A 55,829-nucleotide genomic window follows, 5' to 3' on the forward strand; every position below is an offset into this window, starting at 1 on the left:
CGGTTTCGACGCCTATGGTGTCAGCGAGGACATGCCGGACCCGGTGGCGCGGGCCATTGGCCAGTTGCTCGATCACCTGCAGGCTGTCGATGGGCGCCTGGAGGGTATGTGCGGGGCCTTGAAGGATCTGGGTAGCAACTACTGCGCCAAGGACCTGCCAGCGCTGCGCGATGAGGACTTCGCAGGCGTCAAGGACAAGGGCGACAGTCAGGTCGGTTGAGCCGTCCAGGCGCCTTGGCGTTGATCACGAGCAAGCTTGCTGCTGCAGAAGAGCGTTATGGTTTTTCTAAGGTGAGCTTGCTCGCCCCGAGTCCGAAAGGGCGCTGGCGACCCATTAGTCACCCGTCAAATCCAGGGCGTGCCATTACCCTGCAGACTTTGCTATGATTCGCGCGCTCTTTTGCGGGTAAACCTGACTAAAGTAGTAGGTCTTATAGTTGACTTAATTACTCGGGAATTGCATACTCGCTCCCATCCCGAAACACTCCGTGGTACTTGTCCATGCGACTGACTACAAAAGGCCGATACGCGGTAACTGCCATGCTTGACCTGGCGTTGCACGCGCAACATGGGCCGGTGTCCCTGGCCGATATCTCTGAGCGCCAAGGCATCTCCCTGTCCTATCTCGAACAGCTCTTCGCCAAGTTGCGCCGCAGCAATCTGGTGTCCAGCGTGCGTGGTCCAGGCGGTGGCTACCAGCTGTCGCGCGACATGCAAGGCATTCAGGTGGCCCAGGTGATCGATGCGGTGAACGAGTCGGTCGATGCAACCAAATGCCAGGGCCAGGGCGATTGCCATTCCGGCGACACCTGTCTGACCCACCACCTGTGGTGCGATCTGAGCCTGCAGATTCACGAATTTCTGAGCGGTATCAGCTTGGCTGACCTTGTGACTCGCCGTGAGGTGCAAGAAGTAGCCCAGCGTCAGGATCAGCGCCGCTGTAATGGCAAGGCGCAGCACCTGGACAAGATTGAAGCGTCCGCCGTCGAATGACAGCCAAAGAGCTAGCGGCACGCCAGCCAGCCTGATTTAGGAGAGAGTCCATGAAATTGCCGATTTACCTTGATTACTCAGCGACCACCCCGGTTGATCCGCGTGTCGCGCAAAAGATGAGTGAATGCCTGCTGGTCGACGGAAACTTCGGTAACCCGGCGTCCCGCTCCCACGTGTTCGGCTGGAAGGCCGAAGAGTCGGTGGAAAATGCCCGTCGCCAAGTGGCTGACCTGGTTAACGCCGACCCACGTGAAATTGTCTGGACCTCCGGTGCCACCGAGTCCGACAACCTGGCAATCAAGGGTGTCGCGCATTTCTACCACACCAAGGGCAAGCACCTGATCACCTCGAAGATCGAGCACAAGGCTGTCCTGGACACCATGCGCCAACTCGAGCGTGAAGGCTTCGAAGTCACCTACATCGAGCCTGGCGAAGACGGCCTGATCACTCCGGCCATGGTCGAAGCCGCCCTGCGCGACGACACCATCCTGGTGTCGATCATGCACGTGAACAACGAAATCGGCACCATCAACGACATCGCCGCCATCGGCGAGCTGACTCGTTCCAAAGGCATTCTGTTCCACGTCGACGCGGCTCAGTCCACCGGCAAGGTCGACATCGACCTGCAGGCGCTGAAAGTCGACCTGATGTCCTTCTCCGCCCACAAGACCTACGGTCCTAAAGGTATCGGCGCGCTGTACGTCAGCCGCAAGCCGCGGGTTCGCCTCGAGGCGACCATGCACGGCGGCGGTCACGAGCGCGGCATGCGTTCCGGCACCCTGGCTACCCACCAGATCGTTGGCATGGGCGAAGCCTTTCGTGTAGCCAAGGAAGACATGGCTGCCGAAAACCTGCGCATCAAGGCGTTGAGCGACCGCTTCTACAAGCAGGTCGAGCATCTGGAAGAGCTGTACATCAACGGCAGCATGACTGCTCGTGTACCGCACAACCTGAACCTGAGCTTCAACTACGTCGAAGGCGAGTCGCTGATCATGGCGCTCAAGGACCTGGCGGTTTCCTCCGGTTCGGCCTGCACCTCGGCTTCGCTGGAGCCTTCGTACGTACTGCGCGCCCTGGGCCGCAACGACGAACTGGCACACAGCTCGATCCGCTTCACCTTCGGCCGCTTCACCACCGAAGAAGAAATCGATTATGCCGCGCAGAAAGTCTGCGAGGCCGTGACCAAGCTGCGCGCTCTGTCGCCGCTGTGGGACATGTACAAAGACGGCGTCGATATCTCGAAGATCGAGTGGGCGGCACACTAAATATAGAAGCCGCCAGGTACAGCTCCTGTAGCGACGCGGCGACTGACGCAGGCGTAACTACAGGGGCTCAAGAGCGGCCCTGATGAGTGAGGATTAAGAATCATGGCTTACAGCGAAAAGGTCATCGACCACTACGAGAACCCGCGCAACGTCGGCAAAATGAACGCGGAAGATCCTGATGTCGGCACCGGCATGGTCGGCGCTCCGGCGTGCGGCGACGTGATGCGCCTGCAGATCAAGGTCAACGAGCAGGGCATCATCGAAGACGCCAAGTTCAAGACCTACGGTTGCGGTTCGGCTATCGCCTCCAGCTCCCTGGCTACCGAGTGGATGAAGGGCAAGACTCTGGATGAAGCAGAGACCATCAAGAACACTCAGCTGGCTGAAGAGCTGGCCCTGCCGCCAGTGAAAATCCACTGCTCGGTACTCGCCGAAGACGCCATCAAGGCCGCCGTTCGCGATTACAAGCAGAAGAAAGGCCTGATCTGATTCAGCGGATCAGCTTTCACAGATTGAGCGAAAAGTAAGGAGTCACGATGGCTATCAGCATGACAGAAGCGGCTGCTCAACACGTGCGACGCTCCCTCGACGGGCGCGGCAAAGGTGATGGGATTCGCCTGGGTGTTCGCACCACGGGCTGTTCCGGCCTTGCCTATGTCCTGGAGTTCGTCGACGAGATCGGTGAAGACGATCAGGTGTTCGAGAGTCATGGCGAGAAAGTGATCATTGATCCGAAAAGCCTGACCTACCTGGATGGCACCGAACTGGACTTCGTCAAGGAAGGGTTGAACGAAGGCTTCAAGTTCAACAACCCCAACGTGCGCGGTGAATGTGGCTGCGGCGAAAGCTTCAATATCTGAGGCTGCTCGTGGGTACTCCTTGTCATTTCGCTTTATTTGAGCTGCAACCGAGCTTCCGTCTGGATCTCGATCAGCTGGCCACGCGTTACCGTGAGTTGGCGCGTGCCGTTCATCCGGACCGCTTCGCTGACGCTTCCGAGCGTGAGCAGCGGCTGGCGCTGGAGCAATCCGCCAGCCTCAACGAGGCCTACCAGACCCTCAAGAGCCCTCCCAAGCGCGCGCGATACCTGCTCGCCATGGGCGGACATGAGCTGCCGCTGGAGGTCACGGTGCACGATCCGGAGTTCCTTCTGCAGCAGATGCAGTGGCGCGAAGAGCTCGAGGATCTGCAGGACGAGGCCGACCTGGCCGGTATTGCAGCCTTCAAGCGCCGCCTGAAAGTGGCCCAGGATGAATTGAACGAAAGCTTCGCAGCCTGTTGGGATGATGCTGCGCAACGCGAACAGGCCGAGCGCCTGATGCGGCGCATGCAGTTCCTCGACAAGCTCACCTACGAAGTGCGCCAGTTAGAAGAGCGCCTCGACGATTAACCCAGTGCCGCTCCGGTCGCACGCCTGATATTCAGATAAGTCCAGATAAACATGGCCCTACTGCAGATCGCCGAACCCGGCCAAAGTCCTCAACCGCACCAGCGTCGCCTGGCTGTGGGGATCGACTTGGGTACTACCAATTCGCTGGTCGCTGCCTTGCGCAGTGGTCTTTCCGAGCCGCTGGCCGACGCCAACGGGCAGGTCATCCTGCCGTCTGCCGTGCGTTATCACGCCGACCATGTCGAGGTGGGCGAGTCCGCCAGGCTGGCGGCGTCTGCCGACCCCTTGAACACTGTGCTGTCGGTCAAGCGCCTGATGGGGCGTGGTCTGTCCGACGTCAAGCAACTGGGCGAACAGCTGCCGTACCGCTTCGTCGACGGCGAGTCGCACATGCCGTTCATCGACACCATCCAGGGCCCGAAAAGCCCGGTGGAAGTCTCCGCCGACATCCTCAAGGTCTTGCGCCAGCGCGCCGAGTCGACCCTGGGTGGTGAGCTGGTGGGGGCGGTGATCACCGTTCCGGCCTATTTCGACGATGCGCAGCGTCAAGCGACCAAGGATGCGGCCAAGCTGGCCGGTCTCAACGTGTTGCGTCTGCTCAACGAGCCGACCGCGGCGGCCGTGGCCTATGGTCTGGATCAACACGCCGAAGGCGTGGTGGCCATTTATGACCTGGGTGGCGGGACCTTCGATATTTCCATTCTGCGCCTGACCGGCGGTGTCTTCGAAGTGCTGGCCACTGGTGGCGACAGCGCCCTGGGCGGAGACGATTTCGATCATGCGATCGCTGGCTGGATCATCGAGAGCGCCGGCCTGTCCGCCGATCTCGATCCGGGTAAGCAGCGCAATCTGCTGCAAATCGCTTGCGCCGCCAAGGAAGCGCTCACCAATGCCCCGTCGGTCGACGTGACCTATGGCTCCTGGTCGGCGCCGCTGACCCGTGAAGCTTTCGATGCCCTGATCGAGCCGATGGTGGCGCGCAGCCTCAAGGCTTGCCGTCGCGCCGTGCGTGATTCCAATGTCGAGCTGGAAGATGTCCAGGCGGTGGTCATGGTCGGCGGTTCGACCCGTGTTCCACGGGTTCGCGAAGCTGTCGCCGAAATGTTCGGTCGCCAGCCGCTGACCGAGATCGACCCGGATCAGGTGGTGGCCATTGGTGCTGCGATCCAGGCCGATACCCTGGCCGGCAACAAGCGCGATGGCGGCGAACTGCTGCTGCTTGATGTGATTCCACTGTCCCTGGGGCTGGAAACCATGGGCGGGCTGATGGAGAAGGTGATTCCGCGTAACACCACTATCCCCGTTGCCCGTGCCCAGGACTTCACCACTTACAAAGATGGCCAGTCGGCCATGATGATTCATGTATTGCAGGGCGAGCGCGAGCTGATCAGCGACTGCCGCTCCCTGGCGCGTTTCGAGCTGCGCGGTATTCCGGCCATGGTCGCCGGAGCGGCGAAGATCCGCGTGACCTTCCAGGTCGATGCCGACGGTCTGCTGAGCGTGTCCGCTCGCGAGCTGGGCTCGGGCGTCGAAGCCAGCATCCAGGTCAAGCCATCCTACGGCCTGACCGACGGCGAAATCGCCAGGATGCTCAAGGACTCCTTCCAGTACGCCAGCGACGACAAGGTCGCCCGCGTGCTGCGCGAGCAGCAGGTCGATGCCCAGCGTCTGATCGAAGCGGTGCAGGGCGCTCTGGAAGCAGACGGCGAGCGTCTGCTGGATGCCGAAGAGCGCATGGTCATCGAGTTGCAAATGCAGGAATTGAGTGAATTGATGCGTGGCACCGATGGTTACGCCATCGAGCAGCAGACCAAGCGTCTGTCGCAAGTGACCGATGCTTTTGCTGCCCGCCGCCTGGACTCGACGGTGAAAGCCGCTCTGGCGGGGCGCAATCTGAATGAAATCGAGGAATAACTGATGCCGCAGATCATTTTTCTGCCACACGCCGTGTTTTGCCCGGATGGCCTGGTTGTAGAGGCTGCACCGGGTACCTCGATTCTCGAAGTGGCCCATGACAACCACATCGAGATCGAGAGCGCCTGCGGCGGCGTCTGCGCCTGCACCACCTGCCACTGCATCATTCGCGAGGGTTTCGACTCGCTGAATGAAGCCGACGAGCTGGAAGAAGACCTGCTGGACAAGGCCTGGGGCCTGGAGGCGCAATCGCGTCTATCCTGTCAGGCAATCGTCGGCGAGGAAGACCTGACCGTCGAAATTCCGAAATACTCGCTCAACCATGCGGCCGAAGCGCCGCACTGATTCAAGGAATCATCATGAGTCTGAAATGGGTTGATGTGCTGGAAATCGCGATCCAGCTGGCTGAGTCCAAGCCGGATGTGGATCCGCGGTACGTAAACTTTGTCGATCTGCACCAATGGGTTCTGGCACTGCCGGAATTCAGCGACGATCCGGCTCGCGGTGGCGAGAAGGTTCTTGAAGCAATTCAGGCCGCCTGGATCGAAGAAGCAGACTGAGTCTGTCCCGTACGCAGTTAGGCAATCCCTATAAACCCGCGTATAATTCGCGGGTTTAATTTTTCGCTTTAATCACCGTTTCTGGAGTTACACCATGGCTGTTCAACGTACTTTCTCCATCATCAAGCCTGACGCTGTTGCAAAAAACGTCATCGGCGAGATCGTTACCCGTTTCGAAAAAGCTGGCCTGCGCGTTGTAGCTTCGAAAATGAAGCAACTGTCGAAAGCCGAAGCTGAAGGCTTCTACGCTGAGCACAGCGCTCGTGGTTTCTTCGGCGAGCTGGTTGCTTTCATGACTTCCGGTCCGGTTGTCGTTCAGGTTCTGGAAGGCGAAAACGCTATCGCTCTGAACCGTGAGCTGATGGGCGCTACCAACCCTAAAGAAGCTGCTGCCGGCACTATCCGTGCTGACTTCGCTGAATCCATCGACGCCAACGCCGTTCACGGTTCGGACTCCGAAGCCGCTGCTGCACGCGAAATCGCTTATTTCTTCGCTTCCACCGAAGTGACCACTCGCTAAGCCAAAGGCCCGTGAGTGAAGGTGAAACCATGACTACATCGACTGGCAAAACTAACCTGTTGGGTCTGACTCAACCGGAAATGGAAAAATTCTTCGACTCAATCGGGGAGAAGCGTTTCCGTGCCGGTCAGGTAATGAAATGGATTCACCACTTTGGCGTCGATGATTTCGACGCCATGACGAACGTCGGCAAGGCCTTGCGCGAAAAGCTCAAGGCCGTTGCCGAAATTCGTGGTCCGGAAGTGGTCAGCGAGGACATCTCCAGCGACGGCACCCGTAAATGGGTGGTGCGCGTGGCGTCCGGCAGCTGCGTCGAGACCGTTTACATTCCCCAGGGCAAACGCGGCACCTTGTGCGTTTCGTCCCAGGCAGGCTGTGCCCTGGACTGCAGTTTCTGCTCCACCGGCAAGCAAGGCTTCAATAGCAACCTCACCGCCGCGGAAGTCATCGGCCAGGTGTGGATTGCCAACAAATCCTTTGGCAGCGTCCCGGCGACCGTCGACCGTGCCATCACCAACGTGGTGATGATGGGCATGGGAGAACCGCTGCTGAACTTCGACAATGTCATCTCGGCCATGCACCTGATGATGGACGACCTGGGCTACGGCATCTCCAAGCGCCGCGTGACCCTGTCGACCTCCGGCGTGGTACCGATGATCGATGAGCTGGCCAAGCACATCGACGTCTCCCTGGCGTTGTCCCTGCACGCACCGAACGATGCGCTACGCAACCAGCTGGTACCGATCAACAAGAAGTACCCGCTGAAGATGCTGCTCGAATCCTGCCAGCGCTACATGTCGTCGCTGGGCGAGAAACGTGTGCTGACGATTGAGTACACGCTGCTCAAGGACGTCAATGATAAGGTTGAACACGCTGTTGAGATGATCGCGTTGCTCAAGGACATTCCTTGCAAGATCAACCTGATCCCGTTCAACCCGTTCCCGCATTCCGGTTACGAGCGGCCGAGCAACAACGCCATTCGCCGGTTCCAGGATCAACTGCATCACGCAGGCTTCAACGTCACCGTGCGTACCACGCGCGGCGAAGACATCGATGCGGCCTGTGGACAACTGGTCGGGCAGGTGCTGGATCGCACCCGTCGTAGCGAACGTTATATCGCCGTGCGCGAGTTGAGCGCCGACGCCGATATGCCGCAAAGCGCTGCGAATCGTACCTGAGAGAGGATCTCCATGACCTTGCGCGTCGCGCTGCTTCTGCTTTTTGTCAGCCTGTCGGCTGGCTGTGTTCTTTCTGGGGATTTCAACCCGATGAAGACAAGCAAGGGGCGGGACGAGGCGCGTGAGGCCTATGTCCAGCTGGGTCTGGGTTATCTGCAGCAAGGCATGACCGAGCGGGCGAAAGTGCCGCTGAAAAAGGCCTTGGAGCTGGACGAGTCCGACGCTGACGCCAATGCCGCCCTGGCACTGGTGTTCCAGGCTGAAATGGAGCCCGATCTGGCTGACCAGCATTACCGCAAGGCCCTGGCTGCGCGTCCCTCCGATGCCCGTATCCTGAACAACTACGGCAGTTTTCTCTTTGAAGAAAAACGTTACAAGGATGCTTATCAGCGCTTTGAACAGGCGGCTGCTGATACCCTGTACCCCGAGCGATCCCGAGTGTTCGAGAACCTTGGCATGACCGCCGCGATGTTGGGGGAGCGTGATCTGGCCCGGCAACACCTGGAAAAAGCCCTGCGCCTGAACCGCCAGCAGCCTCGTGCATTGCTGGAAATGGCTGAGTTGTCCTTCGAAGACAGGCATTATGTGCCCGCACGCGACTATTACGATCGTTTTAGCCTGCTGAGCGAGCAAAATGCACGTAGTCTATTGCTCGGCGTTCGGCTGGCAACGGTGTTTGAAGATCGCGACAAGGCCGCCAGTTACGGCCTGCAATTAAAACGACTCTATCCCGGTTCGCCGGAATATCAGCAATACCTGTCGGAGCAATGATGAAAGCGGCGCATCCCGAAGTTCTAGCAGCGACTCGCGTCAACCCCGGTGAGACCCTGCGTCAGGCCCGCGAAAGCAATGGTTGGTCGCTGGCTGAAGTGGCCCTCAAGCTCAATCTGACCGCCAGCTCGTTGAGCAACCTGGAAGCCGGTGCTTTCGACAAGCTGCCGGGGCATACCTTCGCTCGCGGTTATATCCGTGCCTATGCCAAGTTGCTGGGGATGGACCAGGCCGTTCTGGTCCAGGCCTTCGACCAATACACGGGCACCGATTCCCAGGGCAGCAATGTGCACAGCCTGGGCCGTATCGAAGAGCCGGTACGGGTCTCCCACACCATTTTGCGCATTGTCAGCCTGCTGCTGCTGATCGCAGTGATCGGCGGCGGCTTTATCTGGTGGCAGGATCAGACCTCGGTGCGCACCAAGGAGCTGATCAGTCTCAATCAGGAACACGTCGAAGTCGAAGGGGCCGACGGCACCACGCAGATTCATCCGATCGACGAACCGGAAGACCAGGCGGTCGTGGAAGGCCAGACCGAAGGCGAAACCGCCCTGGCCCTGCCTGAAACCCTGGCTCCAGGCCAGGCCCCAGCAAATGCCGCGGTCCCGGCGCCAAGCGCTCCGGCTGCCGCACCTGCTGCTCCGGTTGCTCCAGCTCCAGTGGTCGCGGCGCCGGCAACACCCGCGCCGAGCGCTCCGGCCGCGCCAGCCCCTGTAGCGCCAGTGGTCGCTGCATCGGCTGCCCCGGCAGCTCCAACTGCACCTGCCGCCGCGCCTGTAGCCGGCGCCGGTCAGGTACAGATCCAGTTCACAGCCGATTGCTGGACCCAGATCACCGATGGCAGCGGTAAAGTGCTGTTGAGTGGCCTGAAGCGCAAGGGTGAGACCGCCGATGTTTCCGGCAAGCCGCCATTTGCCGTGCGCCTGGGTTATGCCCGTGGCGCGCAGGTCAGCTACAACGGACAAGCGGTCGATGTGGCTCCGTTCACCAGTGGCGAGACTGCTCGCCTGAAGTTAGGTCAATAAGTCATGCACGGCGAATCTCCAATCAAACGTCGCGAGTCCCGCAAGATCTGGGTCGGCTCGGTACCCGTGGGTGGCGATGCCCCCATTGCCGTGCAGAGCATGACCAACAGCGACACCAACGATGTGGCGGCCACTGTGGCCCAGATCAACCGTCTGGAAGCCGCCGGCGTCGATATCGTGCGGGTTTCCGTACCGGACATGGACGCGGCCGAAGCCTTCGGCCGTATCAAGCAGCAGGTCAAGGTGCCGCTGGTTGCCGACATCCACTTCGACTACAAGATCGCCTTGCGCGTGGCCGAACTGGGTGTCGATTGCCTGCGGATCAACCCCGGCAACATCGGTCGTGAAGATCGCGTGCGTGCGGTGGTGGACGCGGCCCGTGATCGCGGGATCCCGATCCGTATCGGTGTCAACGCCGGCTCCCTGGAAAAGGACCTGCAGAAGAAATACGGCGAGCCCACCCCGGCTGCATTGGTGGAATCTGCCCTGCGTCACGTCGAGCACCTCGAGCGTCTGAACTTCAAGGACTTCAAGGTCAGTGTGAAAGCCTCCGACGTGTTCATGGCCGTCGAGGCCTATCGCCTGCTGGCCAAGGAAATCATCCAGCCGCTGCACCTGGGGATCACCGAAGCCGGTGGTTTGCGTTCAGGCACGGTGAAATCCGCCGTGGGCCTCGGTATGCTGCTGGCCGAAGGGATTGGCGATACTATTCGCATCTCGTTGGCGGCTGACCCGGTCGAAGAAGTGAAAGTCGGCTACGACATTCTCAAGTCCCTGCATCTGCGTTCCCGTGGCATCAACTTCATCGCCTGCCCGAGCTGCTCGCGGCAGAACTTCGATGTGGTCAAGACCATGAACGAACTGGAAGGGCGTCTCGAGGATCTGCTGGTGCCGCTGGACGTGGCGGTCATCGGTTGTGTGGTCAACGGTCCGGGCGAAGCCAAAGAGGCGCATATCGGCCTGACCGGCGGGACGCCGAACCTGATTTATATCGACGGCAAGCCGTCGCAGAAACTGACGAATGACAATCTTGTGGATCAACTGGAAAAGCTGATCCGCGAGAAGGCGGCCGAAAAGGTCGAAGCCGACGCAGCGCTGATCGCGCGCGGCTGAGCCCGACTGAAGAGCCGAACGAATTTAAGGATTTATAGTGAGCAAGTCTCTGCAAGCCATTCGTGGCATGAACGACATCCTGCCCGAGCAGACGCCCCTGTGGCGCTATTTCGAGGGCACCGTTGCACGTTTGCTGGATAACTACGGTTACAAGCAGATCCGTATGCCGATCGTCGAGTTCACCGAGCTGTTCAAGCGCTCCATCGGTGAAGTGACCGACATCGTCGAAAAAGAGATGTACACCTTCGACGACCGTAACGGCGACTCCCTGACCCTGCGTCCGGAAGGCACCGCGGCGTGCGTGCGCGCTGTGCTCGAGCATGGCATCACCGGCGGTGGCCAGGTGCAGAAACTCTGGTACATCGGCCCGATGTTCCGCCACGAGCGTCCGCAGAAAGGCCGTTATCGCCAGTTCCACCAGATCGGTTGCGAAGTCTTCAACCTCGACGGTCCGGACATCGACGCCGAACTGATCGTGTTGACCTGGCGCCTGTGGGGCGAGCTGGGTATCCGTGATGCGGTCAAGCTCGAACTGAACAGCCTGGGGACCGCCGAAGCCCGTGCGCGTTATCGCGATGCGCTGGTGACGTTCCTCTCGGCGCGCATGGACAGCCTGGACGAAGACAGCCAGCGCCGCCTGAAAACCAACCCGCTGCGCGTGCTCGACACCAAGAACCCGGATACTCAAGCCGTGCTGGTGGACGCGCCGAAGCTGGCCGACTACCTGGACGAAGAGTCCCGCGTGCACTTCGAGGGTCTCAAGGCCCGTCTGGATGCCGCCGGTATCCCTTATGTGATCAACCCGAAGCTGGTGCGCGGGCTGGATTACTACAGCAAGACCGTTTTCGAATGGGTCACCGACAAGCTCGGCGCCCAGGGCACCGTCTGTGCCGGTGGCCGTTACGACGGTCTGGTCGAGCAGATGGGCGGCAAGCCGACCCCGGGCGTTGGTTTTGCCATGGGCATCGAGCGTCTGGTGCTGCTGCTGGAAACCCTGGAGCAGATCCCGGAAGAGATCTCGCGTCAGGTCGACGTTTACCTCTGCGCCTTCGGGGAAGCTGCCGAACTGGCCGCACTGGCGCTGAGTGAGCGTGTTCGTGATCAATTGCCGAACCTGCGCCTGCAGATCAACGCCGGCGCCGGTAGCTTCAAGAGCCAGTTCAAGAAGGCCGACAAGAGCGGTGCGTTGTACGCACTGATCCTCGGTGACGACGAACTGGCCCAGCAAGTGGTAGGTTTCAAACCCCTGCGTGGCCAGGGCGAACAACAAAGCATTGCCTGGGATGCGCTCGCTGCACACCTGGCCACCTGCGTCGTGCAGGGTTGAAGCTGTCAAACAGCCGATTTAGCGAATAAGGAGTATTGGGGTGTCGAGTACCGAAGATGAACAACTGGCGGATTTGAAGGACTGGTGGCAGCGCAACGGCAAACCCCTGGTCACCGGCGGCCTGTTGGCGCTGGTCATCGTGTTCGGCTGGCAGGCCTGGCACAAGTATCAGAACAATCAGTCGCAAGGCGCCTCGATGCTCTATCAGCAATTGCTGGAGACCACGCTGACGCCTGACGGCAAGCCGGATGCAGCCCGTGTCGCAGACCTGGCCGGCAAGCTCAACAGCGAGTTCGGCGGTACTGCGTACGCGCAATACGGCAGCCTGTTCGTCGCCAAGGTGGCGGTCGACACCGGCAAGCTGGACGACGCGGCGACCGAACTCAAAGCCATCGCCGACAAGCCGGCCAACCCGACGCTGGGCGAGATCGCCCGTCAGCGCCTGGCCCAGGTCCTGGCGGCGCAGAACAAGGCAGATGAAGCGCTGAAGCTGCTCGAAGGCGATGCCGACAAGGCATTCCTGGCCACTCGCGAAGAGCTCAAGGGCGACCTGCTGGTCCAATTGGGCCGTACCGACGAAGCCCATGCTGCGTACGAAAAAGCCAAGGCTGCGCTGTCCGATGAAGCGGCAGTCGGTGGCCTACAAATCAAGCTGGACGACCTGGCCAAAGGGGATGCGTGACGTGATCCGTTGGAAACATGCAGCATTGCTGGCTCTGGCCGTTCTGGCCGCGGGTTGCAGCAGCAACAGCAAGAAAGAATTGCCACCTGCCGAACTGGTCGACTTCAAAGAAGAAGTGGTCCTGCAGAAACAGTGGAGCCGTTCGGTCGGTGACGGCCAGGGCGAAACCTACAACATGCTGGTTCCGGCGATCGACGGCAGCACCATCTACGCCGCCGACGTTACTGGCGTGGTAGAGGCGCTGGATCGCATGAACGGCGACGTCAAGTGGAAACAGGACCTGGAGTTGCCTGTGTCCGGTGCCGTTGGCGTGGGTTACGGCCTGGTCATGATCGGTACCCTCAAGGGCGAAGTAGTCGCCCTGGATGCTTCGAGCGGCGAAGAGAAGTGGCGTGCGCGGGTGACCAGTGAAGTACTGGCTCCGCCATCCACCAACGGCGATGTGGTTGTGGTCCAGACCCAGGATGACCGTGTGATCGGCCTCGACGCCGCCACCGGCAACCAGATGTGGGTCTATGACAGCACCCCGGCGGTACTGACCCTGCGTGGCACCAGTGCGCCAATCACCACCAACCGCCTGGCGGTCGCCGGTCTGTCGACCGGTAAAGTGGTGGCCCTGGATATCCGCAACGGCGTGCCAGTGTGGGAACAGCGCGTGGCCATTCCGCAAGGTCGTTCCGAGCTGGATCGTGTGGTCGACATCGACGGTGGCCTGCTGTTGTCCGGCGGCACCCTGTATGTCGCCAGCTACCAGGGTCGCGTAGCGGCGCTGGACCTGGAAAGCGGTCGTCCGCTCTGGCAGCGCGATGCTTCCAGCTATGCGGGTGTCGCTCAAGGTTTCGGCAGCGTCTATGTGAGCCTGTCTTCCGGCACAGTCGAAAGCGTCGACGAGCGTTCCACCACTGCACTGTGGAGCAACGACTCGCTGGCTCGCCGCCAACTGTCAGCCCCGGAAGTCTTCTCCAGCTACGTGGCGGTCGGTGACCTGGAAGGTTACCTGCACCTGCTGAGCCAGGTGGACGGTCGCTTCGTTGGCCGTGAGCGTATCGACAGCGATGGTCTGCGTGCGCGTCCGCTGGTGGTGGGCAACATGATTTATGTGTATGGCAACAGCGGCAAACTGGAAGCCCTGACCATCAAGTAATGGTTTGACTATGCTTGGGGTTGATCCCCAAGCGGCCTTGCCCCGGCAAGGTTCGCAGCACGCCATGTGCTGCCCCGAGCACCAGCCGCTGCCTCGCAGCGGCTTTTGTATTTTCTGAATTAACGCAGTGGAGAGCCGCATGGTTCCCGTAATCGCCCTGGTGGGCCGACCGAACGTCGGCAAGTCCACCTTGTTCAACCGCCTGACTCGGACTCGCGACGCCATTGTCGGCGACCTGTCCGGTCTGACCCGTGATCGCCAATACGGTGAGGCCAAGTGGCAAGGGCGTACCTACATTCTGATCGACACCGGCGGTATCTCCGGTGACGAGCATGGCATGGACGAAAAGATGGCCGAGCAGTCGCTGCTGGCCATCGAAGAAGCCGATGTCGTCCTGTTCCTGGTAGACGCCAAGGCCGGTTTCACCGCGGCCGACCAGATGATCGGCGAGCACCTGCGCAAACGGAACAAGACCTCTTACGTGATTGCCAACAAGGTCGACAATATCGACCCGGACATGGCGCGTGCCGAGTTCGCTCCGCTGGGCATGGGCGACGCGATCCCGATCGCCGGTGCTCACGGCCGCGGTATCACGCAGATGCTGGAAATCGCCCTGCGCGAGTTCCCGAAAGACGACGCAGACGAGCCGGAAGAGGGTGAGGAAGAAGTCGTAGCCGAAGGCGAGGAAGCCAAGCGCATTCCGGGCCCGAGTGAAAAAGACGGGATCAAGATCGCCATCATCGGCCGGCCGAATGTGGGCAAGTCCACCCTGGTCAACCGCATGCTCGGCGAAGACCGGGTCATCGTCTACGACCAGCCCGGTACCACCCGCGACAGTATCTACATTCCCTTCGAGCGTAACGACGAGAAGTACACGCTGATCGACACCGCCGGTGTGCGCAAGCGCGGCAAGATCCACGAGGAAGTCGAAAAGTTCTCGGTGGTCAAAACCCTGCAGGCGATCAAGGACGCCAACGTGGTGATCTTCGTCATGGACGCCCGCGAAGGCGTGGTGGACCACGACCTGAACCTGCTGGGCTTCGCCCTGGAAGCAGGCCGGGCCCTGGTCATCGCCCTGAACAAATGGGATGGCATGGACCCGCGCGAGCGTGACTATGTGAAGACCGAGCTGGAGCGCCGGCTGTTCTTCGTCGACTTCGCCGACATCCACTTCATCTCGGCGTTGCACGGCACTGGCGTGGGCAACCTCTACCAGTCGGTGCAGAACTCCTTCAAGTCCGCGGTAACCCGCTGGCCGACCAGCCGTCTGACGCAGATTCTCGAAGACGCCGTGAGCGAGCACGCGCCACCGATGGTCAACAACCGTCGCATCAAGCTGCGTTATGCCCACCTGGGTGGTGCCAACCCGCCGCTGATCGTGATCCACGGCAACCAGGTGGAGAAGGTGCCGAAGTCTTATGTGCGCTACCTGGAAAACACCTACCGGCGTGTTCTGAAGCTGGTCGGCACGCCGATCCGCATCGAATTCAAGGGCGGTGAAAACCCGTATGAAGGCAACAAGAACACGCTCACCGACCGTCAGGTCAACAAGAAGCGTCGCTTGATGACACACCACAAGAAGGCCGAGAAGAAGCGCAAGGACAAGCGCTGACACAGCGCTTCGAGTTGCAAGCCACAAGCTACCAGTAAAAAAGCGGCAGGGCTTGCAGCTTATGGCTTACAGCTTGTAGCTGCGATTAAAAAGGGTCCTTGAGGGACCCTTTTTTAATCGCCGCCCTTTGGGCTATTCTCGGGACCTCCCCGTGCCGCCGTAGAGCCGGGTGTTCAGCAGGGAATCACCCATGATCACCAGTAAGCTGCCGAATGTCGGCACCACCATCTTCACGCAAATGTCGCAGCTCGCCGTGGAAACCGGCGCGCTGAACCTGTCCCAGGGTTTTCCTGATTTCGATGGTCCGCAGGCCCTGCGCGATGCGGTCGCCCGGCATATCGCCAGCGGCCACAACCAATATGCGCCAATGACCGGCCTGCCGGCCTTGCGCCAGCAAGTGGCGGCCAAGATCGCCCGCAGTTACGGCGTGCAGGTGAATGCCGAGACCGAGGTAACCATCACTCCGGGCGCCACCCAGGCGATCTTCTGTGCCATCCAGGCGGTGATCCAGCCCGGTGATGAAGTGATCGTCTTCGATCCTTGCTATGACAGCTATGAGCCTTCGGTGGAGCTGGCCGGCGGCCGTTGTATTCATGTGCAGCTGGGCCTGAACGATTTCGCCATCGACTGGCAGAAGCTCGGAGAGGCGCTGAGCCCGCGTACGCGGATGATCATTCTCAACGCGCCGCACAACCCCAGCGGTGCCCTGATCAGCCGTGCCGAGCTGGATCAGTTGGCGGCGCTGATTCGTGATCGGGACATCTATCTGGTCAGCGACGAGGTGTACGAACACCTGGTATTCGACGGCATCCCCCACGTCAGCGTGCTGGCCCATGAAGAGCTGTACCAGCGGGCATTCGTGGTCAGTTCCTTCGGCAAGACCTATCACGTGACCGGCTGGAAAACCGGCTATGTGGTCGCTCCACCGGCCCTGAGCGCCGAGCTGCGCAAGGTGCATCAATATGTCAGCTTCTGCGGCGTGACCCCTTTGCAGTACGCTCTGGCGGACTACATGGCCGAACACCCGGAACATGTCGAAGAGCTTCCCGCTTTCTATCAGGCCAAGCGCGACCTGTTCTGCGACCTGCTGGGGCCTTCACGATTCAGCTTTACCCGGGTGGCCGGTACTTACTTCCAACTGGTGGACTACTCGCAGATCCGCCCGGACCTGAATGACGTCGAGATGGCGATCTGGATGACCCGCGAGCACGGCGTCGCGACCATTCCGGTCTCGGTGTTCTACCGCGAGCCACCGCAAGGACAGCGTCTGGTAAGGCTATGCTTTGCCAAACGTGAGGAGACGCTGCGTCAGGCAGCGGAGAAGCTATGCGTGATCTGAGTGCTTTACCCAATCTGAACGTGGCGCTGGTCCAGACCTCCCTGGTCTGGCACGACCGCCAGGCCAATCTCGAGCACTTCGAGCTGTTGCTCGAGCAGGCCCGGGGCGCCGACCTGATTATCCTGCCGGAAATGTTCACCACCGGATTTTCCATGGAGTCCGAAGCCCTCGCCGAGGCGGAAAACGGTCCGACCAGCAAGTGGCTGCGCATCCAGGCCGCCAGGCTCGATGCGGTGGTCACCGGCAGCGTGATTATCCAGGCTGCTGACGGCAGCCACCGCAACCGCCTGCTATGGGCACGTCCCGACGGCGAGGTCTGGCATTACGACAAGCGTCATTTGTTCCGCATGGCGGGCGAGCATGATCACTACACGCCGGGCGAGCGCCAGGTGCAGTTCGAACTCAAGGGTTGGCGGGTCAGGCCGCTGATCTGCTACGACCTGCGTTTTCCGGTATGGAGCCGCGATGCGCGGGATACCGACTTGCTGCTGTACACGGCCAACTGGCCGGGGGCGCGGCGTCAGCACTGGAATCGCTTGTTGCCGGCCAGGGCCATCGAAAACCTGTGTTATGTGGCGGCGGTCAATCGGGTCGGTACCGACGGCAAGGGGTTTGCCTACACCGGGGATAGCCAGGTGCTGGATTTCCAGGGCGAGACCCTGCTCAGCGCCGGTGAGGCCGACGGGGTATTCCAGGTCTGCCTGAATGCCGCGGACCTGGCGGCCTATCGCGCGCGCTTTCCAGCCTACCTCGATGCCGACACCTTCGAGTTCACCCAGGCTTAAAGATCTGTCGGGGTGGGCCGTTAAGGGGTAAGAGGATTTTCAGGGAGATTCATCATGACCACTATCAGTGCTGCGAGCATCAATCCATTCCCGCTGGGGGCAGCGCCGCAAAAGCTCAACATCGCCGAGCAGCAGGCCAGCCCGCTCGAGGTGCAGGACAAGAGCATTGCCGAAGACCGCGACTCGGTGAGTGTCGACATGCAGGAATACGGCGCCAAGGCCGATTTCACGTCGTCCACTGCTGACATCGTCGCGCAGTTGCAGAAGCAGATCGACCAGACCGAAAAGACCCTGTCCGAGCAGCAGTCGCAATTGTCCGGGGTGCAGAAGGGGCAGGCGAGCGATGAGCAGAAGGCGCAACAGGCTCTGGAGGTGCAGGCGCAGATCGCGATCACCGCCAACAACCTGCAGGTGTTGCAGGCGGCCTTGCTCCAGGCGCTGACGGCGCGGATCAATACCACTGCCTGAGTGAGGCAATAAATACACAATAAAAAAGCCCCGGATCATCCGGGGCTTTTTTGTCGCCGTAAACCGTCAGGCGGCCTTGGCGTCCAGCTGGCTCAGGGAGCGGTTCAGCGCACTGAACAGGGCCTTGAAGCTGGCGGTGGTGATGTTTTCATCGATACCCACACCGTGCACCGCGCGCTCGCCGTTCACACGCAGTTCGATATAGGCCGCGGCCTTGGCGTTGGTGCCCGCGCCGATGGCGTGCTCGTTGTAGTCCATGATTTCCACCGGAACCGGCAAGCCGGCCACCAGGGCTTCCAGGGCGCCATTGCCCTTGCCGCGCCAGTGCAGGTTGGTCTCGCCCTGGCCCTTGCTGGACACTTCCACTTCCACGGCGCTGTGGCCGTTTTCTTCCTGCAGGCGATGGCTGACCAGCGCGTACGGGGTGTTGGCCTGCAAGTATTCGCTGTGGAGCAGCGCGTGGATCTGCTGGGCGGTCATCTCCAGGCCCAGGCGATCGGTTTCACGCTGTACCACCTGGCTGAACTCGATCTGCATGCGACGCGGCAAGCTGATACCGTATTCCTGCTCCAGCAGGTAGGCGATACCGCCTTTGCCCGACTGGCTGTTGACGCGAATCACCGCCTCATAGCTGCGGCCGATGTCGGCCGGGTCGATCGGCAAGTACGGTACTTCCCACAGGGCATCGGATTTCTGCTGGGCGAAGCCCTTGCGGATGGCATCCTGGTGCGAGCCGGAGAAGGCGGTGTGAACCAGGTCGCCGACATACGGATGACGCGGGTGCACCGGGATCTGGTTGCATTCTTCGACCACTTTGCGCACGCCGTCGATATCGGAGAAGTCCAGCTCCGGATCGATACCCTGGGTGTAGAGGTTCAGGGCCACGGTGACCAGGTCGACGTTGCCGGTACGTTCGCCGTTGCCGAACAGGCAGCCTTCGACGCGGTCGGCGCCGGCCATCAGGCCCAGCTCGGTGGCGGCTACGCCGGTACCCCGGTCGTTGTGGGTGTGCAGGCTGATGATCACGCTGTCACGACGGTTGATGTGGCGGCCGAACCATTCGATCTGGTCGGCATAGATGTTCGGTGTGGCGACTTCGACGGTGGCCGGCAGGTTGAGGATCACCTTGTTGGCTGGCGTCGGGTTCCAGACCTCGATCACCGCGTCGCAGACTTCCTTGGCGAACTCCAGCTCAGTGGCGCTGAAGGTCTCTGGCGAGTATTCGAACTGCCATTGGGTTTCCGGCTGCTGGGCGGCGTATTTGACGAACAGCTTGGCAGCGTTCACCGCGATCTCTTTCACGCCTTCCTTGTCCTGGTTGAAGACAATGCGGCGGAACGACGGGCTGGTGGCGTTGTACAGGTGGACGATGGCTTTCTTCGCCCCGCGCAACGATTCGAAGGTACGGGCGATCAGGTCTTCACGGGCCTGGGTCAGCACCTGGATGGTGGTGTCGTCCGGGATGTGGCCGCCTTCGATCAGGGTGCGCACGAAGTCGAAGTCGGTCTGCGAAGCGGCCGGGAAGGAGGCCTCGATTTCTTTCACACCGACGGCGACCAGGGTTTTCCAGAAGCGCAGCTTCTTCACCGCATCCATCGGCTCGATCAACGACTGGTTGCCATCACGCAGGTCGGAACTGCACCAGATAGGCGCGCGGGTGATGGTCTTCGACGGCCAGGTGCGGTCCGGCAAGTTGATGGTCGGGAACGCGCGGTACTTCGAGGAAGGGTCTTTGAGCATGCTCATGGGAAAATCCTTATTGTCCGGGCCGAAAAGAGGCGGCCTGCCGGTGAATCAATGGGTGTGCTGTTTGAAGCAGGGGACGAGGTACCGCGACTCAACCTGGCAGTCGTGCGCTGACGAGGCAGAGGCTTCGGTGTTGGCGGCGCTGAATGAGGGTGTGAGAGGTTTTCATGCCCTCAACCCTAACCATTGGGGTGAAAGATGGCAAGCAGTCGAAAAAAATTGAGATAAATCTCTTAAAGCGGAAGATTTTCGATATTTTATTCTGCAAGGTTGGCGGCTGCTTCGATCTTATTGCGCAGACTTTTGAACCTGCGCAATCCCTGCGGGAGTCTGACTCAGGGCTGGAAGGCCCCGATAAAGATCGCCGGATCGACCCGGGCATCGTTCAGGCTGACGTTCCAGTGCATGTGCGGCCCGGTGGCGCGCCCGGTGGAGCCGACTTTCCCGACCACGCCGCCGCGGGCCAGTTGCTGGCCGACCTTCACGTCGATCTTCGACATATGGCAGAACATGCTGATAAAGTCCTGGCCGTGGTCGACGAATACGGTGTTGCCGTTGAAAAAGTAATTGCCGATCAGGATCACCTTGCCGGCCGCGGGCGTCTTGATCGGCGTGCCGGCGGGCACCGCGAAGTCCAGTCCGGCGTGCGGGTTGCGCTCCTCACCGTTGAAGAAGCGGCGAACGCCGAACTTGCTCGACAGCGGGCCGCTCACCGGCTTGTCCAGCAGCAGATTGCTCGGGGTATTGGGGCTGAAACTGCGGTAGGCGCGAACCTGTTCGGCCAACTCGGCGTCGATGCGCTTGAGGTCGGCCGGATCGGGGTTGACCTGGCGTTTGTTCTTTAGCGTGATGTGCTGTTCCGGGTATTTCTTGCTGCCCACACTGAAGTTCAGGTTGCGACCGCCAGCACTGATCTGCTGGGGGCCGGGCTTGACGGTCAGGGGGATGCCGACAATCGCCAGCCAGTTGTTCTGTTCCTTGATCACCAGCAGCGGTTTTCCCTGGTAGCTGGCCTTGGGCGCCTGGGCGGCGCTGCCCAGGTCGATCACCGCCACGCCGCCGGGCACTGGTTTGTTCAGCAGGCGCGTGATGTAGCTATCGGCGTGGGCGTTGAGGGTCAGGCACAGCAACAGCAGGGAGCTCAGAAAACGCGGCATGGATCAATCCAGTAAAGAAAGGGTGACAGGCGTCAGGTGATTGTCCTCGACCCGGACCTGCAGTTCGCCTTCGCCAAGACGGGCCTTGAGGCGCTGGCCCGGCTGAGTCTGTGCGGCGCTGCGAATGGCCTGGCCGCGCTCGTCCAGCAGGATGCTGTAGCCACGGCCGAGGGTGGCCAGCGGGCTGACCACATGCAGGGTCTGCACCTGGCTTTGCAGTTGCAGGCGGCGGGACTTCAGGCCTTCGCGCATGGCCCGTGGCAGGCGTTCGGCCAGGCTGTCGAGGCGCTGCCGCAACAGCGCCAGCTGACGCCCGGGGTGCTGGCCGGCGAGCCGGGTTTCCAGGCGGATCAGGCGCTCGCGACGGGTATTGAGGCTGCGCTCGAATGCCCGGCGCATGCGCATGTCCAGGTCGTCCAGACGCTGCGCTTGCTGGCGCAGGCGTTCACCGGGGTGACGCAGGCGCCGGGCCATGCCTTCCAGGCGCAGGCGATCACGCAGCAGCCGATCGCGCATGCGCATCACTAGGCGTCGATGCAGGCTTTCGACCCGATGCCGCAGGTCGCTGGAGTCCGGTGCGAGCAATTCGGCCGCTGCCGAGGGCGTTGGTGCGCGCACGTCGGCGACGAAGTCGCTGATCGAGACGTCGGTTTCATGACCCACGGCGCTGACGATTGGCGTGACACAGGCATCCACCGCCCGGGCCACGGCTTCTTCGTTGAAGCACCAGAGGTCTTCCAGGGAACCGCCGCCACGGGCCAGGATCAGTGCGTCGAAGCCCCGGGCATCGGCCATTTTCAGGGCGCGGACGATCTGCGCGGTCGCCTCACGGCCTTGCACGGCGGTCGGGATCAGGGTCAGGGCCACGTGCGGCGCGCGGCGCCGGAACACGCTGATGATGTCGCGAATCACCGCGCCCGTCGGTGAACTGATAATGCCAATGCGCTGGGGATGGGCCGGCAGCGGCACCTTGCGTTCGGTGCTGAACAGGCCTTCGGCGCTGAGCTTTTCCTTCAGGGCATCGAAGGCCAGGCGCAGGGCGCCGTCGCCGGCCGGTTCGACCGTATCGAGGATCAGCTGGTAGTCGCCGCGGCCTTCGAACAGCGAGACCTTGCCGCGCACCTTGACCGCCAGGCCGTCCTTCAGCGCCTGGCGTACCCGCGCGGCATTTTGCCGAAACAGCGCGCAGCGCACCTGGGCATTGCTGTCCTTGAGGGTGAAATACACATGGCCGGACGCCGGGCGGGCGAGGTTGGAGATTTCGCCTTCGACCCAGATGTTGCTGAACACGTCTTCCAGCAACACCCGCGCACGGCCGTTGAGCTGGCTGACGGTCAGGACTTCGCGGTCCAGGCCGAGTCTTGCAAAGGGATCTTTAATCATGGGGCGCAGTTTAAAGGCATTCGGCAAACAATCTCCATGGATCGAAACAAAAGGAGACGATGCCTTTGTCGGCCTCGAATACTCCTTCAGTGGTCAGGGCGTGAGGGCGGCGTGGAAGTGTTCGATGAACTGCTTGACCAGAGGTGTCGGGTCTTGCCGGCAGGCGAGGGCGACCGTGCTCTGGCAGGCCGGGTCCGCCAAGGGCAGGAAGTGCAGGCTGGCGGGTGCAATGTCTTGCATCGATTCGGGCAACAGGGCGATGCCGAATCCGGCCTGGATCAACTGCAACTGCGTGGTCTTGCGCGACAACACCCGCGCCGCCTTGGGGAAAAAGCCCTGGCGCATGCACAACTCGGCCGACAGGTAACTCAGGCCTCCACGCTGTGGATGGGGAATGGAGATAAAGGCTTCGTCGCGCAGTTGCGCCAGATCCACGCCCTGCTCAGGAGGATCCGATGCCAGAGGGTGACCCGGCGGCACCGCCAGCAGCAGGCGCTCGCTGAACAGCGGCGTGATCCGCACGCCCTCGCGCTGGCGCAGTACCGGCAGCCGTAGCAGGCCGATATCCAGCCGGCCTTCGGCGACTTCCTCCAGCTGCGCTTCGGAAGACAGGGTGGCGATGTCCATCGAGACGCCCGGGCACTGCTCCAGATAACCGCTGATGGCCTGCAGCAAGCGGCCGCTCATGGACACCGTGCTGGAGTGGCTCAGGCGCAATGTCCCCAGTTGCCCATGGCCGACCTGGGTTACCAGCTCGCTGGCCTTGTTCAGCTCGTCGAGCAGGTTGCGGGCGCGCGGGTAGAAGGCTTCACCCGCCGCCGTCAGCCTGGGCAGGCGCGCGGTGCGCTCGAACAGCGGGGTCTTGAGATGGGTTTCCAGTTCCTTGATCTGCCGGCTGAGGGCGGACTGGGCAACGAACAGGCGTTCGGCGGCGGCGCTGAAACTGCCGCTGTCGGCGATTTCCACGAAATAGCGCAGTTGGCGGGTTGAAATCACTCGTCATGCCTTTTTGAGATGGGTTGCTGGCTTTGATGATATTAGTCGCAAGGCTTGTGGCTGGCTAAAGTCATTCCTTGATTAAAGAAGGATGGCGAATCGATGAGCATGGTCGAGTTGTTGGGGCAGTGGTCGTGGGGAGCGAGTGGCTGGTTGGCGATCGGCCTGGGAATCGCCCTGGCTTATATCGTGTTTGGCATTGCCGGGTTTGGTACGGCGCTGGTGGCCGGGCCGGTGCTGATCCTGTTCATGCCGCTGTCGAAAATAATCCCGCTGCTGGTGCTGCTGGATTTTGTCGCCGCCTTTGGCAATCTCTTGCCATCGCGGCGGGAGGTCGATCGCTCCGAGCTGGTACGCCTGCTGCCGTGCATGGCGCTGGGCTGCACCCTGGGGGTGATCTTCCTGCTCAACCTCAAATCCGACCTGTTGCTGCTGTTGATGGGGCTGTTTATCAGCGCTTATGCGGTGTACAGCCTGTGGGGCAAGGCACGACCCAAGGCGCTGGCGGCGGGCTGGGCGATTCCCATGGGGACCGTGGGCGGGACATTCGGGGCGCTGTTCGGCAGTGGCGGCTTTTTATATGCGATCTATCTGAACAGCCGCCTGTCCAAGGATGCGGCGCGGGCCACCCAGAGTGCGTTGATCAGTTGCAGCACGGTGGTGCGCCTGAGCCTGTTCGCCATTGCCGGGGTTTATGCGCAGCTGCCTTTATTGCTGCTGGCGCTGTGCTTGTTGCCGGCGATGGCGCTGGGCTTGTGGATGGGGCGGCGGCTGACGATGAAGCTGTCCCGCGAGGCGTTCGTCCGGCTGGTGACCTGGCTGGTGCTGGCCAGCGGCATTGCCCTGATCGGTCGTTACCTGAGTACTTGACCTGTGGGGTTCAGGGATTAAGCTGCGGGCCCTCGGATCTACCCGGCATGTCGACTTCTACACTTATTAGTAGGTATCGGCTCACAGGCGTACCGTCCGAACAGGCGACGCAGACTTCCCTTCAAACGCTTCAGGCCCCACCCATGAACTCGCAAAGCATCATCGTCCCGAAAATCTCCACCTTGCCGGTTCACGAACCCCGCGCCCGGGCGATCGTGCGCTGGCTGGTGCGCAAGAACATCGTCGAGGAAGCCTTGAGCACCTGTGGCCGTACCGGCAATCGCATGGCGCACGCCATTGCCCCGGGCGCGCGCGAAGTCGTGCTGCGCCCGGAGGCCTTGCCCTTCGGCGAACCGGTCAACGGCCTGGAGATCATTACCAAGCGCTGCATCTACACCCCGGCCAAGGGGTTTCTCGAGGAAGCGGGCTGCGCCGAGTGCCGCCAGGAAGTGGGGGAGGCGCTGTTCGAGAGCCTGGAAGACTGGATGCCCGGGCGCACCGATAACTTCACCTGCCCCGAGTGCGGGCATGAAGATGACATCAACGGTTTTCTGTTCTTGCAGGAGTGCGGGTTTTCCAACCTCGGTTTCATCTTCAACAACTGGGCCGAGGCCGGGTTCAAGCAGAGCTTTCTCGACGAGTTCGCCGAATGGCTGGATCAGCCGGTGAGCTGGGTGAAGGTGGAGTTGTAAGGGGATTTCGGCAACCGGGCCCGGGTGCTGGATTCATCGCCGGCAGGTGCAATGCTGGCCCGCGAAACAGACGCTGCGTTCCGGCAAATTCCCCATCCATCACCCCGTTGATAATAGACAGAGTTTTACATTGAGCCCGGGTAGGTGTCTGAGTATAATGGCGCGCTTCCATTTTCCCGCTCGGGAGCCCCCGCGATGCTGCGTATCAGCCAAGAAGCTCTGACCTTCGACGACATTCTCCTAGTGCCTGGTTATTCCGAGGTGCTTCCTAACGAAGTCAGTCTCAAGACCCGTCTTACCCGTGGCATCGAGCTGAATATTCCACTGGTTTCCGCCGCAATGGACACCGTCACTGAAGCCCGTCTGGCAATCGCCATGGCTCAGGAAGGTGGCATCGGCATCATCCACAAGAACATGACCATCGAGCAGCAAGCTGCCGAAGTCCGCAAGGTCAAGAAGTTCGAAGCCGGCGTCGTCAAAGACCCGATCACCATCGAGGCTGACGCCACGGTGCGCGACCTGTTCGAACTGACCCGCATGCACAACATTTCCGGCGTGCCGGTACTGCACGATGGCGACCTGGTCGGCATCGTCACTTCCCGTGACGTGCGTTTCGAAAACCGCCTGGACGCCAGCGTCCGTGAAGTGATGACGCCTAAAGAGCGCCTGGTCACGGTCAAGGAAGGCGCCGACAAGAACGACGTGCGCGAGCTGCTGCACAAGCACCGCATCGAGCGCGTGCTGATCGTCGACGACAAGTTCGCCCTCAAGGGCATGATGACCGTCAACGACATCGAAAAAGCCAAGGCTTACCCGCTGGCCAGCAAGGACGATCAAGGTCGTCTGCGCGTAGGTGCTGCAGTCGGTACCGGTAAAGACACCGGTGACCGTGTTGCCGCCCTGGTCAACGCCGGTGTGGACGTGGTGGTGGTCGACACCGCCCACGGTCACTCCAAAGGCGTGATCGATCGCGTTCGCTGGGTCAAGGAAAACTACCCGCAAGTGCAAGTGATCGGCGGCAACATCGCCACCGGTGCCGCTGCCAAGGCCCTGGCCGCAGCCGGCGCCGACGCAGTCAAGGTCGGTATCGGCCCGGGCTCGATCTGCACCACCCGTATCGTCGCCGGTGTCGGCGTACCGCAAATCAGCGCCATCGCCAATGTCGCCGCAGCCCTTGAAGGCACCGGCGTTCCATTGATCGCCGACGGCGGCATCCGCTTCTCCGGTGACCTGTCCAAGGCCATCGTCGCTGGTGCTTCCGCGGTGATGATGGGCTCGATGTTCGCCGGTACCGAAGAAGCGCCAGGCGAAATCGAACTGTTCCAGGGCCGTTCCTACAAGGCTTACCGCGGCATGGGTTCGCTGGGCGCCATGTCCCAGGCCCAGGGCTCTTCCGACCGTTACTTCCAGGACTCCTCCGCGGGTGCCGAGAAGCTGGTTCCGGAAGGCATCGAAGGCCGTGTTCCTTACAAGGGCACCCTGACCGCCATCATCCATCAACTGATGGGTGGCCTGCGTTCTTCCATGGGCTACACCGGTAGCGCCAACATCGAAGAAATGCGCACCAAGCCGGAGTTCGTACGCATCACTGGCGCCGGTATGGCTGAGTCCCACGTCCACGACGTGCAGATCACCAAGGAAGCGCCGAACTACCGCGTAGGTTGATGCTTCAAGCAAAACGTTAAATGACCGGGGCTGTTTTATTCAGCCCCGAGTCGTTTCTGAATCACGACTGTTTTCGAATTACCTAGACGAGACTGAATCATGGCCCTCGACATTCATGCCCACCGCATCCTGATCCTCGATTTCGGTTCCCAGTACACCCAATTGATCGCCCGTCGCGTGCGTGAAATCGGCGTGTACTGCGAACTGCATCCGTTCGACATGGATGACGAAGCGATTCGCGAATTCGCTCCCAAAGGCGTCATTCTCGCCGGCGGCCCCGAGTCCGTGCACGAAGCCGATAGCCCGCGCTGCCCGCAAGCGGTGTTCGACCTGGGCGTGCCGGTCTTCGGTATCTGCTACGGCATGCAGACCATGGCCGAGCAAATGGGCGGCAAGGTCGAGGGTTCCGAGCTGCGTGAATTCGGTTATGCCCGCGTCGATGTGGTCGGCAAGAGCCGCCTGCTGGACGGCATCGAAGACCACGTCGACGCCGACGGCCTGTTCGGCCTCGACGTGTGGATGAGCCACGGTGACAAGGTCACCAAGATGCCGGAAGACTTCCACATCCTGGCCAGCACCCCGAGCTGCCCGATCGCCGGCATGTTCAACGACGACCTGCGCTACTACGGCGTGCAGTTCCACCCGGAAGTGACCCACACCAAGCAGGGCGGTCGCATCCTGTCGCGCTTCATCCTCGACATCTGCGGCTGCGAAGCCCTGTGGACGCCGTCGAAGATCGCTGAAGACGCTATCGCCCAGGTGCGTGCCCAGGTGGGCACCGACAACGTTCTGCTGGGCCTGTCCGGCGGTGTCGACTCCTCGGTGGTCGCGGCCCTGCTGCACAAGGCCATCGGCGACCAACTGACCTGCGTCTTCGTCGACAACGGCCTGCTGCGCCTGCACGAAGGCGAGCAAGTGATGGCCATGTTCGCCGAGAACATGGGCGTCAAGGTGATCCGCGCCAACGCCGAGGACCAGTTCCTCAACAACCTGGCCGGCGAAGCCGACCCGGAGAAGAAGCGCAAGATCATCGGCCGTACCTTCATCGACGTGTTCGATGCCGAATCCTGCAAGCTTGACAACATCAAGTTCCTGGCCCAGGGCACCATCTACCCGGACGTGATCGAGTCGGCTGGCGCCAAGAGCGGCAAGGCCCACGTGATCAAGTCGCACCACAACGTGGGCGGCCTGCCGGAAGAGATGAACCTCAAGCTGGTCGAGCCACTGCGCGAGCTGTTCAAGGACGAAGTCCGTCGTCTGGGCCTGGAGCTGGGCCTGCCGTACGACATGGTCTACCGTCACCCGTTCCCGGGCCCGGGCCTGGGCGTGCGCATCCTCGGCGAAGTGAAGAAGGAATACGCCGACCTGCTGCGTCGCGCCGACCACATCTTCATCGAAGAGCTGCGCAAGGCCGACTGGTACCACAAGGTCAGCCAGGCGTTCGTGGTGTTCCAGCCGGTGAAATCGGTGGGTGTGGTCGGTGACGGCCGTCGTTACGCCTGGGTCGTGGCCCTGCGTGCCGTGGAAACCATCGATTTCATGACCGCACGTTGGGCGCACCTGCCTTACGAGCTGCTGGAAACCGTCAGCGGCCGGATCATCAACGAGATCGAAGGCATCTCCCGCGTCACCTACGACGTATCGAGCAAGCCGCCAGCCACCATCGAGTGGGAATGATCCCGGCCGAGTGATCGGCTGCTGATCGTTCAGGCAACAGCAATGGCGATCGAGACCTTCGGGTGTCGATCGCCATTTGTGTTTCAGGGTCTTTAAAACGCCCGGTTTCCAGCCCTCCCGCAATACCAGGAAAGACATGGGCCCATCGTCGCTCGCCTGGCCTGTGTACCCTCGACAGACATTCATCGAATTCCCAGCGGCGGCCTTTGGCGATGCCGGCGTAGGCGTTGAAAGAATTCATGGTTGTCAGTTGACAACCTTTTCATTGTTGACGAGACTGGAGGCCATGGATGGCTCGCACACCTCATCCCAAGAAAGACATTGAAATGGCGCTGCGTTACGCCGAGTGGCAGGGCTGGCGCGTTGAAGTCGGCGGTGGTCATGCCTGGGGCAAGATCTACTGCCCTTACAACAGCGAGGTGTGTCGTTGCGGCGAGTTCTGCATCACCAGTGTGTGGAGCTCGCCGAAAAATCCCCTCCAGCATGCCCGGGCGCTGTGCCGGGTAGTCGACAACTGCACGCTGAATCAGCTGCGCGGCGGGAAAGTCCCGCAACCTCGTCGGGAGTCATGACCATGGAATACCTGTTTACCCTCAACTACCTGCTGCCCGCCCACGACTGCGACCCGGACGTGCTGGTGGAGCGCCTCGGCGCGGGGGGCTGCACCGACGCGCTGGTCGGTACCGGGCTGGCGGGACGCCTGGCGCTGGAGTTCAGCCGCGAGGCCGAAAGCGGTGAGGCGGCGCTGCTCAGTGCCCTGGGCGATATCAAGCGGATCATTCCGGATGCGCGGCTGGTAGAGGCCAGCCCGGATTTCGTCGGCCTGAGCGAGATTGCCGATATCGTCGGGGTCTCCCGGCAGAACATGCGCAAGCTGATGCTCAACCATGCCGGCAGCTTCCCCCTGGCGATCCACGAGGGCAGCGCCTCGCTCTGGCATCTGGCGGAAGTGCTGAGCTGGCTGGAGGCCCGGGGCGGTTACCAGTTGCAGCACCCGGTGATAGAGGTGGCGCGGGTCGCGCAATCCGTGAACGTTGCCAAGGAGGCCCGGCGGGTTGGCACCCCGAGCGCCCAACTGGTGGCGCTGCTGGGCTGAGTGGGCCCGCCGTGGCGGTCAGCGTCGGGCGACGTCAGAGAAGTAGAACTTGTCCAGGGTGTGGCGTGATTCGGTGTACTCGAACTGCCGGCCGTCCTGCAGGAAGGTCTGGTTGCTGACCACTATCACGTGGCTCTGGCCCTCCAGGTCCAGGTGCTGCTGGTCATCCCGGGTGCGTGGAATCGCTTCGATGGTCCGCTGGGCGTAGCTGATCTGCAATTGCAGGGTCTGCTCGATGTAGGCGTAGATCGAGTGCTCGGCAATCTGCCGGTCCAGCCCCGGGATCAACTCGGCGACAAAGTGGTTGATGTCGAGAATCACCCGTTTGCCATCGATACGCCGCACCCGCTTGATGCGGGTAATCAGGCTGCCTTCCTCGGCCTGCAGGTGTTCGCGCAACGCGCCTTCGAGGGGAAACTGGGTGAACTCCACCACCTCGGTGCTGACATCGTTGCCCAGGCGCGGATAGGTTTCCTGGAAGCTGACAATGCCGCCCAGCTGGAACTCGATCGGGTGCGGCGACAGCACAAAAGTGCCTTTGCCATGGATCTTCTGGGCGAAGCCGCGCTCCTGCAACTGCTCGATGGCCTTGCGCACGGTGCCGCGGCTGGCCTGGTAGCTGTCCATCAACTCGGTTTCGGAAGGCAGACGAGCGCCGCGTTCCAGGCGCTCGGTGGTGATGCTGGCAAGCAGATCGCTGTAGATCTGGTTGTATTTACTCATGGGATGGCTCTGTGCCGTCTGCGCTCAAGGCGGGAACCTTAAGGGCCGTGAGCGGATTTGTCTATTTGAGACGCTGGGGTCGAACGCCTGGTTGCGGGTGTTGAACTGGCGATGAAATACCTTACAGCAGTTTAAGAATTTTCTGTCGCGCATGGCGTGCTCTGCCGGAAAACACGGATCTAGAGCGGTTCTTGCGCAGAAGAAACTCACTGCGACCTGTATTTCGGAGCGGCACCGACAAACTCGTCTGTACGAGTTGTTGATTTAACTCGTACAGACGAGTATTTTTCGCTTCGGCGTGCTGCCAATAACAAAAAACCAAAGCGGAAGAACAAGCATGAGCCACGATTACTCCACGATCGCCAGCGAGTTGCTGCACAGCCTCGGTGGCGCCGACAACCTCGAACAAGCCGCGCATTGCGTCACCCGCCTGCGCCTGGCGCTCAAGGACCCGAGCCTGGTGGACAGCGCGACGCTGAACCAGATCGATCTGGTCAAGGGCTCGTTTTTCACCGGTGGCCTGTTCCAGGTGGTCATCGGCCCCGGCGAAGTCGAAAAGGTCTATGCCGCGTTGCGCCAACTCACCGGGCTGGCCGCCTCCACCATCGCCGACGTCAAGCAGAAGGGCGCCGACAAGACCAACGCCATGCAGCGCCTGGTGCGAGTGTTTTCCGATGTCTTCATGCCGATCCTGCCGGCGCTGATCATTGCCGGCCTGCTGATGGGGGTGAACAACCTGATCGGCGCCAAGGGCATGTTCATCGAGGGCCGTACCCTGCTCGAGGCCTACCCGACCCTGGATGGCGTGTGGAGCCTGATCAACCTGATGGCCAACACCTCCTTCGTATTCCTGCCGGCACTGGTGGGCTGGTCGGCGGCCAAGCGCTTTGGCGGCAGCGAGATCCTCGGCATCGTGCTGGGCCTGATGCTGGTGCATCCCGACCTGCTCAATGCCTGGAACTACGGCAAGGCCGTGGCCGGGCTGGAGGGCCAGAGCCTGCCGTACTTCGACATCTTTGGCCTGTTCCAGATCGAGAAGGTCGGCTACCAGGGGCAGATCCTGCCGATCCTGCTGGCGGCCTACGTCATGAGCGTCATCGAAAAATGGCTGCGGGCGCGGGTACCGAACGCGATCACCCTGCTGGTCGTGCCCATCACCACCATAGTGGTCACCGGTGTGCTGGCGCTGGCGGTGATCGGCCCGGTGACCCGGCACCTGGGGATCCTGATCACCGAAGGCGTGGTCACCCTGTTCGAGCTGGCGCCGATGGTCGGCGGGGCGATTTTCGGCCTGCTCTACGCGCCGCTGGTGATCACCGGCATGCACCACATGTTCCTCGCCGTGGACCTGCAACTGATCTCGACCCAGGGCGGCACCTTCATTTGGCCGATGATCGTCATGTCCAACCTGGCCCAGGGCAGTGCGGCGCTGGCGGTGTTCAGCATGAGCCGCAACGCGCGGGATCGCAGCATGGCCTCGACCTCGGCGATCTCCGCCTATTTCGGCATCACCGAGCCGGCCATGTTCGGCGTCAACCTGCGCTACAAATTCCCGTTCTACGCCGCGCTGATCGGCTCGGCGCTGGGCAGCATTTTCCTCTCGCTGAACAAGGTCCAGGCCTCGGCCATCGGCGTCGGCGGGCTGCCGGGGTTCATCTCGATCATTCCCCAGTACATCCCGATGTTCGTGGTCGGCATGGTCGTCGCCCTGGTGGTGCCGTTCGTACTGACCTGCGGCTTGAGCATGAAGATCATCCGGCCGGGGTATCGCGTCGCCTGACAGATCGCGATAAGGCCCCCAAGGCCAGTACCCAACCCATTGAAGGAGCCCGCCATGCAAGACTGGCAGCGTTCGGTGATCTACCAGATCTACCCGAAGAGTTTCTACAGCCACAGCGGCCAGGCCACCGGCGACCTGCTGGGGGTGGTCGACAAGCTCGACTACCTGCATTGGCTGGGGGTCGATTGCCTGTGGCTCACCCCGTTCCTGCGCTCGCCGCAGCGCGACAACGGCTACGACATCAGCGACTACTACGCCATCGACCCGAGCTACGGGACCATGGCCGATTGCGAGCTGCTGATCGCCGAGGCCGGCAAGCGCGGCATCAAGCTGATGCTGGACATCGTGGTCAACCACACCTCCATCGAACATGAGTGGTTCCAGCAGGCCCGCAGCAGCCTCGACAACCCGTACCGCGACTTCTACATCTGGCGCGACCAGCCGAACAACTGGGAGTCCAAGTTCGGCGGTTCCGCCTGGGAGTACGAAGCGCAGACCGGCCAGTACTACCTGCACCTGTTCGACCACACCCAGGCCGACCTCAACTGGGACAACCCCCGGGTGCGCGCCGAAGTGTTCAAGATGATGCGTTTCTGGCGCGACAAGGGCGTGGGCGGCTTCCGCCTGGACGTGATCAACCTGATCTCCAAGTCGGCCGATTTCCCGGAAGACGCCAGCGATGGCCGGCGCTTCTATACCGACGGCCCGAACGTGCACCCGTACCTGCAGCAGATGCATCGCGAGGTCTTCGAGGGCTTTGACCTGATCAATGTCGGCGAGATGTCCTCCACCAGCCTCGAGCACTGCATTCGTTATTCGCAGCCCGAGTCGAAAGAGCTGTCGATGACCTTCAACTTCCACCACCTGAAGGTCGATTACCCGAACCTGCAGAAGTGGATTCGCGCCGATTTCGACTTCCTCCAGCTCAAGCGCATCCTCTCCGACTGGCAGAGCGGCATGCAGGCCGGTGGCGGCTGGAACGCGCTGTTCTGGTGTAACCACGACCAGCCGCGGGTGGTGTCGCGTTTTGGCGACGACGGCGAATACCGGGTGGTTTCGGCGAAGATGCTCGCCACCGCGCTGCACTTCCTCCAGGGCACGCCGTTCGTCTACCAGGGCGAAGAGCTGGGCATGACCAACCCCGGTTTTACCCACATCGACCAATACCGCGATGTCGAGACCCTGAACATCTACCGCCTCAAGCGCGAAGCCGGCGACAGCGAGGCGGACAACATGGCGGCGATCATGCAGAAGTCCCGGGACAACGGGCGCACGCCAATGCAATGGAAGGCCGGGGCCCATGCCGGTTTCAGCAGCGTCGAACCCTGGATCGGCGTGCCGGCCAATGCCGCGCAAATCAACGTTGAGCAGCAACTGGAAGACCCGGATTCGGTGTTGCACCACTACCGTCAGCTGATTGCCCTGCGCCGTCGCGAGCCGCTGATCCAGGACGGCGAGTATCGCCCGCTGCTGGCCGAGCACCCGCAGGTCTGGGCCTATCTGCGCGAAGGGCAGGGCGAGCGCCTGCTGGTGGTGAACAATTTCTACGGCAGCGCCTGCGAAGTGCAGTTGCCGGAGGGAGTGATGACCGAGCGCATGGAGCAGCGCCTGGTCATCAGTAACTACGCGGACCATGAAACCCGCAGCCGCCAGCTGTTCCTGCGGCCTTACGAGTCCTTTGTCCTGCACCTGATCGACCGCTGACAACCTTCCCCGCATGAGCGCGGCGTGCCCGGCACACCGCGAGCTTTCGCTCGCCGGTAGGGGGGCGCCTGCGGGGCACACACAGAATAAAAATAATGGGGTGGCTTATGAAAACAACAATAAATCGCGGCCTTGCAGCCTCTTGCGTCTGCCTGGCCTTGCCGTTCCCGGCCCAGGCCCTGGAGTTCGCCGGTTACCTGCGCAGCGGTCTCGGGACCTCGGTCAACAGCAGCTCGCAGTCGTGTTTCCAACTGCCCGGCGCCCAGTCCAAATACCGCCTGGGCAACGAGTGCGAACAGTACGCCGAGCTGGAACTGCGCCAGGACCTCTACACCCTGGACGACGGCTCGGTATTCAGCGTCGACGCCATGGCGTCGCTCTATAACCAGTACGACCGCAGCCTGACTTTCCAGGGCGACAACGGCTCGGCGCGCATGCCGCAGATGTATGCCCAGTGGTCGAACATGCCCAGCCTCAATGGCGGCTCGCTGTGGGCTGGCCGGCGTTACTACAAGCGTAACGACATCCATATCTCCGACTTCTACTACTGGAACCAGAGCGCCACCGGCGGCGGTATCGAGGACGTGCTGATCGGCGACCTGAAATACAGCTACGCCTTCTCGCGCAAGGACAACCTGTACCAGAAGGACTACATCAACCGGCACGACTTCAACGTCGCCGGTTTCAAGACCAACCCCGGCGGCGAGCTGGAGCTGGGCCTGAGCTACATCGACAAGCCCGACAGCCGCGACGCCCATCGGGGGTGGGCGATCACCGCCCAGCACGTGCAGAAGGACTTCCTGGGCGGCAAGAACAAGCTGGCGTTGCAGTACGGCGAAGGCCCGGGTACCGGGCTGGGTTACACCGGCAATGTGCAACTGGACGACAGCAACAAGAGCTACCGCCTGGTGGAGTTTTTCGACTGGCAATTGACCCCGCGCTTTGGCGGGCAGGTCGAAGCGATCTACCAGAAAGACATCCGCCCCGACGGTAACGACCAGAACTGGATCTCCCTGGGTATCCGCCCGGCCTATGCGATCAGCGAGCAGTTCAAACTGGTCACCGAGCTGGGCCACGATCAGGTCGAGGCCCCCGGCGGCACGCGCAAGCTCAGCAAGTTCACCTTCGCCCCGACCTGGTCGCCCAAGGGCCCGGAATTCTGGGCGCGCCCCGAGGTGCGCCTGTACTACACCTATGCCAGCTGGAACCAGGCCGCCAAGCGCGCGGCCAATGAGCTGGCGGCGGGCTCGGCGCTGTCCGATACCGGCGCTTTCGGCACGGCCAGGCATGGTGCGAACGTCGGATTGCAGGTCGAGTACTGGTGGAAATAAGCGATGCTGTCGGGGCTCGCGCTCCATCGGCACTTACAAGAACAAACAGCAGGTGAAGTCATGGCTACAACCCAACAATTGCAACTGCTCGCGCCGCTGTCCGGGGTACTGATGCCCCTGGAGCAAGTGCCGGATCCGGTGTTCTCAAGCCGGGTCATCGGTGACGGCCTGTGCATCGACCCGACCTCGCAGACCCTGCGCGCGCCGCTGGCCGGAGTGGTCAGCAACGTGCAGGACAGTGGCCATGCGGTGAGCATCACTGACGACAACGGGGTGCAGGTGCTGATGCACATCGGCCTGGACACGGTGAACCTGGCGGGCAAGGGCTTTAGCCGCCTGGTGCAGGAGGGCCAACGGGTCGAGGCCGGGCAGCCGCTGATCGAGTTCGATGCTGACTACATCGCCGTGCATGCCCGCAGCCTGTTGACGCTGATGCTGGTGGTCAGTGGCGAGCCCTTCACCTGGCTGACTGCGAACAGTGCACTGGTGGACAGTGGCCAGCCGCTGTTGCAGTTGAGCCTGGGCGAGCCTGCGCCAAGCACAGAGCCCGAGGAGGAGGGCGAGGCGCTGTTCTCCAAACCCGTGACGCTGCCTAATCCCAATGGCCTGCATGCGCGCCCGGCGGCGGTGTTCGCCCAGGCGGCCAAGGGCTTCAAGGCGAGCATCTGCCTGCACAAGCAGCAGGCCAGCGCCAACGCCAAGTCCCTGGTGGCGATCATGGCGTTGCAGACCGCGCAGGGCGATGCCTTGCAAGTCAGCGCGGCGGGCGCGGATGCCGAGGCGGCGATCAAGGCCCTGGCCGAGTTGCTGGCGAGTGGTTGTGGCGAGGCGGTGAGCGCGGTGATCGCCGCCAAACCTGTGGCGCCGGTTGCCGCGCCATCGGGCAAGTTGCTGCGGGGCGTCTGCGCCTCGACGGGATCGGCCTTCGGGCAGGTGGTGCAGGTGGCCGAGCAGAAGCTCGAGATTATCGAACTCGCCGCCGATCAGGCGGTGCAACGCGAGCTGCTGGAGCGGGCGCTGGCGCAGGCCACCGAGGCCTTGCAAGTCCTGCGGGACAAGGCCGCCAGCACCGCCCAGGGCGAGATATTCAAGGCTCACCAGGAACTGCTGGAAGACCCGAGCCTGCTGGAGCAGGCCCATGCCCTGATCGCCGACGGCAAAAGCGCGGCATTCGCCTGGAACAGCGCCACCGAGGCCTCCGCCGAGCTGTTCAAGGGCCTGGGCAATCCGCTACTGGCCGAGCGCGCCCTGGACCTGATGGATGTCGGGCAGCGGGTGCTCAAGTTGCTGCTGGGCGTGCAGGACAGCGCCTGGGTCCTGCCGGAGCAGGCGATCCTGATTGCCGAGCAGCTCACCCCGTCCCAGACCGCCGGCCTCGATACCCGCAAGGTGCTGGGGTTTGCCACGGTCGGCGGCGGCGCCACCAGCCATGTGGCGATTCTGGCCCGGGCCCTGGGCTTGCCGGCGGTCTGCGGCCTGCCGGTACAGGTACTGGCGTTGGCCAGCGGCACGCCGGTGCTGCTGGATGCCGACCAGGGTGAATTGCACCTGGACCCGAAGCTGGCGGTGATCGAGCAGTTGCAGGCCCGGCGTCAGCAGCAACAGCAGCGCCAGCGCCAGGAGCTGGAACAGGCCGCCGAGGCCGCGGTGACCCGCGACGGCCATCATGTCGAGGTGACGGCCAACGTCGCTTCGCTGGCCGAGGCCGAGCAAGCCATGGACCTGGGCGGGGAGGGCGTCGGCCTGCTGCGCTCGGAGTTTCTTTACCAGGACCGCAGCGTCGCCCCGAGCCATGAAGAACAGGCCGCGACCTACAGCGCCATCGCCCGGGCTCTGGGGCCAGAGCGCAACCTGGTGGTACGGACCCTGGATGTCGGTGGCGACAAACCGCTGGCCTATGTGCCGATGGAGCCTGAAGCCAACCCCTTCCTCGGCATGCGCGGGATCCGCCTGTGCCTGGATCGCCCGCAGCTGTTGCGCGAACAGTTCCGGGCGATCCTCGCCAGCGCGGGGCTGGCCCGCCTGCACATCATGCTGCCGATGGTCACCCAGCTGGCGGAATTGCGGCAGGCGCGGCAGATGCTGGAGGACGAAGCCCTGGCCCTGGGGCTCAAGGAGTTGCCGAAGCTGGGGATCATGATCGAAGTGCCGTCGGCGGCGCTGCTGGCCGACCTGTTCGCGCCGGAGGTGGATTTCTTCTCCATCGGCACCAACGACCTGACCCAGTACACCCTGGCCATGGACCGCGATCATCCGCGCCTGGCCAGCCAGGCCGACAGTTTCAATCCGGCGGTGCTGCGTCTGATCGCCTCCACGGTCAAGGCTGCCCATGCCCACGGCAAGTGGGTCGGCGTCTGCGGGGCGCTGGCTTCGGAACCCCTGGCGGTGCCGCTGCTGCTGGGGCTGGGGGTGGACGAACTGTCGGTCAGTGTGCCGTTGATTCCGGCGATCAAGGCCCGCGTGCGCGAGGTCGAGCTGAGCCAGTGCCAGGCCCTTGCCGGACGCATTCTCGGCCTGGAAAGCGCCGAACAGGTACGCGACGCCTTGCACCAGCATCAACAGTCGACGCTGGCCCCTTCACTGGTTCTGGAGAACTGAACATGTTCGAGAAATTGCAGCGGGCGTTCTGGAAGGCCCTGACCCCGGACCTGGTACCTGACCAGCCGAAAGCCACAACCCGCCCCACCGGCGATGCCATCCTGAGCCCAGAGCTATTGGCAGCCCTGGGCGGGGCGAATAACCTCAAGACCCGGCAGCGCGTGGCCCTGACCCGGGTGCGGGTGGAATTGCATGATCCGACCTTGCTCGATGTTGTGGCCTTACGCAGCGCTGGCGTGCTCGGGACGATGGCGCTGGCGGGAGGCGTGGTGCATCTGCTTGTCGGGTTATCTGCGTAGCCGCTGTCGAGCCTGAGTTTATGCGAGTGCTGCGCACTCGATCGCGAGCAAGCTCGCTCCTACAGGACTGCATATTCCCCTGTAGGAGCGAGCTTGCTCGCGATAGCGTCCGAATGATCAGCGCCTTTTTTTCTTCACATGTCATGGCCCCACCCACCTGCGGCCGCTTGCCGCGCCGGCCTTACTGTTTCTCAACTGCGGGTGTATCGTATTCGCCTTTTGCGGGCCCCGGCCCGCCGCGGATACGTGAGGTAGTTGAGTCCATGTCCTTTACCCGTCGACAGATACTCGGTGGTCTGGCCGGTCTTGCAGTGGTTGGCGTGGGCGCCGGTGGCGCGTCGCGTTACTGGCTGGGCAAGATGGCCGACGCCGAGGCAGGCCACGATTATCAACTGATCGCCGCGCCGCTGGACGTCGAGCTGGTGCCGGGCCACAAGACCGAAGCCTGGGCCTTCGGCCCTTCCGCGCCGGGCACCGAGCTGCGGGTGCGCCAGGGCGAGTGGCTGCGGGTGCGCTTCATCAACCACCTGCCGGTGGCCACCACCATCCACTGGCACGGCATCCGCCTGCCGCTGGAAATGGACGGCGTACCTTACGTCTCGCAATTGCCGGTCATGCCGGGCGAGTACTTCGACTACAAGTTCCGCGTGCCGGATGCCGGCAGCTACTGGTACCACCCCCACCTCAACAGCAGCGAAGAACTGGGCCGCGGCCTGGTCGGCCCGCTGATCATCGAAGAGCGCGAGCCCACCGGCTTCAAGTACGAGCGCACCCTGAGCCTGAAAAGCTGGCATGTGGATGAAGCAGGCGCCTTCGTGCCGTTCAGCATTCCCCGCGAGGCGGCGCGTGGCGGTACGGCGGGGCGCCTGTCGACCATCAACGGCGTGTCCCAGGCGGTGGTGGAGATCCCGGCCGGGCAGATCACTCGCGTGCGCCTGCTCAACCTCGACAACACCCTGACCTACCGCATCAACATCCCCGGTGTCGAAGCGCAGATCTATGCCCTGGACGGCAACCCCATCGAGCCGCGGCCGTTGGGCAAGGAATACTGGCTGGGGCCGGGCATGCGCATCTGCCTAGCGATCAAGGCGCCGCCGGCCGGCGAAGAGCTGGCGCTGCGCAACGGCCCGGTGCGCCTGGGCACCTTGCGTTCGGTGGCCAACAGCGACGCGCCGACCGAGTGGCCGTCGGCGTTGCCAGCCAACCCGATCGCCGAGCCGGACCTGGATAACGCCGAGAAGCTCAACTTCAACTTCGAGTGGGTTGGCTCGGTCTCGGTGAACGTGGACAATGGCAAGCCACCGAGCCTCTGGCAGATCAACGGCAAGGCCTGGGACATCACCGACAAGACCTGCGCCGACCGCCCGATCGCCACGCTCAAGAAGGGCCAGAGCTACATTTTCGAATTGAAGAACATGACTCAGTACCAGCACCCGATCCACTTGCACGGCATGAGCTTCAAGGTCATCGCCTCGAACCGCAAGAAGATCACCCCGTACTTCACCGACACCTACCTGCTGGGTAAGAACGAGCGTGCCCGGGTGGCGCTGGTGGCGGATAACCCGGGGGTGTGGATGTTCCATTGCCATGTGATCGACCACATGGAAACCGGCCTGATGGCCGCCATCGAGGTGGCCTGATGCGGCAGATTCGCCCCGCCCGGATCATCGATCGCAGCCGCGACCAGGAGTTCATGCGTGAAGCCCTGGCCCTGGCCGCCCAGGGCGCGGCCCTGGGCGAGGTGCCGGTGGGCGCGGTGCTGGTGCAGGATGGGGAAATCATCGGTCGCGGCTACAACTGCCCGATCAGCGGCAGCGACCCCAGCGCCCACGCGGAAATGGTCGCGATCCGCGCCGCGGCCCAGGCGGTCGACAACTATCGCCTGCCCGGCAGCACCCTCTACGTGACTCTGGAACCGTGCAGCATGTGCGCCGGGCTGATCGTGCATTCGCGTATCGCCCGGGTGGTGTACGGCGCGCTGGAGCCCAAGGCGGGCATCGTGCAGAGCCAGGGGCAGTTCTTCAGCCAGGGGTTTCTCAACCATCGAGTGCTGGTCGAGGGCGGGGTGCTGGCCGAAGAATGCGGCGCGGTGTTGAGCGAGTTCTTCAAGGCACGCCGCGCCAGCCGCAACTGAGCACCTTCCTCTTCTGTAGGAGCGAAGCTTGCTCGCGATGACGCCAGCCCGGGCCATGCATACCTCGAACCTGGCGTGACGCTTGAAATCGCTATCGCGGGCAAGCCTCGCTCCTACACGGTGTGGGGCATTTATTTCCTGGCGACGATAACGGCGCGCATCGGCGCCGGCAGGCCTTCGATGGTCTTGCTGTGGTCGTTCGGGTCGAGGAAGTCGCTCAGCGACTGGTACTTCATCCACTCGGTGCCGCGCTGTTCCTCGACGCTGGTCACGCTTACATCCACGCAACGCACATCGCTGAAACCGGCGCGGCGCAGCCACAGTTCCAGGGCCGGTACCGACGGCAGGAACCACACGTTACGCATCTGCGCGTAGCGGTCTTCCGGCACCAGCACCTGATGCTGGTCGCCTTCCACCACCAGGGTTTCCAGCACCAGTTCGCCGCCCTTGACCAGGCAGTCCTTGAGCGCCAGCAGATGCTCGATCGGCGAGCGGCGGTGGTAGAACACGCCCATGGAAAACACCGTGTCGAAGCCTTCCAGGTTGGCCGGCAGGTCTTCGAAGGGGAACGGCAGGTGCCACACCGCGGGTTCCGACAGGTAACGCTGCACCGCCTGGAACTGGCAGAAGAACAGCCAGTTCGGGTCGACGCCGATCACGCTGTGGGCGCCGGCGCCGAGCATGCGCCACATGTAGTAGCCGTTGCCGCAGCCGACATCGAGGATGCGCTTGCCTTGCAGGTTCAGGTGCGGAGCGACCCGCGACCACTTCCAGTCCGAGCGCCATTCGGTGTCCACGTGCACGCCGAACAGGTCGAACGGGCCTTTGCGCCAGGGCGACAGGCCCATCAGCGCGCTGCGCATCTGGGCGCGGGTGGCGTCGTCGCAGTCGGTGTCGAGGGTCAGGCCATTGAGCAGGTCGATGGTGCTCGGCTGGATCTTCGGCAGCGCGTCCAGCGCGCTCTGCCAGCGCTCCAGGTCGCCGTGGCCCTTTTCCATCTTGGTGTCGAGTTGCGCTTGCAGGGTGTTGGCCCAGTCGGCCAGCGGCGTACCGGCCAGGCGGCGGGCGAGGGGGGACAGATCGATCATGGCAAGGCAATCAACGAGGCAAAGTTAAGACACTGGAACCACGGCACGACTTTCGAGAACCCGGCGGCCAGCAGGCGTTCGCGGTGTTCTTCGAGGCTGTCGGGCTTCATGACGTTTTCGATGGCGCTGCGTTTCTGGGCGATTTCCAGTTCGCTGTAGCCGTTGGCGCGCTTGAAAGCGATGTGCAGGTCGGTGAGCAGCGCATGCTCCTCGGGGTCATTGAAGCGCAGCTTCTCCGAGAGGATCAGCGCGCCGCCGGGCAGCAGCGCCTGGCGAATGCGCCCGAGCAGGGCCAGGCGCTGTTCGGGGGCGATGAACTGCAGGGTGAAGTTCAGCGCCACCACCGAGGCCGGCTGGAACTCCAGGGCGAGGATGTCGCCTTCGATCACTTCGACCGGCAGCAGCTCCTGGAACATCGAGTCCTGGCCGTTGAGGTACTCGCGGCAGCGCTCGACCATGGCCGCCGAGTTATCCACCGCGATCACCCGGCAGCCGTCGGTGCGCACATGGCGGCGCAGGGCCTGGGTCACGGCGCCGAGGGACGAGCCCAGGTCGTAGAGCACGCTGTTGGGTTGGGCGAACTGGGCGGCGAGCACGCCGAGGTTCTCGACAATGGTCGGGTAACCCGGCACCGAGCGCTTGATCATGTCCGGGAACACCCGCACCACGTCCTCGTTGAAGGCGAAGTCGGGCACCTGGGCCAGGGGCTGGGCGAAAAGGCGGTCGGGTTCTTTGCTCACGGCGGTTCCAGCGGTGGAGATAGAAAGAGGGCCGGCATTGTAGCCGCTGCCGCAGGCTGCGATAAGGCCCGAAGGGCCTTTGGGGCCGTAAGGGCGACACAAGGTGGATGCCCCACCTTGTGACCCTGTAGCCGCTGCCGAGCCCGCGAGGCTGCGCATGAGGACGCAGTCCTCGCAAGGCCTGTGCATGGAGTTTATCTGAAGGACCGCGGTGGCCGGTTTTTCGGCCGCTTCGTCGGAATGCCGCCCAGACCGATCGCAGCCTCGCAAGCTCGGCAGCGGCTACAGGGCTACAGGGCTACAGGGCTACAGGGCTACAGGGCTACAGGGTTTACAGGCTCAGCGGGGCTTCTGGCGGAAGGCCGAGGCCGCGATCCCCCATTGCCCCAGCCAGTAACTGAGGATGATCAGGTAGGGCGCGGCATCGAAGGCCACCACAAAACGGCTGATGCCGATCACGCTGTCGGAGAACACGAAGGCCACGGCGCCGGCCGCAGCCAGTTGCGCCGAGCGCTTGGGCACGTCGCTGCCCAGGCGGGCCAGGGCGCGCCAGAGCATGGCGCTGATGACCAGGCCGTAGACGATCACCGGCACCAGCAACGGGCCCAGGCCATGGCTGATCAGAAGGCCCAGCAACGCCGCGCCGGCGACCAGGGCCAGCAGCAGGGGCAGGGGCGCCAGGCGTCGGCAATCACTGGTATAGGCCTTGAGATAGGCCAGGTGCGCGACCAGGAAGGCGCCGAGGCCGAACACGAACAGGTCGGCGGGCCAGGCCAGCAACACGTCGCCGAGCAGGGAGAACAACAGGCCGAGGCTGATCCAGCGGCGATAGTCGCCGGGAGGTGCATCGTGCAGCCAGCCGAGCAGGGCCAGCACCGGCAGCGGCTTGACCAGCAGGCACAGCAGGGTGGCGTGGATGCTCAGGCCGTAGAGGAAGGTCGCCGCGCCCATCAGCGCCAGGATCAGCCAGCCCATGTCACTTGACCGAAATGGCGCAGTCGAAGGCTTTCACCGGTGCGACTTCCGGGGCCCAGGGTTGCTGATAGGTCAGCAGCAGGCGCCCGGTTCCGGCAGCGAAGGCCTGGAAGCGCCAGGTGGACTGGCCGGCGCTGCCCACCAGGCCGCTGTCTTCGGGATTGCTGTAGACCTCGGGGCTGACTTTGCGCAGCACGCCGCCGGCCGAGTCCTGGATTGCCCAGCGATAACCCGTGGTCGGGTTGCTCGGCAGGGTCAGGATCAGGTTTTGCCCGTTGCTCAGTTGCACTGGGCATTCGCTCTGGTTCTCGACCGTGACGTTTTGCTTGGGTTGGCTGGCGCAGGCGGCGAGCAGGGCAAGGCTGAGGGGTAGCAACAGACGAATCGGTGACATGGGTCAGAAAGCTCCGGTCATGACAAAGGGCGAGCATAACCGAAGATGGGGGAATCTGTGGTGGGGTAGGCGAGACGTTGTAGGAGCGAGCTTGCTCGCGATAAGCCATCAAGGATAGCGCTGGGCGGCGGATACACCGCCGCTGTGCGGCTATCGCGAGCAAGCTCCGCTCCTACAGGTCTGCGTTTAGAACAGCACTTTCGCCACATCGGCGAAACGCTTGGCGAAGTGCACGGTGATGCCTTCCTTGAGGTAGTCCGGCAGCTCTTCGAAGTGGCCGCGGTTGGCTTCCGGCAGGATCAGCTCGTAGAGCTTCTGCCGGCGCGCCGCGATGACTTTCTCGCGCACCCCGCCGATGGGCAGGACATGCCCGGTCAGGGTCAGCTCGCCGGTCATGGCCACGCCCTTTTTCGGCGGCTGGTTGCGCGCCAGGGACAGCAGGGCGCTGGCCATGGTCACCCCGGCGCTCGGGCCATCCTTCGGCGTGGCGCCTTCCGGCACGTGCAGGTGGACGAACGCCTCGTCGAAGAACTTCGCATCGCCACCGAACTGCTTGAGGTGCGAGGTGACGTAGCTGTAGGCGATTTCCGCCGACTCCTTCATCACATCCCCCAGTTGCCCGGTGAGCTTGAAACCACGGTTGAGGGTATGAATCCGCGTGGCTTCGATCGGCAGCGTGGCGCCGCCCAGGCTGGTCCAGGCCAGGCCGGTGATCACCCCGGTGCCGCTGAGCACCTGCTCGTTGCGGAACACCGGCATGCCCAGGGAGGCTTCCAGGTCCTTGGTGCCGAGCTTGATCACCGCATCCGGATCTTCCAGCAGCCGCACCACGGCCTTGCGCACCAGTTTGCCCAGCTGTTTTTCCAGCTGGCGCACCCCGGCCTCGCGGGCGTAACCATCGATCACCGCGCGCAGGGCGGCGTCGCTGATACTCAGGTGGGCCTTGGACACACCGGCCTTTTCCAGCTGCTTGGGCCACAGGTGGCGCTTGGCGATGGCCAGTTTTTCCTCGGTGATGTAGCCCGACAGGCGAATCACTTCCATCCGGTCCAGCAACGGGCCGGGAATCGAATCCAGGGTGTTGGCGGTGCACACGAACAGCACTTTCGACAGGTCCAGGCGCAGGTCCAGGTAGTGGTCGAGAAATTCCACGTTCTGTTCCGGGTCGAGGGTTTCCAGCAGCGCCGAGGCCGGGTCGCCCTGGTAGCTCTGGCCCATCTTGTCGATCTCGTCGAGCATGATCACCGGGTTCATCACTTCGACGTCTTTCAACGCCTGCACCAGCTTGCCCGGCAGGGCGCCGATGTAGGTGCGACGGTGGCCCTTGATCTCGGCCTCGTCACGCATGCCGCCGACGCTGAAGCGGTAGAACGGCCGGCCCAGGGACTCGGCGATGGACTTGCCGACGCTGGTCTTGCCCACGCCGGGCGGGCCCACCAGCAGTACGATGGAACCGCTGATCTCGCCCTTGTAGGCGCCGACTGCGAGGAATTCGAGGATCCGGCTCTTGATGTCGTCGAGCCCGGCGTGATGCTGGTCCAGCACCTTGCGCGCATGCTTGAGGTCGAGCTTGTCCTCGCCGTACACGCCCCAGGGCACCGCGGTGGCCCATTCCAGGTAGTTGCGGGTGACCGCGTACTCCGGCGAGCCGGTCTCGAGGATCGACAGTTTATTCATCTCTTCCACGATGCGCTTCTGGGCCTGGGGCGGCAGGACCTTGCCTGCCAGGCGCTGCTCGAACTGCTCGATGTCGGCGCTGCGATCGTCCTTGGTCAGACCCAGCTCCTGCTGGATGACCTTGAGCTGTTCCTTGAGGAAGAACTCGCGCTGATGCTCGCCGATCTTGCGATTGACCTCGGCGGAAATCTCTTTCTGCAGGCGCGCGACCTCGACTTCCTTGCGCAGCATCGGCAGGACTTTTTCCATGCGCTTGAGCATCGGTACGCAGTCCAGCACTTCCTGCAGTTCGTTGCCGGTGGCCGAGGTCAGCGCGGCGGCGAAGTCGGTCAGCGGCGACGGGTCGTTGGGGCTGAAGCGGTTGAGGTAGTTCTTCAGCTCTTCGCTGTACAGCGGGTTGAGCGGCAGCAGTTCCTTGATCGCGTTGATCAGCGCCATGCCGTAGGCCTTGACCTCGTCGGTCGGCTCGCTCGGCTGGTGCGGGTACTCGACCTCCACCAGGTACGGCGGGCGATGGTGCTTGAGCCAGGTGCGGATGCGCACGCGGGTCAGGCCCTGGGCGACGAACTGCAACTTGCCGTTTTCGCGGCTGGCGTGGTGCACCTTGACTAGGGTGCCGTACAGCGGCAGGGCCGAGGTGTCGAAATGCCGTGGGTCTTCCGGTGGGGTGTCCATGAAGAACAGCGCCAGCGAATGGTGTTCGGACTTGCTCACCAATTCCAGGGTTTCGGCCCAGGGTTCTTCGTTGACGATCACCGGCAAGACTTGCGCGGGGAAGAACGGCCGATTGTGGATCGGGATGATGTAGACCTTGTCCGGCAGATTCTGCCCGGGCAGGGCCAGACCCTTGCCGGAGGATGTATGGAGTTCGGCGTTTTCCGGGTCGGCGTATTCACTCATGGTTTCAGGAAGTTCTTGCTGGTCGCTCATGGGGCACCTGCGCAATGGGGTATGCCAGGTTAGATGGGGCAGGTGACGAGCGGTTTCAATGGCGGGCGGGCCGGATCAATTATTTCAGTCCTTGTCGCCGCGACGCGGTGCATCCTCCAAAACGGCGAGGGCGAGGCTGTCATTTCTGCGCAGGAACGCTGGTAAATTGGCGGCGACAGAAAAATGACATTGTAAACCCCCTGATTTTATTGCGTGATCTTCTTGTCTTGGCGGTCTAATCTGGACCGATTAAATGCTGTCAGGGAAATGGCATTTATTTGACGCATCTTTAGCTGCCCAGAGGGACGCGTAATGATCAAGGGACTTTTCAGCGGGGAGCGGCGGGTGTCGCCGTGGGTGTGCAGAGTCGACAACAGTGAGGTCGCGGCGACGAGAGCCGGCTCATGAAGTGGCGCCATACGTTCCAGGTAAGGATCACTGGGGTATTGGCGTTGTTGCTGTTGATCGTGATCGGGGTGGTGTACTTCGCCGTCAAGGCCGCGACCAACCATGCAGTGGAAAACCAGGCGCAAGTGCAGCTGCAAACCGGCACCCGGGTCTTCGAACGCCTGCTCGAACTGCGCGGCCGGCGCTTGCGTTATGGCGTGGACTGGCTGGTGGTGGATGCGCAGTTTCGCCAGGCGGTGATCAGCGGCGACTCGCAGCAGATTCTCGAGGCGCTGCGCCAGCATGGCACTGGCACCCGTGGCAGCGAGCTGTTCGTGCTCGGCGCCGAAGGCACGGTGATCGCCAGCACCCTGGGGGCGATCACCGAGCACGAGCATTTCCCTTACGACCGCGCGCTGCGCATGGCCCTGCGGCAGAACAAAAGCATGTTGATCGTCGCGCTCAAGGGCCAGCCTTATCTGCTGGTCCAGGGGCAGGTGCTGACGCCGATGCACATGAACCGGGTGGTCATGGCGTTTCGCATGGACGACCTGTTCGCCAGCGAACTGCGCTCCATGAGCAACCTGGAAGTGTCTTTCCTCACTCTGCAGGACGGGCGCGCCGGGGAACTGTTCAGCACTCAGCCGGACATTTTCTGGGCCACCATCATCACCACCCTGCGCAACTCGTCCTGGCGCGCGCTACCGCAGTTGAGCGATGCCCACGGCAAGCGCTTCCTCAATCAGGCCTTGCAACTGGCCAACACCGACGATCCCGACGACCCCCAGGTTCTGGCGTTGCTGCAAAGCCCGCTGGATCACGCCTTGCAGGCTTTCGCGCCGCTGGACCGGGAATTCCTGGCGATCGCCCTGGCAGCACTGGTGGTGTCGCTGGCCGGCGCCCTGTTCATGGCGCGGCGGGTGTCGCGGCCGCTGAATGTGCTGGCCGAGGCTGCCCAACGCATCGGCACCGGCAACTACCAGGTGCCGGTGGTGCTCAAGCGCACCGACGAGTTCGGTTTGCTGGCCGAGGCGATCAACGCCATGCAGAGCGGGATTGCCAGCCGCGAGCTGCAACTGGCCCACAACGCCCTGCACGATCCCTTGACCGGCCTGCCCAACCGGGCGCTGGCCATGGAGCGCCTGAGCAATGCCATCAGCGCCGGGCGCAAGGTGGTGCTGCTGTACCTGGGTATCGAGGACTATCGGGCGATCAACGAAGGCCTGGGCCCGGAAGGGGTGGAGCAGATGATGCGCGAAGTCAGCCGGCGGCTGTCGGAGACGGTGTCCACCGGGGACACCGCGGCACGGATCACCGCCAATGAGTTCCTGTTGCTGCTGGAAAACACCGAGATCGATGGCGCGGTGGCCATGGCCGATCGGCTCCACGCGCTATTGAGCCGGCCGCAGACCATCCATGGCGATGAAGTGCAGCGCCAGGTGTGCATCGGCGTGGCGGTCTATCCCACCGACGGGCAGTCGGCGGAAGAACTGATCAGCCGCGCCGCCATCGCCCGCCACGACGCGGCCGCCCAGCCCGGTTACCTGCAGATCTACCAGCAGGATCGCGACCTGGCCCATCAGCGCCAGATCGGGCTGATCCGCGACCTGCGCCGGGCCGCGGCGGAAGGCGAGCTGTTCTTGCTGTACCAGCCCAAGCTCGACCTGCGCCATGGCCATGTGCACCAGGCCGAAGCCTTGCTGCGCTGGCAGCACCCGGAGTTCGGCATGGTCTCGCCGGCGGAGTTCATCCCCCTGGCCGAGCGCACCGGCAGCATGAACAGCCTGACCCTGTGGGTGATCGAGGAAGGCATGCGGCAACTGGCCGAATGGAACATGCGTGGGCTGCATTTGCAGTTGTCGCTGAACATCTCGGCGGACGATCTGCATGGCCACGACCTGGCGGCGCGGGTGAGCGTGTTGCTGCAACGTTATCGACTGTCCGCCGAGCAGCTGATTTTCGAGATCACCGAGAGCGCCATCATGCGCCACCCGGAGCAGGCGCTGGAGGTGTTGCAGAGCCTGCGCGACTGCGGCATCAGCCTGTCGGTGGACGACTTCGGCACCGGCTATTCGTCGCTGGCGCAATTGCAGCGGCTGCCGGTGCAGGAGTTGAAGATCGACCAGTCGTTTATCCGCAACCTCGACGAAACCAGCGGCGACGCGGTGATCGTGCGCTCCACCATCGAGATGAGCCACAACCTGGGGCTCAAGGTGGTGGCCGAAGGGGTGGAGCAGGAACGCAGCCTGCGCCTGCTGGAGCGCTGGCACTGCGACACGGCCCAGGGCTACCTGATCAGCCGGCCGCTCAGCGCCGCGGCCTTCGAGGCCTGGCTGTTGAAGTCGCGGATTTCCAGCTGAGCAGCGCCGCGTGGCCGCTCCGGGTGCTGTGGCCGGACATCCGCAGGCCCTGTTTCACAGTGTGAAGTGGTCGCCATGAACCATCGACGATGGGCCGCGGCTTACTGCTTGGTGCACTCGGCGGGGAGCGCTACGACGCCGCCCATGGAGGCGAAGGCGACCATGCCGCCACTGGGCAATACGCAATTGTATTCGCCGTTGCTGGTGCTGGCGGTGAAGTAGGTCTGGGACGCGTCGCTACGCACATTGGAGACCGTGGTCACGGGTTTGCCGAGGGTGGTCTGGGCGCGGTTCTTGAGGTCGTCGTTGCTGGGTTTGGCAATGGCGCAACCGCCCAGGGCGAGTGCCAGGAGGCTGAGCAGGGCGAGGGGGCGAGCAGTGGGGTGGAGGTTCATGGTGATTCTTCCTTGGCGTTGTTGTGTTTTCTACGGCGCAGCCGACCCCGACACCGCGCAGCGGCGGTGTTGAGAAGGGCGAGTGAGTGGTTGGCACTATATCGCCGGGGTAGGGGAGGGTCGATTAGCACAGATGGGCTAATGTCCCTTTGCAATGGCCGGGTTGAGGATAGCGTCGGCGCAGGGCCGGCTGGCGGCCGCCGGCCCCGGATCGAGGTTCAGCTCAGCAGTTGTTCCTGCAGGCGCCGGCCGAGTACGTCCAGCAGGTCGCAGCCATCGCGCAGGGGGATGACGCAGAGCTGGGCGAAATCCTGGAGCAGTGCCGGGTTGCTGTGCAGGTTGGCGTCGCTGGCGATGTTTTCCAGCAGCTGGATCGCCGCACGGATGCGGTGGGCGGCGGCTTCGTGCAACACATCCAGCGGCGCCTCGGTGTCGATCAGCAAGGCGGGGATGGTGCAGTCGTTGCTGGTCAGGGCCATGTAGCGGCGGGGTTTGGTGGGCAGTGTAGGCGGATCGGGAACGACTTTTTTCATTGAACTGGCTCCGGGTAGGGATCTGAGCCGCCAACAGCCTTCCTACGGGCTTGGGTGGCAGCCGTGCGCGGGGTAGGAACCGAATACCCAGGGACTCGGCCACGTCGAAACGTGCCCGCGCACAGCCGCCGCGGCTGATCTTACGGACACCTTAAAAGGGCCGCAATCAGTCGGGACGCGTACGCGCCGAGGGTCATCAAAAGGGTTCCTACGCCCTGTCACTGAATTGGCAGTGACAGGCCAAACCATAGAGTCCGGGGCCCGGTGGGACAAGGTGATGGGAGTCGACGCGTGTTGTAGGAATTTTCGCTGTAGCCGCTGCCCCACCGATCTCGGATCGACACTGGCCCTGTAGCCGCTGCCGAGCCCGCGAGGCTGCGATAAGGCCCGCAGGGCCTTGGTTCCCGATCTCCCGCCGAACTTCCAGAGGCTTCCAGAACGCCGCGACCGTGCCGGTCGATCGCAGCCTGCGGCAGCGGCTACATGAATCGTTATCGTCCGGGGGCCTTGTGGTGATTAGGGGGGGCTATCGCGGGCAAGCCTCGCTCCTACGGAAGGAGATTGCTGCCCGGGGCAATACCGATCTCGGATCAACATTGGCCTGTAGCCGCTGCCGAGCCTGCGAGGCTGCGATCGGCCGCGAAGCGGACGCCAAACCAGGCAACGCGGTGTATCAGGCAAATGGGGGATACCGCCCTTGCGTCTGCTGCGCAGACGATCGCAGCCTCGCGGGCTCGGCAGCGGCTACATGGATCTCTGTTGCCTGGCGGGCCTTATCGCGGGCAAGCCTCGCTCCTACGGAAGCGTAAAGCGGAATGCGGCGATCCTGCTTCTGTAGGAGCGAAGCTTGCTCGCGATGACGTCAGGCCAGGCAACACAAAAATGAAAGGCTGAAGAAACTCCCCCCAAACGCCATCCACAAAAAAAGGCGGCTACCCGCAGGTAGCCGCCTTTTCATTCACCGCCGGTAACGCTTATTCCGACAGTTTGTAGGCGATGATGTAGTCGCCCATCTTGGTGCCCAGCGAGCCGTGGCCACCCACGACCACCAGCACGTACTGCTTGCCATCCTTGCCGGTGTAGCTCATCGGCGTGGCCTGGCCGCCCGCTGGCAGGCGGGATTTCCACAGTTCCTTGCCGTTGTTCACGTCATAACCGCGGATGTACTGGTCCAGGGTGCCGCTGAGGAAGCCCACGCCACCGGCGGTGACCATCGAGCCGCCCATGCTCGGCACGCCGATGGGCAGGCCGATCGGTACTGGCGAGCTGTCGCGGCTGGTGCCGTTCTTGTGCTTCCACACCACTTTGTTGGTGGTCAGGTCGATACCGGCCACGTAGCCCCAGGCCGGGGCCTGGCAAGGTACGCCGAACGGCGACATGAACGGATGCATGATCACCGCGTACGGCGCGCCGGTGTTGGGTTGCACACCGGAGGTTTCGCTTTCGCGCTTGCTGCCGGCGGCGACTTCGGCGCGCGGCACCAGCTTGGAAACGAAGGCCATGTAGTTCGGGCTGGTGAACAGCAGGTGACGGACCGGGTCGATCGATACGCTGCCCCAGTTGAACACACCGACGTTACCCGGGTAGATCAGGCTGCCCTGAATCGATGGCGGGGTGTACTGGCCTTCGTAGCGCAGTTCCTTGAACTGGATGCGGCACAGCATCTGGTCGAACGGCGTGGCGCCCCACATGCCTTTTTCTTCCAGCGGCGGTGGCAGCAGGTTCAGGTCCGAACGGGCCTGGGTCGGTGCGGTGTGGTCGCCTTCGACCGCACCGGCCGGAGCCGGTACTTCCTGGATCGGCACGATCGGGGTGCCGTCGCGACGGTCCAGCACGTACAGGCTGCCTTGCTTGGTCGGCTGGATCAGCGCCGGCTTGATGCCGTCCGCGGTCTTCATGTCCACCAGGGTCGGCTGGCTGCCCACGTCCATGTCCCACAGGTCATGGTGGGTGAACTGGTAGTTCCAGCGCAGCTTGCCGGTGTCGATGTCCAGGGCCACGGTGCCGGCGCTGAATTTCTCGGCGCCCGCGGTGCGGTTGCCGCCCCACTGGTCAGGCATCTGGTTGCCCAGCGGCAGATAGACCAGGCCCAGCTTCTCGTCGACGCTGGCCAGGGACCACATGTTCGGCGAGTTGCGGGTGTAGGTCTGGCCTTCCGGCAGCGGAGTGGTTACGTCGGGGTTGCCGGCGTCCCAGTTCCACACCAGGTGGCCGTCGTGCACGTCGAAGGCGCGGATCACGCCGGACGGTTCGTTGGTCGACTCGTTGTCGGTCACGTGGCCGCCGATGATCACCAGGTTACGGGTGATGGCGGCCGGCGATGTCGAGTAGTAGCCGCCCGGGGTGAACGGGCCGATACCGGCCTTGAGGTCCACCGCGCCTTTGTTGCCGAAGTCTTCGCAGACCTTGCCGGTGTCGGCGTTGATCGCGATCAGGCGTGCGTCGGCGGTCGGCAGGAACAGGCGACGCGGGCAGCTGGCGGCGATGGCCTGGCCGGCGGCCGAGAGGCTGGCCGGGGTGCTGATGGCGTCGGACTTGTTGAAGTTGGCTTCGTCGTAGTACGACACGCCGCGGCAGGTCATGTGCGCCCAGCCACGGAAGTCGTCGCCGTTCGGGCCCTGGATTTTCGGGCCGAAACGCCAGATCTCCTTGCCGGTGTCCGGGTCCAGCGCCAGCACCTGGCTGTGGGCGGTGCAGGCATAGAGCATGCCGTTGACCTTCAGCGGGGTGTTCTGGTTGGTGATTTCCACCGGGTCCTTGGCGGTCGGCATGTCGCCGGTGCGGATGCGCCAGGCTTCCTGCAGCTTGCCGATGTTGGCCGGGGTGATCTGGGTCAGCGGCGAGTAGCGGTCGCCGAACTCGGTACGGCCATACGCCTGCCAGTCGCCTTCGGGCATGGCTGGCGCGGCGCTGGTGGTGTCGGCGCTTTCACGGCCCAGTTCGCCCGAGATCTCGCCCGGGTTGGTGAACTGGCTGTTGATCGCGGCACCGCCGGCCAGGACCACGGCCACGCCCAGTACCGCGGTACCCAGCGGCGCCGGGCCGTTGCGCAGCAGCGGACGACGGAACCATGGCAGCAGCAGAACCACACCCAGGGCAAAGAACAGCGACAGGCGTGGCACCAGTTGCCACCAGTCCAGGCCGACTTCCCACAGTGCCCAGACGGAGCTTAAGAACAGCACCACCCCGTAGACGAGCAGCGCGGAACTACGCCCCGCCAGCAGCAGCACGCCGCTGACGATCAGGCCGATACCGGCCAACAGGTAGTACAGCGAGCCGCCGAGCATGCTCAGCTTGATCCCCCCGGCCAGCATGGCCAGGCCCATTAGCAGCAGCAAGATACCGAGCAGGCTCGGCAGCAGGCGGCTCGGACTTGAAGCACCATCAGTGCTCATAGTGTGGTTCTCCGTGACGTTTAAGGTAGTCCCGCGCTTGTTCACTGTAGATGACGATCAGGCGCGGGCATGGTTCAGCAATGTTTGGGAAAAACAGTTTTATTCAGATTGGGCGAGCCCCAGGGCTTATCAGAACGAGCTCTGGATCTTGATCCCGCCGATCAGTGCGTCGTCGACCTTGTCCACGCCACCCGGGTGGCGGATGTATTGCAGGTTCGGGCGCACGGTCAGCCAGTTGGTGACGTGCACGCCGTAGTACAGCTCGGCGCTGTATTCGGTGTCCTGGGGCGGCAGGTAGGCCGGGTTGTCGTAGTCCTGGATGAGGTTGGCCTGGTTGGTCGCTTCGGCGTTCTTGCGGTAGGCCGGGTTGACGTGGACCCGGGCCATGGCGAAACCGATGTCGTCCTTGGCGCGCGCATCGAACAGGCCCTTGTAGACCAGGCCGGCCTGGACATAGTTGTCGATGGCGTTGGTCTTCTTGTCGTGCATCGTCGCGTTGGCGAACAGGCTCAAGCCGCGCGAGTGGTCGCTGGCCAGGCTGGTGATCTGCTGTTGCGCGCCCAGCCACAGGCCGTGCTTGCTCGAACTGCTGCGATAGGCCTCGCCGCTCAAGGCCGCCGGCTGACCGTTGCTGTCCTTGTACACGTCAGTGGCCTTGGCGCTGCTGTAGTAGTAACCGGCGCGGTATTCACCCGGCAGCCCGTTGAGCTTCGGCGTCCACACCAGCTCCACCGGCAGCAGGGTGCCCTGGGTGCCGCTGCCGCTGAGCTTGAAGCCGTTGCCGCGTTCGAGGTTGGACGGGTTCTGCTCATAGGCGCCGATCTGCGCGTAGAGCTCAGGCGTCAGGTGATATTTGACCCGCAGCGCCCACTGGCTGACCGGCCAGTTGTACCAGACGCTGCCGGCCCAGTTGCCGACCTGGGAGCCGCAGAACGCCAGGTTCTGGAAGTCGCAGGGGAAGCTGTTGAAGTCTTCGCCCTGGCCGAACCGGCCGACCTTGATATCGAGTTTCTGGTCGAAGAATTTCTGCTGGTACCACATCTGCGTCAGGCGCCAGGTCTGGCCGCGGCCCCAGACTTCCTGGGCCGAGGTGAAGCCACCGACCCGCGGGTCGTTGATGCGGTCGTTGCTGATGTTGTCGCCGTCACGCTTGGTGATGGTCAGTTGGAATTCGGCATCGTTCCAGCCGAGGATCTTGCCCAGGTCCAGGTGGCTGCCGAAGGCGAACTGGTCGCTGAAGCGCGCGGTGCGGTCATGGTCGTAACCGCCATGCAGGTTGGCGCCCATTTCGCCGACGAAGTCGATCTTGAAGTCGTAGCCTTTTTTCGCCAGCTCGGTGCGGTTGCCGTTCCAGTCGCCGAGCATCCAGGGGGACTCGCTGTCGAAGGCCGGCGCGGCCTGGGCGCAAGTGGCCAGGCCGAAGGCGCTGAGCAGGGTCATGGCTTTCTGGCTGGCAGTAGGGTGCAAGACAGCGCTGTCTTTGAGGGGCTTGAAATTAGGCATAAGTTGTCAGGTAAGGGCTTTTTATAAGAGGTCAGAAAAACAGGGGGTATCGCGCGTTGCGAACCTCAGGGGTCGCAAGCGGTAGCCACTGTTTTAAGGAAAAAAAACGATTCAGCGTTGGGGGCGTAAGGATAAAGCGCCTCCTCTTGGAGAGAAAGCGCTTTTAGTGACATGAATCATTTCGGATTTGGTAACAGTGTGCTTTTTCCTGCCGTTTGTATTCGGCACGAAACTACCGTCAATCTTCTTTCGGTCAAACAGGGGGCACGTCGTTCTACTTTGAATAACTCGCCCCTGTTGTTGTGCGGGTTCAACTAAGGACTTTCAGACTTCTTTTCTCCAGCCGGAGAACGTGATGGATGTTCCTTCTTCCTCTTCATCCTTGATCTCGATCTTGTAAGTACCGCCGCCCGCCACACCGTCAATCAGGGCTTTTTCATCGTTTGCGCGTAACTCGGCGCCTTTTGCCTGTTCCTGGTAGAACTTCACGACCTCGGGGAACGGCGCGTAGGTTTTCAATAGCACCTCGAAATCATGCCGGGGCCTGCCCGCTATCTCGTCGTAGTCGCCGTAAATCGGCGCGCCTTTCAGGCCTGGTGTGATGAAGAAACCATCGACGCCTGCGCCCACCAAGTGGGAGTTTTTAGGTAGCAACCCGAGCATCGCCTTCGGGAAGTCGGCAGGCAGTTGTGAGGCGTTCCAGGAGTCTTTTTCCGGTGCAGTGGTGATGTATTCAACGGTGGCGATCTTTTGCGCCCGGGCACGGGTTTCGGGATCTTCACTTTCGGCCCAAGACGCGACCATTGGCGGCAACTCTTTGCTCCAGGCAATGATCGGCTCGGCGTCACTCTTCTTGGCGTCTTTGGCCTGGAAGATGGTCAGCACGGTTTCCGGTGCCGGATTGCAGGACAAGGTTTCGTCCCTGGATTTGACGGTGCAGTGCCCATTCACCAGCCCAACGGTGAGCAACTGCCCCTTGTCGTCCAACAGCAGCGCGGCGCGTTCAAAGCCGTGACCATGATCCATGGCCGTGAGCATTTTGCGTCCGGCAGGTACACCTTTCTCGAACGTCGAGAACTCTGAGTCGAGGGAATCCAGTACTTGCGTCACGATCATGGAGCCGTCGCTGGTGAAGCTGCCGGTGGCGTAGCCGATGAAGTCGATCAGGGCCGCGCGCACCGCCGGGTCTTCATTGAGTTGCGGTGGTCGTGCCGGCGCGGGGGCATTGGTGAGCTGCAGCACGGTTGTGCCATCTGCGCGTTTTTCCGAATGAAGGGACAGTGCGACAGCATCAAGCGAGAGGGTGAGGGCCAAAAGCACGGCGAACGGGCGTGTGAGGTTGAACAAGGGGTCAGTCCTTTGTTGGGTGGAAATCCGGTTTCTGCGGGAGGTCACGGGTGGATGGCACTGCTTCAGGCCGTCATGACAGGTACGCAACCTTGGAAAGATAAAGCGGCGCATTTTGCCCGGTCACGGCCTGGCGGTACAGGCTGGGGATTGCGCAATGCCGTGGGG

The 55,829-nt window shown here is 62.6% G+C and carries 49 protein-coding genes and 1 pseudogene; 35 read left to right on the forward strand and 15 right to left on the reverse strand.

Annotation, left to right across the window (positions count from 1 at the left end; genetic code table 11):
* From DK261_RS07555 to DK261_RS07655, 21 genes and pseudogenes are all read left to right on the forward strand, one after another.
* Positions 1-220 (forward strand): annotated as a pseudogene (locus tag DK261_RS07555) (serine O-acetyltransferase); the annotation flags it as partial.
* A gap of 281 nt (positions 221-501) precedes the next feature.
* The gene (gene iscR, locus DK261_RS07560) at positions 502-993 is read left to right on the forward strand and encodes a Fe-S cluster assembly transcriptional regulator IscR (protein ID WP_009045442.1); all 492 of its coding nucleotides are present in this window, start codon (positions 502-504) and stop codon (positions 991-993) included.
* A gap of 50 nt (positions 994-1,043) precedes the next feature.
* A complete protein-coding gene (locus DK261_RS07565) occupies positions 1,044-2,258 on the forward strand; it encodes an IscS subfamily cysteine desulfurase (RefSeq protein WP_009050642.1) in 1,215 nt (404 codons plus the stop codon).
* A 102-nt stretch (positions 2,259-2,360) separates the two neighbouring features.
* A complete protein-coding gene (gene iscU / locus DK261_RS07570) occupies positions 2,361-2,747 on the forward strand; it encodes a Fe-S cluster assembly scaffold IscU (protein WP_007929523.1) in 387 nt (128 codons plus the stop codon).
* A gap of 47 nt (positions 2,748-2,794) precedes the next feature.
* Positions 2,795-3,118 carry an iron-sulfur cluster assembly protein IscA gene (gene iscA, locus DK261_RS07575; RefSeq protein WP_110175517.1) on the forward strand — a complete coding sequence of 108 codons (324 nt, stop codon included), beginning with the start codon at positions 2,795-2,797 and terminating at the stop codon, positions 3,116-3,118.
* 8 nt (positions 3,119-3,126) lie between these two features.
* Positions 3,127-3,648, forward strand: a complete 522-nt coding sequence (gene hscB, locus DK261_RS07580) for a co-chaperone HscB (RefSeq protein ID WP_038576126.1) — start codon at positions 3,127-3,129, stop codon at positions 3,646-3,648.
* A 51-nt stretch (positions 3,649-3,699) separates the two neighbouring features.
* Positions 3,700-5,562 carry a Fe-S protein assembly chaperone HscA gene (hscA, locus tag DK261_RS07585; protein WP_038634899.1) on the forward strand — a complete coding sequence of 621 codons (1,863 nt, stop codon included), beginning with the start codon at positions 3,700-3,702 and terminating at the stop codon, positions 5,560-5,562.
* Positions 5,563-5,565: 3 nt separating this feature from the next.
* Positions 5,566-5,907: an ISC system 2Fe-2S type ferredoxin gene (fdx, locus tag DK261_RS07590; protein ID WP_007929527.1), complete on the forward strand. Its 342-nt coding sequence runs from the start codon at positions 5,566-5,568 to the stop codon at positions 5,905-5,907.
* A gap of 14 nt (positions 5,908-5,921) precedes the next feature.
* On the forward strand, positions 5,922-6,122 hold the full coding sequence (gene iscX, locus DK261_RS07595) for a Fe-S cluster assembly protein IscX (RefSeq protein ID WP_007929528.1): 201 nt from the start codon (positions 5,922-5,924) through the stop codon (positions 6,120-6,122).
* A gap of 94 nt (positions 6,123-6,216) precedes the next feature.
* Complete coding sequence (ndk, locus tag DK261_RS07600; protein WP_007929529.1) at positions 6,217-6,642, forward strand: nucleoside-diphosphate kinase; 426 nt, start codon at positions 6,217-6,219, stop codon at positions 6,640-6,642.
* A gap of 29 nt (positions 6,643-6,671) precedes the next feature.
* Complete coding sequence (rlmN, locus tag DK261_RS07605; RefSeq protein ID WP_007929531.1) at positions 6,672-7,820, forward strand: 23S rRNA (adenine(2503)-C(2))-methyltransferase RlmN; 1,149 nt, start codon at positions 6,672-6,674, stop codon at positions 7,818-7,820.
* Between the two features lie 12 nt (positions 7,821-7,832).
* Complete coding sequence (gene pilW, locus DK261_RS07610) at positions 7,833-8,591, forward strand: type IV pilus biogenesis/stability protein PilW (RefSeq protein WP_016703488.1); 759 nt, start codon at positions 7,833-7,835, stop codon at positions 8,589-8,591.
* Positions 8,591-9,616: a RodZ family helix-turn-helix domain-containing protein gene (locus tag DK261_RS07615; protein ID WP_110175518.1), complete on the forward strand. Its 1,026-nt coding sequence runs from the start codon at positions 8,591-8,593 to the stop codon at positions 9,614-9,616. The genes pilW and DK261_RS07615 overlap by 1 nt, the downstream gene beginning before the upstream one ends.
* A 3-nt stretch (positions 9,617-9,619) precedes the next feature.
* Positions 9,620-10,729 carry a flavodoxin-dependent (E)-4-hydroxy-3-methylbut-2-enyl-diphosphate synthase gene (gene ispG / locus DK261_RS07620; RefSeq protein WP_007929536.1) on the forward strand — a complete coding sequence of 370 codons (1,110 nt, stop codon included), beginning with the start codon at positions 9,620-9,622 and terminating at the stop codon, positions 10,727-10,729.
* A gap of 37 nt (positions 10,730-10,766) precedes the next feature.
* The gene (gene hisS / locus DK261_RS07625; protein ID WP_009050637.1) at positions 10,767-12,056 is read left to right on the forward strand and encodes a histidine--tRNA ligase; all 1,290 of its coding nucleotides are present in this window, start codon (positions 10,767-10,769) and stop codon (positions 12,054-12,056) included.
* 40 nt (positions 12,057-12,096) lie between these two features.
* Positions 12,097-12,738, forward strand: a complete 642-nt coding sequence (locus tag DK261_RS07630; protein WP_007929540.1) for a tetratricopeptide repeat protein — start codon at positions 12,097-12,099, stop codon at positions 12,736-12,738.
* The gene (bamB, locus tag DK261_RS07635; RefSeq protein ID WP_009050636.1) at positions 12,731-13,882 is read left to right on the forward strand and encodes an outer membrane protein assembly factor BamB; all 1,152 of its coding nucleotides are present in this window, start codon (positions 12,731-12,733) and stop codon (positions 13,880-13,882) included. Before DK261_RS07630 ends, bamB begins: the two co-directional genes overlap by 8 nt.
* 139 nt (positions 13,883-14,021) lie before the next feature.
* On the forward strand, positions 14,022-15,494 hold the full coding sequence (der, locus tag DK261_RS07640; protein ID WP_038634893.1) for a ribosome biogenesis GTPase Der: 1,473 nt from the start codon (positions 14,022-14,024) through the stop codon (positions 15,492-15,494).
* 190 nt (positions 15,495-15,684) lie between these two features.
* Entirely contained in the window at positions 15,685-16,833 is a 1,149-nt protein-coding gene (locus tag DK261_RS07645; RefSeq protein ID WP_038634890.1) for a pyridoxal phosphate-dependent aminotransferase, read from the forward strand.
* The gene (locus tag DK261_RS07650; protein WP_038634887.1) at positions 16,821-17,618 is read left to right on the forward strand and encodes an amidohydrolase; all 798 of its coding nucleotides are present in this window, start codon (positions 16,821-16,823) and stop codon (positions 17,616-17,618) included. Before DK261_RS07645 ends, DK261_RS07650 begins: the two co-directional genes overlap by 13 nt.
* A gap of 54 nt (positions 17,619-17,672) precedes the next feature.
* Positions 17,673-18,086, forward strand: coding sequence for a hypothetical protein (locus DK261_RS07655; protein ID WP_038634883.1), 414 nt, complete (start codon positions 17,673-17,675; stop codon positions 18,084-18,086).
* Positions 18,087-18,152: 66 nt separating this feature from the next.
* On the opposite strand, the gene leuA is transcribed toward DK261_RS07655, so the two are convergent.
* The 4 genes from leuA to DK261_RS07680 form a co-directional block, all read right to left on the reverse strand.
* The gene (leuA, locus tag DK261_RS07660; protein ID WP_009050632.1) at positions 18,153-19,832 is read right to left on the reverse strand and encodes a 2-isopropylmalate synthase; all 1,680 of its coding nucleotides are present in this window, start codon (positions 19,830-19,832) and stop codon (positions 18,153-18,155) included.
* A gap of 335 nt (positions 19,833-20,167) precedes the next feature.
* Positions 20,168-20,989: a peptidoglycan DD-metalloendopeptidase family protein gene (locus DK261_RS07670; protein WP_110175519.1), complete on the reverse strand. Its 822-nt coding sequence runs from the start codon at positions 20,987-20,989 to the stop codon at positions 20,168-20,170.
* A gap of 3 nt (positions 20,990-20,992) precedes the next feature.
* Positions 20,993-22,372, reverse strand: a complete 1,380-nt coding sequence (gene xseA, locus DK261_RS07675) for an exodeoxyribonuclease VII large subunit (RefSeq protein ID WP_016703483.1) — start codon at positions 22,370-22,372, stop codon at positions 20,993-20,995.
* A gap of 93 nt (positions 22,373-22,465) precedes the next feature.
* The gene (locus DK261_RS07680) at positions 22,466-23,368 is read right to left on the reverse strand and encodes a LysR family transcriptional regulator (protein WP_110175520.1); all 903 of its coding nucleotides are present in this window, start codon (positions 23,366-23,368) and stop codon (positions 22,466-22,468) included.
* A gap of 102 nt (positions 23,369-23,470) precedes the next feature.
* Here DK261_RS07680 and DK261_RS07685 point away from each other — a divergent pair, with 102 nt between their 5' ends.
* The 6 genes from DK261_RS07685 (at position 23,471) to DK261_RS07710 (ending at position 29,368) form a co-directional block, all read left to right on the forward strand.
* The gene (locus DK261_RS07685) at positions 23,471-24,238 is read left to right on the forward strand and encodes a sulfite exporter TauE/SafE family protein (RefSeq protein ID WP_110175521.1); all 768 of its coding nucleotides are present in this window, start codon (positions 23,471-23,473) and stop codon (positions 24,236-24,238) included.
* 143 nt (positions 24,239-24,381) lie between these two features.
* Positions 24,382-24,930 (forward strand): hypothetical protein, encoded by a 549-nt coding sequence (locus DK261_RS07690; RefSeq protein WP_009050627.1) that lies wholly within the window; start codon positions 24,382-24,384, stop codon positions 24,928-24,930.
* A 195-nt stretch (positions 24,931-25,125) separates the two neighbouring features.
* Complete coding sequence (gene guaB / locus DK261_RS07695) at positions 25,126-26,595, forward strand: IMP dehydrogenase (RefSeq protein ID WP_009050626.1); 1,470 nt, start codon at positions 25,126-25,128, stop codon at positions 26,593-26,595.
* Between the two features lie 99 nt (positions 26,596-26,694).
* Complete coding sequence (gene guaA / locus DK261_RS07700; protein WP_016703480.1) at positions 26,695-28,272, forward strand: glutamine-hydrolyzing GMP synthase; 1,578 nt, start codon at positions 26,695-26,697, stop codon at positions 28,270-28,272.
* A gap of 290 nt (positions 28,273-28,562) precedes the next feature.
* Positions 28,563-28,844 carry a hypothetical protein gene (locus DK261_RS07705; protein ID WP_053269833.1) on the forward strand — a complete coding sequence of 94 codons (282 nt, stop codon included), beginning with the start codon at positions 28,563-28,565 and terminating at the stop codon, positions 28,842-28,844.
* A 2-nt stretch (positions 28,845-28,846) separates the two neighbouring features.
* On the forward strand, positions 28,847-29,368 hold the full coding sequence (locus DK261_RS07710; RefSeq protein WP_110175522.1) for an AlpA family transcriptional regulator: 522 nt from the start codon (positions 28,847-28,849) through the stop codon (positions 29,366-29,368).
* An 18-nt stretch (positions 29,369-29,386) separates the two neighbouring features.
* Here DK261_RS07710 and treR read toward each other — a convergent pair whose 3' ends face one another.
* Positions 29,387-30,091 carry a trehalose operon repressor gene (treR, locus tag DK261_RS07715; protein ID WP_009050622.1) on the reverse strand — a complete coding sequence of 235 codons (705 nt, stop codon included), beginning with the start codon at positions 30,089-30,091 and terminating at the stop codon, positions 29,387-29,389.
* 337 nt (positions 30,092-30,428) lie between these two features.
* Here treR and treP point away from each other — a divergent pair, with 337 nt between their 5' ends.
* From treP to tadA, 7 genes are all read left to right on the forward strand, one after another.
* Complete coding sequence (gene treP, locus DK261_RS07720; RefSeq protein ID WP_016703477.1) at positions 30,429-31,871, forward strand: PTS system trehalose-specific EIIBC component; 1,443 nt, start codon at positions 30,429-30,431, stop codon at positions 31,869-31,871.
* A 54-nt stretch (positions 31,872-31,925) separates the two neighbouring features.
* Positions 31,926-33,575 (forward strand): alpha,alpha-phosphotrehalase, encoded by a 1,650-nt coding sequence (treC, locus tag DK261_RS07725; protein ID WP_110175523.1) that lies wholly within the window; start codon positions 31,926-31,928, stop codon positions 33,573-33,575.
* 107 nt (positions 33,576-33,682) lie between these two features.
* A complete protein-coding gene (locus tag DK261_RS07730; protein WP_028683311.1) occupies positions 33,683-34,906 on the forward strand; it encodes a carbohydrate porin in 1,224 nt (407 codons plus the stop codon).
* 60 nt (positions 34,907-34,966) lie between these two features.
* Positions 34,967-37,504, forward strand: a complete 2,538-nt coding sequence (gene ptsP, locus DK261_RS07735; protein WP_110175524.1) for a phosphoenolpyruvate--protein phosphotransferase — start codon at positions 34,967-34,969, stop codon at positions 37,502-37,504.
* A gap of 2 nt (positions 37,505-37,506) precedes the next feature.
* Positions 37,507-37,803, forward strand: coding sequence for a PTS transporter subunit EIIB (locus tag DK261_RS07740; protein WP_041984315.1), 297 nt, complete (start codon positions 37,507-37,509; stop codon positions 37,801-37,803).
* A gap of 263 nt (positions 37,804-38,066) precedes the next feature.
* A complete protein-coding gene (locus DK261_RS07745) occupies positions 38,067-39,443 on the forward strand; it encodes a multicopper oxidase family protein (RefSeq protein WP_110175525.1) in 1,377 nt (458 codons plus the stop codon).
* The gene (gene tadA, locus DK261_RS07750; protein ID WP_009050615.1) at positions 39,443-39,937 is read left to right on the forward strand and encodes a tRNA adenosine(34) deaminase TadA; all 495 of its coding nucleotides are present in this window, start codon (positions 39,443-39,445) and stop codon (positions 39,935-39,937) included. Before DK261_RS07745 ends, tadA begins: the two co-directional genes overlap by 1 nt.
* Before the next feature lie 131 nt (positions 39,938-40,068).
* Here tadA and cmoB read toward each other — a convergent pair whose 3' ends face one another.
* From cmoB to lon, 5 genes are all read right to left on the reverse strand, one after another.
* Positions 40,069-41,025 (reverse strand): tRNA 5-methoxyuridine(34)/uridine 5-oxyacetic acid(34) synthase CmoB, encoded by a 957-nt coding sequence (cmoB, locus tag DK261_RS07755; protein ID WP_009050614.1) that lies wholly within the window; start codon positions 41,023-41,025, stop codon positions 40,069-40,071.
* The gene (cmoA, locus tag DK261_RS07760; protein WP_009050613.1) at positions 41,022-41,765 is read right to left on the reverse strand and encodes a carboxy-S-adenosyl-L-methionine synthase CmoA; all 744 of its coding nucleotides are present in this window, start codon (positions 41,763-41,765) and stop codon (positions 41,022-41,024) included. Before cmoA ends, cmoB begins: the two co-directional genes overlap by 4 nt.
* A 339-nt stretch (positions 41,766-42,104) precedes the next feature.
* Positions 42,105-42,740: a lysoplasmalogenase gene (locus DK261_RS07765; RefSeq protein ID WP_110175526.1), complete on the reverse strand. Its 636-nt coding sequence runs from the start codon at positions 42,738-42,740 to the stop codon at positions 42,105-42,107.
* Between the two features lies 1 nt (position 42,741).
* Positions 42,742-43,134: a protease inhibitor I42 family protein gene (locus tag DK261_RS07770; protein WP_009050611.1), complete on the reverse strand. Its 393-nt coding sequence runs from the start codon at positions 43,132-43,134 to the stop codon at positions 42,742-42,744.
* A 186-nt stretch (positions 43,135-43,320) separates the two neighbouring features.
* Positions 43,321-45,741: an endopeptidase La gene (gene lon / locus DK261_RS07775; protein WP_009050610.1), complete on the reverse strand. Its 2,421-nt coding sequence runs from the start codon at positions 45,739-45,741 to the stop codon at positions 43,321-43,323.
* A 404-nt stretch (positions 45,742-46,145) separates the two neighbouring features.
* On the opposite strand from lon, the gene DK261_RS07780 reads away from it, so the two are divergent.
* Positions 46,146-48,488: a bifunctional diguanylate cyclase/phosphodiesterase gene (locus DK261_RS07780; protein ID WP_016703469.1), complete on the forward strand. Its 2,343-nt coding sequence runs from the start codon at positions 46,146-46,148 to the stop codon at positions 48,486-48,488.
* 101 nt (positions 48,489-48,589) lie between these two features.
* Here the strand turns inward: DK261_RS07780 and DK261_RS07785 are convergent, their stop codons facing one another.
* The 5 genes from DK261_RS07785 to DK261_RS07805 all read right to left on the reverse strand — a co-directional run bounded on the left by DK261_RS07785 (position 48,590) and on the right by DK261_RS07805 (position 55,661).
* Positions 48,590-48,883, reverse strand: a complete 294-nt coding sequence (locus DK261_RS07785) for a hypothetical protein (RefSeq protein ID WP_009050608.1) — start codon at positions 48,881-48,883, stop codon at positions 48,590-48,592.
* Positions 48,884-49,101: 218 nt separating this feature from the next.
* Positions 49,102-49,416 (reverse strand): hypothetical protein, encoded by a 315-nt coding sequence (locus tag DK261_RS07790; protein ID WP_028683304.1) that lies wholly within the window; start codon positions 49,414-49,416, stop codon positions 49,102-49,104.
* A 974-nt stretch (positions 49,417-50,390) separates the two neighbouring features.
* Entirely contained in the window at positions 50,391-52,811 is a 2,421-nt protein-coding gene (locus DK261_RS07795; RefSeq protein ID WP_110175527.1) for a glucose/quinate/shikimate family membrane-bound PQQ-dependent dehydrogenase, read from the reverse strand.
* A gap of 129 nt (positions 52,812-52,940) precedes the next feature.
* Positions 52,941-54,314: a carbohydrate porin gene (locus DK261_RS07800; RefSeq protein ID WP_009050605.1), complete on the reverse strand. Its 1,374-nt coding sequence runs from the start codon at positions 54,312-54,314 to the stop codon at positions 52,941-52,943.
* Positions 54,315-54,638: 324 nt separating this feature from the next.
* The gene (locus DK261_RS07805) at positions 54,639-55,661 is read right to left on the reverse strand and encodes a hypothetical protein (protein WP_016703465.1); all 1,023 of its coding nucleotides are present in this window, start codon (positions 55,659-55,661) and stop codon (positions 54,639-54,641) included.
* Positions 55,662-55,829: the final 168 nt, after the last annotated feature.

This window comes from Pseudomonas sp. RW409, assembly GCF_003184125.1.
GTDB classification, from domain to species: Bacteria; Pseudomonadota; Gammaproteobacteria; order Pseudomonadales; family Pseudomonadaceae; genus Aquipseudomonas; species Aquipseudomonas chlororaphis_I.

Bases quoted from the DNA above. Each gene is read 5' to 3' on its own strand.
- iscR (WP_009045442.1), top strand. From the start codon at position 502: ATGCGACTGACTACAAAAGGCCGATACGCGGTAACTGCCATGCTTGAC.
- DK261_RS07565 (WP_009050642.1), top strand. From the start codon at position 1,044: ATGAAATTGCCGATTTACCTTGATTACTCAGCGACCACCCCGGTTGAT.
- iscU (WP_007929523.1), top strand. From the start codon at position 2,361: ATGGCTTACAGCGAAAAGGTCATCGACCACTACGAGAACCCGCGCAAC.
- iscA (WP_110175517.1), top strand. From the start codon at position 2,795: ATGGCTATCAGCATGACAGAAGCGGCTGCTCAACACGTGCGACGCTCC.
- hscA (WP_038634899.1), top strand. From the start codon at position 3,700: ATGGCCCTACTGCAGATCGCCGAACCCGGCCAAAGTCCTCAACCGCAC.
- fdx (WP_007929527.1), top strand. From the start codon at position 5,566: ATGCCGCAGATCATTTTTCTGCCACACGCCGTGTTTTGCCCGGATGGC.
- iscX (WP_007929528.1), top strand. From the start codon at position 5,922: ATGAGTCTGAAATGGGTTGATGTGCTGGAAATCGCGATCCAGCTGGCT.
- ndk (WP_007929529.1), top strand. From the start codon at position 6,217: ATGGCTGTTCAACGTACTTTCTCCATCATCAAGCCTGACGCTGTTGCA.
- rlmN (WP_007929531.1), top strand. From the start codon at position 6,672: ATGACTACATCGACTGGCAAAACTAACCTGTTGGGTCTGACTCAACCG.
- pilW (WP_016703488.1), top strand. From the start codon at position 7,833: ATGACCTTGCGCGTCGCGCTGCTTCTGCTTTTTGTCAGCCTGTCGGCT.
- DK261_RS07615 (WP_110175518.1), top strand. From the start codon at position 8,591: ATGAAAGCGGCGCATCCCGAAGTTCTAGCAGCGACTCGCGTCAACCCC.
- ispG (WP_007929536.1), top strand. From the start codon at position 9,620: ATGCACGGCGAATCTCCAATCAAACGTCGCGAGTCCCGCAAGATCTGG.
- bamB (WP_009050636.1), top strand. From the start codon at position 12,731: ATGCGTGACGTGATCCGTTGGAAACATGCAGCATTGCTGGCTCTGGCC.
- der (WP_038634893.1), top strand. From the start codon at position 14,022: ATGGTTCCCGTAATCGCCCTGGTGGGCCGACCGAACGTCGGCAAGTCC.
- DK261_RS07645 (WP_038634890.1), top strand. From the start codon at position 15,685: ATGATCACCAGTAAGCTGCCGAATGTCGGCACCACCATCTTCACGCAA.
- DK261_RS07650 (WP_038634887.1), top strand. From the start codon at position 16,821: ATGCGTGATCTGAGTGCTTTACCCAATCTGAACGTGGCGCTGGTCCAG.
- DK261_RS07655 (WP_038634883.1), top strand. From the start codon at position 17,673: ATGACCACTATCAGTGCTGCGAGCATCAATCCATTCCCGCTGGGGGCA.
- leuA (WP_009050632.1), bottom strand. From the start codon at position 19,832: ATGAGCATGCTCAAAGACCCTTCCTCGAAGTACCGCGCGTTCCCGACC.
- DK261_RS07670 (WP_110175519.1), bottom strand. From the start codon at position 20,989: ATGCCGCGTTTTCTGAGCTCCCTGCTGTTGCTGTGCCTGACCCTCAAC.
- xseA (WP_016703483.1), bottom strand. From the start codon at position 22,372: ATGATTAAAGATCCCTTTGCAAGACTCGGCCTGGACCGCGAAGTCCTG.
- DK261_RS07685 (WP_110175521.1), top strand. From the start codon at position 23,471: ATGAGCATGGTCGAGTTGTTGGGGCAGTGGTCGTGGGGAGCGAGTGGC.
- DK261_RS07690 (WP_009050627.1), top strand. From the start codon at position 24,382: ATGAACTCGCAAAGCATCATCGTCCCGAAAATCTCCACCTTGCCGGTT.
- guaB (WP_009050626.1), top strand. From the start codon at position 25,126: ATGCTGCGTATCAGCCAAGAAGCTCTGACCTTCGACGACATTCTCCTA.
- guaA (WP_016703480.1), top strand. From the start codon at position 26,695: ATGGCCCTCGACATTCATGCCCACCGCATCCTGATCCTCGATTTCGGT.
- DK261_RS07705 (WP_053269833.1), top strand. From the start codon at position 28,563: ATGGCTCGCACACCTCATCCCAAGAAAGACATTGAAATGGCGCTGCGT.
- DK261_RS07710 (WP_110175522.1), top strand. From the start codon at position 28,847: ATGGAATACCTGTTTACCCTCAACTACCTGCTGCCCGCCCACGACTGC.
- treR (WP_009050622.1), bottom strand. From the start codon at position 30,091: ATGAGTAAATACAACCAGATCTACAGCGATCTGCTTGCCAGCATCACC.
- treP (WP_016703477.1), top strand. From the start codon at position 30,429: ATGAGCCACGATTACTCCACGATCGCCAGCGAGTTGCTGCACAGCCTC.
- treC (WP_110175523.1), top strand. From the start codon at position 31,926: ATGCAAGACTGGCAGCGTTCGGTGATCTACCAGATCTACCCGAAGAGT.
- DK261_RS07730 (WP_028683311.1), top strand. From the start codon at position 33,683: ATGAAAACAACAATAAATCGCGGCCTTGCAGCCTCTTGCGTCTGCCTG.
- ptsP (WP_110175524.1), top strand. From the start codon at position 34,967: ATGGCTACAACCCAACAATTGCAACTGCTCGCGCCGCTGTCCGGGGTA.
- DK261_RS07740 (WP_041984315.1), top strand. From the start codon at position 37,507: ATGTTCGAGAAATTGCAGCGGGCGTTCTGGAAGGCCCTGACCCCGGAC.
- DK261_RS07745 (WP_110175525.1), top strand. From the start codon at position 38,067: ATGTCCTTTACCCGTCGACAGATACTCGGTGGTCTGGCCGGTCTTGCA.
- tadA (WP_009050615.1), top strand. From the start codon at position 39,443: ATGCGGCAGATTCGCCCCGCCCGGATCATCGATCGCAGCCGCGACCAG.
- cmoB (WP_009050614.1), bottom strand. From the start codon at position 41,025: ATGATCGATCTGTCCCCCCTCGCCCGCCGCCTGGCCGGTACGCCGCTG.
- DK261_RS07765 (WP_110175526.1), bottom strand. From the start codon at position 42,740: ATGGGCTGGCTGATCCTGGCGCTGATGGGCGCGGCGACCTTCCTCTAC.
- DK261_RS07770 (WP_009050611.1), bottom strand. From the start codon at position 43,134: ATGTCACCGATTCGTCTGTTGCTACCCCTCAGCCTTGCCCTGCTCGCC.
- lon (WP_009050610.1), bottom strand. From the start codon at position 45,741: ATGAGCGACCAGCAAGAACTTCCTGAAACCATGAGTGAATACGCCGAC.
- DK261_RS07780 (WP_016703469.1), top strand. From the start codon at position 46,146: ATGAAGTGGCGCCATACGTTCCAGGTAAGGATCACTGGGGTATTGGCG.
- DK261_RS07785 (WP_009050608.1), bottom strand. From the start codon at position 48,883: ATGAACCTCCACCCCACTGCTCGCCCCCTCGCCCTGCTCAGCCTCCTG.
- DK261_RS07790 (WP_028683304.1), bottom strand. From the start codon at position 49,416: ATGAAAAAAGTCGTTCCCGATCCGCCTACACTGCCCACCAAACCCCGC.
- DK261_RS07795 (WP_110175527.1), bottom strand. From the start codon at position 52,811: ATGAGCACTGATGGTGCTTCAAGTCCGAGCCGCCTGCTGCCGAGCCTG.
- DK261_RS07800 (WP_009050605.1), bottom strand. From the start codon at position 54,314: ATGCCTAATTTCAAGCCCCTCAAAGACAGCGCTGTCTTGCACCCTACT.